We start from the raw sequence: 54,527 nt of genomic DNA, 5'->3' as shown, positions 1-54,527 counted from the left end.
AACCCCGATGGCCGGGGCATAGCCCGGCGCGATGCTGCCGGTGATCGCCGCAAAGGCCCCCGCATCCCGGTCCGTGCCGGACAGCATGATCGTGGACCAGGCGCCCCGGCGATAATCCGATCGCGTGTAAAGGCTTGTCCCGTCCCCGCGCCGCCCCGAGGTGATCCAGACGGTCGGACGTCGCACCCTGTAGACCTCGACCATTGAATTGTCTTCCGTGAACTGGTGCAACTGCACGGTGCCCGTCGGCCCCTGCACGGTCAGCGAATAGCCGATGGAGCGGCCACGGACGTCGAAATTCAGAAAGACATCAGACCGGCCACCTTCGCCCAGCACCTTCGTGGGCACCAGAAAGGACAGATCGAGATCGGCATTGTACTGTCGCTCCCAGCCTTCCTTGTCGAGGGCCTTGAAGGCCTCCATGGCCGCAAGGACGGCATCGGCATTGGTAACAGGCCTTGTCCCGCCTTCGGCCAGGGTGAACCGCTCCAGCGCCCGCTGGCTACCGGGCCCCCAGGCCCCGTCGATCATGCCGTTGTAGACCCCGGCAAAGGCCAGCCCGGCCTGGAGAAAGCGCTTCTCCTGATCCGTCAGCCAGCGCGCATCGAAGTCCTCAGCCAGCTGCTCGGTCGTGAAGGCCCAGGCGCAAGCGGGATAGAGAATGAGCCAGAAGATCAGTACAGCGCGCATGAAAGCCTTCCATCAGGTCGGGACATTGAAGATCCCGACGGCACGCCGGTCAAGCCATGTGTCGCTGGCCCAAAGCGGGTCTCCTAGCCCGCGAAGGCTCCGGTCCAGATCATGCCAAGACCCATCAGACCCAGCCCCGTCCCGATCATCAGCAGTCCCTCCGACAGCCGCGACCAGCGCAGGTCCGGGGCGGGGCGCGCTTCGGGTTCAGTCTCGACTCCGATCAGCCGCAAAGCGCCGCGCAGCAGGGGCACGCGCAGCCCGAACCGCTTCAGCGCCACGCCGATGCCGGCTCCCAGCACCGCGTTGCGCAACAGGCGCGTGACTTCGTTGACCCCGCTTGCCTGCACCAGCGCGCCCGACAGCAGCATCATCGGGATCGCCGCATAGGCCACCCAGCGCCTGCGCTCCTCGCCCAGCCAGCCGTCGACCAGCCATTCCGTCCCGAAGACCGTCGCCAGGACCACCGCTAACGAAATGACCGCAGGCATCGTCCCTCCACCCGGTTCCGGTGCCGGACCTTACGGCATCGACATTCCGCTGGCAGGTCAGCAATTCCCGCCCCACCCTGCATGGACCAGACCTTACCAAATCCCTAATGCCCACAACCAACCGCTTGAAATCCCGTGAGCCGCCAACCTGTCCACGCGTGGACACCCTACCCCATGAACTCCACCGACAGCACCGTCGGCAGATGCTTTGCGACCTCCTCCCAGGTCTCCCCCTCGTCCCGGCTAAGAAACACCGACCCCGAGTTCGTCCCGAACGCCACCCCGCCGTCGCAGGCGGCCATCCCCTGCCGCAGCACCGTGAAGAAGCAGTCCCGCTCCGGCAGCCCCGCGCCCTTACCCGCCCAGGTCTCGCCGCCGTCCTCGGTCCTCCAGACCAGCGCCCGCGCCCCCACCGGATAGCGCCCCTCGTTGTCGCCGTTCAGCGGGAAGACCCAGAACACCCCCGGCTTCGAAGGATGCGCCGCCACCGGAAAGCCGAAGGTCGAGGGCAGCCCCTCCGTCACCTCCTCCCACACCGCGCCGCCATCCCGGCTCCGGTAGACCCCCTGGTGGTTCTGCATGTAGATGAGCCCCTCGGCCGCCCCGAAGGCCAGGTTGTGGACGCAGGAGAAGATCTCGTCCTCGGCCCGGAACTCCACCCCATCCCCCCAATCCCGCGCCAGCGCCCCCGCCGGCCCCGGCCGGTTCCCCCGCCGGTTCCGCATGATCCAGCTCATGCCCCCGTCGCGGCTTTCGAACACGCCCGCTGCCGAGATCCCGACCCAGATCCCCCCCTTCTGATCGGCCAGAATGGTGTGCAACGTCAGCCCCGCCGCCCCCGGCATCCACTGATCCGCCCCCGGCTGATCCGTCAGAGCCTCCAGCCGCCGCCAACTCGCCCCCCCATCCACGCTTTCATACAGATAGGCCGGCTTCGACCCCGCCAGCACCCGCTCCCGGTCGTAACAGACCGACCACAGCTGCTCCGCCCCCTCGAACGGCCCCGTCGACACGCTCCACTCACCCCCCGATCGCCGCCACACCCCCGCGCCGTGCCAGCCGCTGCCTCCGGCCGCCAGGATCTCTCCCCCGCGCCCGATCGCATGGTTGATCGGCCAGCCCTCGCAGAACGGCCCCTCGACCCGACCGCCCGCCAGCACGAACAGCCCCTTCGTCGTCCCGACCAGTATCTCCATCGCCGCCTCCTCCGCGTGACGCCCTCAGCCTACGCCCCTTCCGCCACATTGCACGGCCGAATTTCCTGACCATCTGGACAAACTTCGCCCGACCCCGCTTACTCCGCGCCAAAGGAGTCACCCATGCCCCGCAAGATCATCATCGACACCGACCCCGGCCAGGACGACGCCGTCGCCATCCTTCTCGCCCTCGCGAGCCCGGAACTGGAGGTCCTTGCGCTGACCGCCGTCGCCGGGAACGTGCCCCTTGCCCTCACGCAAAGGAACGCCCGCCAGATCGTCGAACTGGCCGGCCGCCAAACCCCCGTCCACGCCGGCTGCGACGCGCCGATGAAACGCAAGCTCGTCACCGCCGAATATGTCCACGGCAAGACCGGCCTCGACGGCATCCCGCTGCCCGAGCCGACCCTGCCGCTCCACCCCCAGCATGCCGTCGACGCGATCATCGAGGCCCTGCGCGCCCACCCCCCCGGCACCATCACCCTCTGCCCGCTCGGGCCCCTGACCAACATCGCCACCGCCTTCCGGCGCGCCCCCGACATCATCCCCCGTGTGGCTGAGATCGTGCTGATGGGCGGCGCCTATTTCGAGGTCGGCAACGTCACCCCCGCGGCCGAGTTCAACATCTACGTCGACCCGGAAGCCGCTGAAATCGTGTTCAAATCCGGCGTGCCGCTGGTGGTGATGCCGCTTGACGTCACCCACAAGGCCCTGACCAGCCGCGAGTGGGTGGAGGAGATGCGCGCCCTCGGCACCCCCGTCGGCCAGGCCGTCGCCTCCTGGACCGATTTCTTCGAACGCTTCGACACCGCGAAATACGGGTCAGCGGGAGCCCCCCTGCACGACCCCTGCGTGATCGCCTACCTTCTGGAGCCCGCCCTCTTCACCGGCCGCCATGTGAACGTGGAGATCGAGACGGTCTCCGAGCTCACCCTCGGCATGACCGTCGCCGACTGGTGGCGGGTGACGGACCGAGAGCCCAACGCGATGTTCATGGGCAGCGTGGACCGGGACGGGTTCTACCGGCTGTTGACGGAGCGGTTGGGGAGGTTGTGAGACATGCTGGACTGGCTCAGGCGACGGTTCCGACTGACGAAGGCTTCAGCCCAACCCGAGACAGATCAGGCGCCCCTGCGCGGTGGCGGCAATACGGATGCATCGTCGAGCGTCCTTTCCCCGCTGCGCGCCCGTCTTTTGTCATATGACAGGAAGATCTCTGAGGGCTTCTGCCTCCCGGCCACCGACATCTAATCCATGCCGGTTGCCGATCTTGTCGGAATGCTGCTGATGATCCGCTTGAACCGTGCGGCAGAGCGCAAGGGATACAGTCTGTTCGTAGGCGACAACCGTGGCTGCCGGATGCTTGCAGTCCTGTCTGCCTGCGCGCTGCAAGCGGGAGCAGTTGCAGCTGTGACCCTTATGCGGGCCGAACAATCGCTGAAGATTGCGCCAGAGGCGCTCCGCGATGCCGTTCTGACGTTCGCGGCTGTGTCTGGCCGGGCTGAGGAAGCGGACTGGCGCGTTGCTTTCTCGGACACCTTCGCAAGGGCCAGCGGGGAACTGCAACGCGCGGCAGCTGCCACGGGTGGTCCCGAAGCCGATTTCTCCGGGCTTCTCGCCTCTCTTGGAATGCTTGAGGTCCAATCCTTCGCAATCGGGTCAGAGCAGGATCGGAAACTCGACAGAATCGCAGACGCGATCGTCCAACTGTCAGACCGGCCGTAGGGTGCGCATTCATGGCGCACCATCGACGTCAGCCACAAGCGCCATGCTGACCGCTCCTTCAGGACCAACGTCGCCCAAAAGGTGCGCCCTGTATGCGCACCCCACGTGGTCAACCCCCTAACAAACCCCTAACGCCCACAGCCAACCCCTTGAAATCCTTACCATCCAAATCAGCGCCGCGCGCGGCGCGGAGTCCCTTGCGGCCCCCGTCATCCCAGCGGCAGCACCACCTGGAACCGGCTCCCCCGACCCTTCTCGCTCTCGATCCGCAGCCACCCCCGGTGCCGGCTCACGATGTGCTTCACGATGGCCAGCCCCAGCCCCGTCCCCCCCATCTCCCGGCTCCGGTGGGTGTCCACCCGGTAGAACCGCTCGGTCAGGCGGGGGATGTGGACCGGGTCGATCCCCTCGCCCTCGTCGGCCACCTCCACCCGCACCGCCGGCCCCCGCACCGTCTCCTCCGGGGTCAGCGAGACCCGCACCGCCTGCCCCGCCGCCCCGTATTTAAGCGCGTTCTCGACCAGGTTCGTGAAGACCTGCACCAGTTGGTCCCGGTCCCCCGGCACCGTTGCGGGCTCTCCGGTCAGAACGACCGAATCCCCCGTCTTCTCCGCCATCCCCCGCAGGCTGGAGATCACCCCCTCCAGCACCCCGCGCAGCTCTACCCGGTCGCGCGGACGCACCCTTTCTTCCGCCTCGACCCGGCTCAGCTGCAACAGATCCCCCACCAGCCGGTTCATCCGCCCCGCCTCGGCCTCCATGATGCCCAGGAACATCTCCCGCGCGCGGGGGTCATCCTTCGCGGCGTGCTTCAAGGTCTCGATGAAGCCCATCAGCGCGGTCAGCGGCGTGCGCAGCTCGTGGCTGACGTTGGCCACGAAGTCGCGCCGCATCTCTCCCGCCCTTTCCTCCTCGGTCACGTCGCGGAAGACGACCAGCACCAGCCCCTCGCCCAAGGCCGAGACGGTGACCTGGAACACCTGCTCCTGCCCCTCTCGACGCTGGATCATCCGGGCCTCTTGCGGCGGGCGGTCCGGCGAGGCCGCGGCCAGGGCCTCAAGCACTGTCGGGGCGCGGACCGCGATGGCCGGGTGGCGGCCCACCATCCCCTCGCCCAGAAGGGCCACGGCGGGCGCATTGCAGGCCTCCACCCGCTCGCCGTCCCGCACCAGCATCGCGGGCAGCGGCAGGCCCGCCAGAAGTCGGGAAATCTGGAACTCTGTCATTCTGGCATCACTCCCCGGCAGCAGTCCCGCCGCGTCTTGTCTTGCGTCGGAATACCAGTAAATTCCCCGCAGTAAATGTAATGCGGTGCGGATCCGGCCCTTTCCCGGAACAATGTCGGCGCCGCAAAGCCTTCTACAGCGATTGGCGGCCCCCAACCTGGAACGAGCTGGCGATATGTCGCGGAAGCTGAGATGTCTGGTTATCGGGATTCCGGAGGCGAGGGCAGCCGAAGGAAGCCTGCGGCCCGAAGAGTTCGCCTCGATCGACCTGTCCGCCTTCGAGGAGGTCCTTCCTCTGCCCCCGACGCTGGAACTGGTGGTGACGCCGCTGTTCTGCATGGGCTTCGACGCGCTCGAGATCATCGAGCGGCTGGGCGCGCAGGACTACCGCAAGGTGCTGCGCGTGGTGGCGCCCAAGCTGCCGAACCGGCAGGTCGTCCTGCGCGAATTGCGCAGCCATGCGGCGCGGCAGGGCATCACCATCGAACTGATCGAAGAAGGCTGACCCCGGTCAGATCCGGGTCAGGCCGGCGCGGAAGCGGCGGGCGTTTTCCTGATAGCTCGCAGCCGAGGCCAGCAGCCGCGCCCGCGCGCTCTCGTCCAACTGGCGCACGACCTTGCCGGGCGCGCCCATCACCAGGCTGCCGTCGGGGATCTCCTTGCCCTCGGTAATCAGCGCGCAGGCGCCGATCAGACAGCCCCTGCCGATCTTCGCGCCGTTCAGGACCGTGGCCCCCATCCCGATCAGCGTGCCCTCGCCGATGGTGCAGCCGTGCAGCATCGCCTTGTGGCCGATGGTGCAGTTCGCGCCGATGGTCAGCGGATAGCCCATGTCGGTGTGCAGGACCGCGTTTTCCTGCACGTTCGTCCCCGCGCCGACCCGGATCTCCTCGTTGTCGCCGCGCAGCACCGCGCCGAACCAGATCGAGGCCTCGGCCTCGACCACCACTTTGCCCAAGAGAACGGCCGTATCCGATACCCAGGCCGAGGGGGCGATCTGCGGCGCAAGACCGTCAAGCGAGTAGATCATCGGGCTTCGAACTCCTCGTTCAGTTTGCGGACGAAGGCAGAAAGCTGCGGCTGGCGTTCGCGTTTCAGCCGCTCGGCGGTGAGGATGGTCTTGAGCCTGTCGAACGTGACCGCAAGGTCGTCGTTCACCAGCACATAGTCGTATTCCGCCCAATGGCTGATCTCGTCGCGGCTTTTCGCCATGCGCGCCGCGATCACCTCTTCGCTGTCCTGGGCGCGGGCGCGCAGGCGGCGGTCAAGCTCGGCGATGGAGGGCGGCAGGATGAAGATCGACACCACATCGCCGCGCATCGCCTGTTTCACCTGCTGGCCGCCCTGCCAGTCGATGTCGAAGACGATGTCGGTGCCCGCCTGCATCGCGGCCTCGACCGGCGCGCGGGGGCTGCCGTAGAAATTGCCGAAGACCTCGGCATGTTCCAGCATCTGGCCCTGGTCGACCATCGCCTGGAATTCCTCGCGCGAGCGGAAATAGTATTCGCGGCCGTCCACTTCCCCGGGTCGGGGCTTGCGCGTCGTGGCCGAGATGGAAAACCGCATCGTCGGGTCCCACTCCATCAGCATCCGGGACAGCGTCGACTTTCCCGCACCCGAGGGCGAGGAAAGGATCAGAAGAAGCCCGCGCCGATGGGAGGTGGGGGTCATGCGTCATTCCACATTCTGGACCTGCTCGCGCATCTGATCGATCACGGTTTTCAGGTCAAGGCCGATCCGGGTCAGGGCCAGCGACTGCGCCTTGGAGCACAGGGTGTTCGCCTCGCGCATGAATTCCTGCATCAGGAAATCCAGCCTGCGCCCGACCGAGCCTGCCTCGGCCAGATGGCCCCGGGCGGCGTCGACATGGGCCGAGAGGCGGTCAAGTTCCTCGGTCACGTCGGTCTTGACGGCCAGCAGGGCAAGCTCTTGCGCCAGTCGCGTCTCGTCGACCGCCTCGGTGGCGGACAGCACGCGGGCAAGGGCTTCGCGCAGCGCCTCGGCCTGAGTGGTGGCACGGGTGGCGGTTTCGGCCTTCGCTGCGGCGGTCAGGCTGGCGATCCGGTCCAGCTGCGCCGACAGGACGCCCGCAAGGGCGGCGCCTTCGGTCGCGCGCATGGCCGCGAAATCGGCCAGCAGGCCCGCGAGATCGGCCAGAAGAGCCGTTCGCAGCGGGGCGGTGTCGGTCTCTTGCCCCGCCTGGTCGATCACGCCGCGCAGGGTCAGGACATCCGCCCCGGTAGGCTGGCGCAGCGTCACGCCTGCCGCCATCGCCGCCGCCTCGACCCGCCCCAGCGCCGCCAGCGCCGCAGCCAGCGCCGTCTCGTTCAGACGGAACCCGGCCTCTTCGCGCGCGTCGTCCTGCGTGACCCTCAGCGTCAGACTGACATTGCCGCGCGTGATCGCCCTTTGCAGCTCTGCCCGGACCGCCGCTTCCAGCCCGTCGATCCAGTCGGGCACCCGCAGCCGCAGGTCCAGCCCCTTGCCGTTCACCGACCGCAGGTCCCAGACCCAGGCATAGCCTGCCCCAGACCCCCGCCGCGCGGCGAAGCCTGTCATCGAGATCATGCGGTCCTTTCTGCGCCCCGGCCCGAAACCGAAGGCGCGATGTTTACCATTTGATTAGATTTTCGACCGAATCCAACCGATCCGGGGTATCTTGCCTTCATCGCGCGGCGGGCAGAGGCCCCGCAAGGGGCGTGTTGCAGGAAACGGAGACAAAGATGACCCTGGGATTTCTCGACCGGCTCCGGCAACCGTCTCGCCCCGCCCTTCCGCCTGTCCCCCCGGGCCTGTCGCAGACCCGCGCCTACTGGGAGGGGTTGCGCCAGGGCGCCGCGCTGCCCCAACGCAAGGCCGTCGATCCGCGTGGGCTGGTCGGAGTGCTGGACCGCGTCTTTCTTGCCGACCGCATCGGTCGCGGCATCGCCCGGATCCGCATCGCGGGCTCGGGCCTGACCGATTTTGCCGGGCTCGACATCCGCGGCCTGCCGCTCAGCTGCCTCTTCGCGCCCGAGTCACGGGGGCCGCTGGCCGAGACGCTGGAAAAGGTTTTCACCGGCCCGGCCCTGGCCGAGATCGACCTCGCCTCGGACCGCGCGCCGGGATGGGGGGCGGTGGCGCGGCTTCTGCTTCTGCCGCTCGATGACGAGACAGGCGGGCGCCTGGTGCTGGGCGTGATGGGATTTGCCGAACCGGCCCCCTCGCGCTGCAAACTGCAAATCCTGTCGCGGCGCGAAGAGGCCCTGCGCATCGCCCCGCCGCCGACCGTCGAACCCGCCCCGGCCGCAGCCCCCCTGCGGCGCAAGGGCCATCTGGCCCTGGTGCACAGCGCGGAATGAAAAACGGCGGGGCTGCACCCCGCCGTTTCCTTGTCTTCCAAAACCAGGTCAGAGCGCGATGCGGCGCGCGGCCTCGCGCTGCGAGGACAGCTCCTCGGCCACCAAGAACGCCAGTTCCAGCGACTGGCTGGCGTTCAGCCGCGGGTCGCAGGCTGTGTGATAGCGGTCCGCCAGGTTCTCGTCCGACACCGCGCGCAGGCCGCCGGTGCATTCGGTCACGTCCTGCCCCGTCATCTCGAAATGCACGCCGCCGGGGATCGTGCCTTCCGCCTTGTGGATGGCGAAGAACTCGCGCACCTCTCGCAGCACGCTGTCGAAGGGCCGCGTCTTGTAGCCCGAGGCCGCCTTGATCGTATTGCCGTGCATCGGGTCGCAGGACCAGACCACATTGGCCCCTTCCTCGCGCACCGTCCTGATCAGGCGCGGCAGATGATCGCCGACCTTGCCCGCCCCGAACCGCGCGATCAGGGTCAGCCGGCCCGGCTCGTTTTCCGGGTTCAGCTTGGCCATCAGGACCTTCAGATCCTCCGCCGTGGTCGAGGGCCCGCATTTCAGCCCGATCGGGTTCAGCACGCCCCGGCAGAACTCGACATGCGCGCCATCGGGCTGCCGCGTGCGGTCGCCGATCCAGATCATGTGACCCGATCCCGCCACCGGCTGGCCGGTGATCGAATCCACCCGGCACAGCGCCTCTTCATATTCCAGCAGCAGCGCCTCGTGGCTGGTGTAGAAGTCCACCCGCGCCAGTTCGTTCGCGGTGTCGCTGTTGACCCCGGCCGCGTTCATGAAGTCCAGCGCGTCGGAAATGCGGTTCGCCATCTCGCGGTACCGCTCGGCCTTGTCATGTTCGGCAAAGCCCAGCGTCCAGGAATGGACCCGGTGGATGTCGGCGAAACCGCCTGTCGAGAAGGCGCGCAGCAGGTTCAGGCTGGCCGCCGCCTGGGTATAGGCCTGCAACATGCGGTTCGGATCGGGGATCCGCGCCTCGGGCGTGGGCTCGAAGCCGTTGATGATGTCGCCCTTGTAGCTGGGCAGCTCCACCCCGCCCACGACCTCGGTCGGGGCCGAGCGCGGCTTGGCGAACTGGCCCGCCATCCGGCCCACCTTGATGACCGGCACCTTGGCGGCATAGGTCAGCACCACCGCCATCTGGAGCATGACGCGGAAAGTGTCGCGGATGTTGTCGGCCGAAAACTCGGCGAAACTTTCCGCGCAATCGCCGCCCTGCAAGAGGAACGCCTTGCCTTCCCCGGCCAGGGCCAGATGCTTCTTCAGCCGCCGCGCCTCGCCGGCAAAGACCAGCGGCGGGTATTTCGACAACTTCGCCTCGACCGCTTGCAGCGCCGCCTGATCGGGATAATCCGGCATCTGGACCCGCGGCTTTGCGCGCCATGCCGATTTCGTCCATCCCTTGGTCATCGTCCCACTCCGGTCCCTTGGCAGATCGGGCTGCGGTATACGCCCCCGTTTCCGCCTTTGCAAAGGGCGATTGGGCGAAAACCACTGCTTTCGGCCCTTGCGGCTGGCCTGAAATTGGGTTTCGATGGCTTGCAAACGACATATTCAGGTCGCAGACATGACGCTCGCGCCGCGCAAGGCCACCCAGACGCAGAAGTCCTCTTCCGCAAGGCGGTTCGTCTTCGTGCTTCTGGACAGGTTCACGATGATCTCCTTTGCCGGGGCCATCGAACCCCTGCGGCTGGCCAACCGGGTTGCGGGCGAGACGCTTTACACTTGGGTGCTGGCTGGAGAAGGGACCGAGAAGACCTGTTCCAACGGCGCGACCTTCCGGCTGGACATCGGGCTTGAGGAGATGGACCGCGAGGACACGATCCTTGTCTGCGGCGGTCTCGACATCCAGCGCACCACGACCAAGGGCGTGGTGAACTGGCTGCGGCGCGAGGCGCGGCGTGGCGTGACCATCGGCGGCATCTGCACCGGGGGCCACGCGCTGGCCAAGGCGGGTCTGCTGGATGGGAAGAAGGCGACGATCCACTGGGAAAACCAGGACGGTTTCGCCGAGGAATTCGAGGATGTGAAGCTGACCAAGTCGGTCTATGTGATGGACGGCAACCGCTGGACGACGGCGGGGGGGATTTCCTCCATAGACCTGATGCTGAAGATCATCGCCGCCGACCATGGCGAGGATCTGGCCAATACCGTGGCCGACCAGCTGATCTATTCGACGATCCGCACCGATCAGGACACCCAGCGGCTGTCGATTCCGACCCGGATCGGCGTGCGGCACCCGAAGCTCTCCCAGGTGATCCAGATGATGGAGGGCAACATCGAAGACCCGATGTCGCCCGCCGATCTGGCCGAGGAAGTGGGCATGTCCACCCGCCAGCTGGAACGGCTGTTCCGCCGCTATCTGAACCGCAGCCCCAAGCGTTATTACATGGAGCTGCGCCTGCAGAAGGCGCGGAACCTGTTGATGCAGACCGACATGAGCGTCATCAACGTGGCGCTGGCCTGCGGTTTCGCCTCGCCGTCGCATTTCTCGAAGTGCTATCGCAGCCACTATCACACCACGCCCTACCGCGAGCGCGGCACGCAAGGCATACCCGGTGCCGCGCCAGTCAGGCTGTCGATCTGACGGCTGTGGGCAAAGGTTAAGGCCGGGTAAACTCCCACAGCCAACCCATTGAAATCTATGGCATCGCAAACTGCGCCGCGCGCGGCGCTACTCTGCCGGGACCATCCGGTAGACCGCCCCGTCATAGACCGACAGGAACCAGATCGCCCCGTCCGGCCCCTCGACCACGTCCCTGACCCGGCCTGTCTCCGGCGCTGTGATCCGTTCCTCGGCAAAGCCGGTCTCGGCGGGGGTGTCCGGGTCGAGCCGCCCCAGGAAGTCGCTGTTCAACGAGCCGAACAGGATGTCCCCCCGCCACTGCGGGATCAGCCTGCCCGAGTAGACGACCAGCCCCGATGGCGCGATCGAGGGGTCCCAGTAGTGCAGCGGTTGCTCCATCCCCGGCTTCTCGGTCCCCTCGCCGATCTTACCCCCGCCGTAGTTCTCGCCATAGCTGATGACAGGCCAGCCGTAGTTCTTCCCGGCCTCGGGCGCGTTCAACTCGTCCCCACCCTGCGCGCCATGTTCGACCGTCAGCAGCCGCCCCTCCAGGTCCAGCGCCGCCCCCTGGATGTTCCGGTGCCCGCGCGAGAAGGCGCCGGGCAGCCATCCGTCCAGCGCGATCCCGGCGCTGCCATCGCGGTCGAGAAGGATCACCTTGCCGACCGAGACCCGCGGGTCCTGCGCCTCCATCCCGTCTGGTCCGGTCCCCCGATCCCCGGTGGTCAGCGCGATGCGGCCGTCCGGCAGTTCCACCAGCCGCGACCCGAAATGACGGCCCCCGGGAAAGGCGTCGCCGGTGAAGACGGTCTCGAACCCCTCCAGTCGCGTCGCGTCCCGGGACAACCGCCCCCGCCCCGCCGCCGTCGCTGCCCCGCTGCCGACGGGGGCGGCGAAGCTGAGCCAGATCTGGCGGCTGGCCGCGAAATCGCCTGGCACCAGAACGTCCAGCAGGCCCCCCTGACCTGCGGAGAACACCTCGGGAAGCCCGGCGACAGCCTGCGGCACGCCGTCGCGGACCAGAAGCAGGCGTCCCTCCCGCTCTGTCACCAGAAGCGACCCGTCCGTCAGGAAGTCGATCGCCCAGGGCTCTTCCAGACCCTGCAGCACGGACGTGACCTCAAGCCGCCCCGCACTGGTCTCGACCTCTCCTGCGGCGGCAAGTCGGGGGAATGCGGTCAGAGCCGCAGTCAGCCAGAAGTGTCGTCGCATAATCGCCTCCATTCAACGGGATTGCCAGACGGGCCGACAATGGCGCACCCAACCAAATCTAGGGCGCTGGCGGGAGATGTCGATCAGGATCCTGATACCATGTCGACTGTGTGTCGACAAAATGGGACTTCCCTTTTGAATAGCGGCGCACTACGGTCTGCTCGGGATTTCGATCCAACATGGGAGACACAACAAATGAAGAAACTTCTGCTGGCCGCTTCGGCCTGCGCGCTGATGGCTGGTGCTGCGGCGGCCGAGGATGTGAAGATCGGCATCCTGATCGGCTTCACCGGCCCCATCGAATCGCTGACCTCGCACATGGCCAATGCCGCCGAGGCCGCGATGGCCGAGGTGAACGCGTCGGGCAAGGCGAAGAACACCTACACGTCGGTCCGGGGCGACTCGACCTGCACCGATGCGGCGGCGGCCACCGCAGCGGCGGAACGCATGATCACCGCGGAAGGCGTCAAGGGCATCGTCGGCGCCGACTGCTCGGGCGTGACCCGCGCGGTGCTGACCAACGTCGCCATGCCGAACGGCATCGTGATGGTCTCGCCCTCGGCCACCTCGCCCGCTCTGACCAATGACCCGGACAACGGCCTGTTCTTCCGCACCGCGCCTTCGGACGCGCGGGAAGGCGAAGTCATGGCGGACATCCTGACCGAGAAGGGCGTGAAGTCGATCGCGCTGACCTACTCGAACAGCGACTACGGCAAGGGTCTGGCGGAAGCCATCGCCAATGCCTTCACCGCCAAGGGCGGCGTCGTGACGATCAACGCCGCGCATGACGACGGAAAGGCCGACTATTCGGCCGAGGTCGCGGCCCTCGCGGCGGCCGGCGGCGACCTTCTGGTCGTGGCGGGCTATCTGGACCAGGGCGGCAAGGGCATCATCCAGGCTTCGCTTGACAGCGGTGCGTTCACGACCTTCGGCCTGCCGGGCGGCATGGTGGGCGACAGCCTGCCTGCGGCCATCGGCCCGGCGCTGGACGGCTCTTACGGTCAGGTCGCCCAGTCCGACAGCCCCGGCGCTGCGATTCTGGTCGACATGGGCAAGAAGAACGACCCGGCTTTCGACGCGACCTCGCCCTACACGCCGGAAAGCTATGACGCTGCGGCTCTGGTCATGCTGGCGATGGAGGCTTCGGGCTCCACCGACCCGAACGTCTACAAGGACAAGATCATGGAGATCGCCAACGGGCCGGCTGACGGGTCGGGCGTCAAGATCCTTCCGGGCGAGCTGGGCAAGGCGCTGGAGCTGATCGCAGCGGGCAAGGCCATCGACTACGATGGTGCCTCGGGTGTGACGCTGATCGGGCCGGGTGAATCGGCCGGGCGCTACAAGCAGTTCGAAGTGAAGGGCGGCAAGTACGAAACCGTCCAGTTCCGCTGATCGGATCCTGACACGGCAGTTGCAATGGCACGGCCCGGGCGATAAGCCCGGGCCGTCGCACAAGGACAAGGCCGCCCGACCGGGCAACCGGAAACGAGGCAGCGCCACCACAGGGGATGACGATGATCAGGGTCGAGAAGCTGCACAAGCATTTCGGCGGCTTTCATGCCGTTGACGGCGCTTCGCTGGAGATCAGGACCGGCACGATCACCGGCCTGATCGGGCCGAACGGCGCGGGCAAGACCACGCTGTTCAACGTGATCGCCGGCCGCTATCAGCCGACCTCCGGCCATGTCTACATGGATGGCGAGGACATCACCGGCCTGCCGCCGCACAAGCTGTTCGACAAGGGCCTGTTGCGCACCTTCCAGATCGCGCATGAGTTCGGCAGCATGACCGTGCGCGAGAACCTGATGATGGTGCCGCCCCGCCAGACCGGGGAAAAGCTGTGGAACGCGATCTTCTCGCGCGGGGCCGTGGCCGAGGAAGAGGAACGCATCCGCGCCAAGGCCGACGAGGTGCTGGAATTCCTGACGATCAGCCACATTGCCGACCAGAAGGCCGGGATGATCTCGGGCGGGCAGAAGAAGCTGGTGGAACTGGGCCGCACGATGATGGTCGATGCCAAGATCGTCTTCCTGGACGAGGTCGGCGCTGGCGTGAACCGGACGCTGCTGAACACTATCGGCGATGCCATCGTGCGGCTGAACAAGGAGCGCGGCTACACCTTCTGCGTGATCGAGCACGACATGGATTTCATCGGCCGCCTCTGCGACCCGGTGATCGTGATGGCCGAAGGAAAGGTGCTGGCGGAAGGCTCGGTCGATCAGGTCAAGAACGACGAACGCGTGATCGAGGCCTATCTGGGCCGGGGCCTGAAGAACAAGCTGAAAGAGGAAGCCGCCCATGGCTGAGCCGTTCCTGATCGGCGAGAACATGACCGGCGGCTATGGCGCGGTCGACATCCTGCACGACTGCACGCTGGCGGTGGAGCCGGGCGAGATCGCGGTCATCGTCGGGCCGAACGGCGCGGGCAAATCGACGGCGATGAAGGCGGTCTTCGGAATGCTGCGCCTGCGCCAGGGCGCGGTCCGGCTGGCGGGCGAGGACATCACCGGCCTCACGCCGCAGGCGCGCGTGCGCAAGGGCATGGGCTTCGTGCCGCAGACCCACAACATCTTCACCGGCATGACGGTCGAGGAGAACCTGGAAATGGGCGCCTTCATCCGCGAGGACGAGGGCATCAGGGGCACGATGGAGCAGATCTACGATCTGTTCCCGATCTTGCGCCAGAAGCGGTTCCAGAAGGCCGGAGAGCTTTCGGGCGGCCAGCGCCAGCAGGTGGCCGTGGGCCGCGCGCTGATGACGCAGCCCAAGGTCCTGATGCTGGACGAACCCACGGCGGGGGTCAGTCCCATCGTCATGGACGAGCTGTTCGACCGGATCATCGAGATCGCGCGGACCGGGATTTCCATCCTGATGGTGGAACAGAACGCCCGCCAGGCGCTGGAGATCGCCGACAAGGGCTATGTCCTGGTGCAGGGCCGCAACCGTTACACCGACACCGGGGCGGCGCTGCTGGCCGATCCTGACGTGCGCAAGTCGTTCCTCGGGGGCTGAGCCATGGACATCCTCAACGCCCTTGTGGCCTTTCTCAACTTCGTCGTGGTGCCGGGGCTGGCCTATGGCAGCCAGCTTGCCTTGGGCGCGCTTGGGATCACGCTGATCTTCAGCGTGCTGCGGTTTTCCAACTTTGCCCACGGCGACACGATGGCCTTCGGCACCGCCTTCGTCATCCTGTTCACCTGGTGGTTCCAGTCCATGGGCATCACGGCGGGCCCCCTGCCCACCGCGCTTCTGGCCCTGCCGCTGGGGATCCTCGTGACCGTGGCGATGGTGCTGGCCACCGACCGGATGGTCTATCGGTTCTACCGCAAGCAGCGCGCCAAGCCGATCATCGTGGTCATCGTCTCGACCGGCGTGATGTTCGTGATGAACGGCCTGGTGCGCATGATCATCGGCACCTCCGAGCAGAACTTCACCGATGGCGCGCGGATGATGCTGAATCCGCAGGACTTCAAGGCCGCAACCGGGCTGGCGGAACCCCTGGCGATCAAGACCACCCAGGCGCTGTCGCTGGGGGCGGCGGTGATCTGCTGTGCGCTGCTGTTCTGGTTCCTGCAACGGACCCGGACCGGCAAGTCGATGCGCGCCTATTCCGACAACGAGGACCTGGCACTCCTGTCCGGCATCAACCCCGAGCGGGTGGTGCGGATCACCTGGATCATCGCGGGCGCGCTGGCCTGCATCGCGGGGACGCTGTACGGCCTGGACAAGTCCTACCGCGGGGTCGTGTATTTCAGCCTTCTGATGCCGATGTTCGCCGCCGCCATCGTCGGGGGCCTCGGCTCGCCGCTGGGGGCCGTCGTGGGCAGCTTCATCGTCGCGTTTTCCGAACTGATCGTCACCAGTGCCTGGAAGAAGATCTTCGGCTATCTCTTCCCGCCTGAATGGCTGGGCGACGGGCTCTATCAGGCGCTGTCGACCGACTACAAGGTCGCGGTCAGCTTCGGGATCCTGATCATCGTGCTGCTTATCCGCCCGCAGGGCATCTACGGAGGCAAGTGACATGGCCCGATACCGCAACCTCTGGCTTTTCGCGGGTGTGGCGCTGCTGTTCATCCTGACCGGCGCGCTGCAAAGCTGGAACCTGTCGCTGAACATCCTGAACCTGGCGCTTCTTTCGGCGATCATGGCGATCGGGGTGAACATCCAGTGGGGCTATGCGGGCCTCTTTTCGACCGGGATCGTCGGCTCGGTCGCGCTGGGGGGGCTGGCGGTGGTGCTGGTGTCGTCCAAGCCGGTGCCCGAGGGCTGGGCCGCCGGTGGCCCGCGCATCTTTGGCGCGCTTCTCTTCGGGGCGCTGGCGATCGCGCTGGCCGTGTGGCTGTACCGCAAGCTGAAGCCGGGGGCGGCCCGCACTCTGGCGCTGACCCTGTTCCTGATCGTCGCCTTCTTCATCTACCGCATGATCCTTGACCCGGCCGTCCTCGCTGTCGAGGCGAACAACCCCGCCCAGGCGGGCAACATCGGCGGGCTTGGTCTGAATTCGCTGCTGGCCTGGCCCGTGGGCGCAGCCCTCGCCGCCGCCGCCGCCTGGGTGATCGGCAAGATCGCCCTGGGTCTGCGTGAGGACTACCTGGCCATCGCCACCCTCGGGATTGCCGAGATCATCGTCACCGTGATGCGCAACGAGGACTGGCTGGACCGCGGGGTCAAGAACCTGATCGACCTGCCCCGCCCCTGGCCCGTGCCCAAGGAAATCGACCTTCAGACCAACCCGGCCTTCCTGGAGCCGGTCGCCAGCCTGGGACTGGACCCGGTGACAGCCTCGACGATCATGGTGAAGCTGCTCTATGCCACCATGTTCGGGCTGGTGCTGCTCTTGCTGGTCTGGGGCTGCGAACGCGCGCTGAACAGCCCCTGGGGCCGCATGGTCCGTGCGATCCGCGACAACGAGATTTCTGCCGCCGCGATGGGCAAGGACGTGAAGTTCCGCCATCTGCAGATCTTCATCATCGGATCGGCCGTGGTGGGCCTGGCCGGCGCCATGATGACCTCGATGGAAGGCCAGCTGACCCCCCCGTCCTACCTGCCCTTGCGCTTCACCTTCCTGATCTGGGTGATGGTGATCGTCGGCGGCTCGGGCAACAACTGGGGGGCGATCCTTGGTGGCTTGCTGATCGGCTGGCTCTATCTCGCCGTCGAATTCCTCGGGCCGCACCTGATGGAGGTGCTGACCTCGGGTCTGCCCGCCGGGGCGCTGAAGGACCATCTCAAGGACACGGCGGCGCATATGCGTCTTCTGACGCTGGGTGTCGTCCTTCTGCTGGTTCTGCGGTTTGCCCCAAAGGGCCTGATCCCCGAAAAATGACCCCTTGGCAGGCGGGCGCCTGGCCCGGCTGCGACATTCCTTGTCGCAAATTCTCATGAACTGGCTCCCCCACCCCGCCATGGTGCGGAAAAGCGGAACCAGGAGAGTCTTGCGATGAAAACCCATGCGCGCGTGGTGGTGATTGGCGGCGGCGTCGTCGGCTGTTCGGTCCTGTATCACCTGACCAAGCTCGGCTGGTCGGACGTGATGCTGATCGAACGGTCGGAGCTGACTTCGGGCTCCACCTGGCACGCGGCGGGCGGGTTCCACACCATCAACGGCGACACCAACATGGCGGCGCTGCAGGGCTATACCATCCGGCTCTACAAGGAGCTGGAGGCGATCACCGGCATGTCCTGCGGGCTGCACCATGTGGGCGGCGTGACGCTGGCCGACAACGAGGCGCGGTTCGAGATGCTGAAGGCCGAACGCGCCAAGCATCGCTACATGGGGCTGGATACCGAAATCCTGTCGCCGGCCGAGATCACCAAGCTGACCGATGGCCTGGTGAACGTCGATGGCATCCTGGGCGGGCTTTACGACCCGCTGGACGGCCACCTTGACCCCTCGGGCACGACCCACGCCTATGCCAAGGCCGCGCGGATGGGGGGCGCCGAGATCGTGCTGCACAACCGGGTGCTGGAGACCAATCCGACGAAGGACGGCTGGGAGGTCGTGACCGAAAAGGGCACCGTCCACTGCGAGCATCTGGTGAACGCGGGCGGGCTCTGGGCGCGGGAAATTGGCGCAATGGCGGGGGTTTATCTGCCTTTGTTGCCAATGGCGCACCAATACCTCGTCACCGACGACATCCCCGAGATCATGGAGATCCTGAAAGCCGGCCGCGAGTTCCCGCATGTGATGGACCCCGGCGGCGAAAGCTATCTGCGGCAGGAGGGTCGCGGCCTCTGCATCGGCTTCTACGAAAAGCCATGCGAGCCCTGGTCGGTGGACGGCACGCCCTGGGATTTCGGGCATGAGCTGCTGAACGAACAGTTCGACAAGATCGAGGATTCGGTCAACTTCGCCTACCGCCGCTTCCCGGTGCTGGAACGGTCGGGCGTCAAGCGGGTGATCCACGGGCCTTTCACCTTTGCCCCCGACGGCAACCCGCTGATCGGGCCGGTCCCGGGCCTGCGCAACTACTGGTCGGCCTGCGCGGTGATGGCAGGGTTCTCTCAGGGCGGGGGCATGGGCCTTGCTCTGGCGCAATGGATGATCCATGGCGAGGTGGAACGCGACCCGCGCGGCTTCGACGTGGCGCGCTTCGGCAACTGGACCAGCCCCGGCTACACCGTGCCGAAGGTGATCGAGAACTATCAGATGCGCTTCAGCGTCTCCTACCCGAATGAGGAACGCCCCGCCGCCCGCCCCTTCCGCACCACGCCGATGTATCAGGTCTTCGACCAGATGAATGCGGTCTGGGGCCAGCAATACGGGTTGGAGGTGGTGAACTACCACGCCCTGCCCGGCGAGCCGCGCTACGAGACGCCGACCTTCAAACGCTCCAACGCCTGGGAGGCGACGCGTCAGGAAGTGCTGGCGGTGCGCGAAGGCGTCGGGATCAACGAGGTGCAGAATTTCGGCAAGTATCTGGTCAGGGGCGCGGGCGCGCGGGCCTGGCTGGACCGGATCATGGCCGGCCGCATCCCGCAGCCGGGGCGGTTGGCGTTGACGCCGATGTTGGCCCATTCCGGCAGGATCATCGGCGACTTCACCGTGTCCTGCCTGTCGGAGACCGAGTTCCAGCTGACCGCCAGCTACGGCGCCCAAGGCTGGCACATGCGCTGGTTCGAACAGCATGAAGAACCGGGTGTAACCATCGAAAACATCTCGGATTCCCGCTCCGGTTTCCAGATCGCCGGACCCTGGGCGCGCGAGCTTCTGTCGCGCGTCACCCGGTCGGATGTCAGCGCCCAGGCGTTCCGCTTCATGGACGTGCGCCGCATGACCGTCGGCATGGCCAACTGCATCGTCCAGCGTGTGAGTTATACTGGCGACCTCGGCTATGAGATTTTCACCGACCATATGTCGGTGCGGCATCTGTGGGACGTGCTGTCTGCTGCGGGCAAGGACCTTGGCCTGCGCCCCTTCGGCATGCGGGCGATGATGTCGCTGCGGCTGGACAAGTGGTTCGGATCCTGGGGCCGCGAGTTCAGCCCCGACTACACGCCTGCGGAAACCGGCCTTGACCGGTTCATCAGCTGGAACAAGCCGGCCGACTGGATCGGCAAGGAAGCCGCGTTGAAGGAGAAGGCCGAAGGTCCGAAGCGCAAGCTGGTTTCGATGATCGTCGATGCCAGGGATGCCGACGTGGTAGCCTGGGAGCCGATCTGGCTGGACGGTGCAGTCGTGGGCTGGTGCACCAGCGGTGGCTACAGCCACTGGACCGGCAAGTCGGTGGCGCAGGGTTTCATCCCGGCAGATCGCGTCACGGACGGCCTGGCGCTGGAGGTCGAAATCCTGGGCGAGCGCCGTCCCGCCCGGGTGCATCTGGCGCCCCTGTGGGACGATGGTGGCAGGATGCGCGGCTGACGGGCGGCTTGACAGCAGGGCGGTCCCGACCAAGCATCGCGCCCATGCGCCCGACTGTGCACATCCTGATCCTCGCCGCCGGCGCCTCGTCGCGGATGCGGGGGGTGGACAAGCTGGTGCAACCCATCGGCGGGACCCCGATCCTGCGGCGCGTAACTGAAACGGCGCTGGCCACCGGATCGCCGGTCACCATAGCCCTGCCCCCTGAGGCAGAGGCGCGTCGGGAGGTGTTGCACGGGCTCACCGTCGGGACGATCGAGGTGCCCGATGCGCAGCTGGGCATGTCGCGGTCGCTTGTGCGGGGGGTTGCGGCGGTCAGCACGGCAGCAGACGGCACGGAGGACGGGCTGATGGTGCTGCCCGCTGACATGCCGGGCTTTACCCCGGCAGCGCTGACAAGGCTGGTGGACCGCTTTCAGGACAGCCCGCAGCGGATCTGGCGCGGTAGCACCGAGGACGGCCGGGCGGGCCATCCGATCATCTTTCCGCGCGATCTTTGGCCCGATCTTGCCTGCGTGACCGGGGACGAGGGCGGCCGCTCGGTCCTGCGCGCCCATCAGGAGCGGGTTTCCGCCCTGACCTTGCCGGGACAGATGGCGATCCTTGACCTTGACACGCCGGAAGACTGGGCGGCCTATCTGGGCCACCTGCCCTGATCAGTGCGAGATCAGCACCCGCGCCTCGTGCGCTTTCAGCGACAGACGGGCGGACGGAAAAGCATCCGCGTTGTCCGCAAGCTGCGGGAAAAGCTCCAGCACCTCGTCCCTCGTCGCCTGATCCAGCGCCGACAGCGTCCGCTCGGCCGGTTGGAAACTTTCGGTCCAGAGCCCGTCCGACAGCACGATCTCGTGCCGGTCGAACAGGATGTGGACGTAGGTCACCCCTTCGGCGGGCACCGCGCGCGTCACTTCGGCCAGGCCGACCAGGTGCTTGGCAGGAACCAGAACCTCGCTTTCGCCAAAATACAGCTCGGCCCGCGCACCTTCGATCAGCACCCGATGCTGGGGCGAGACCAGCATCGACCGCTCCGGCCCGGCAGCCCCAAGCGCCCCCGAAGCGATGCGCACGGGTTGCAGATGCGGATTGGCCATCAGGTCATGACAGGACAGTCTGCGCTGTCCCACCCAGCGCAAGGGTTGCATGCCGTTGTCACGCGTCAGCACCATCGCACCCGGGCGCAGGTCTTCGACGGCGACCGGTCCGGCTTCGGTCATGATCTTCGTGCCGGAAGTGAAGCAGACGATGACGACACGCTCGATATCGAAGAAGTTCAGCGTGCCGACGACGGTGACACCGTCCGGCCCGTAGAAGATAAGCGTGCCGTTTTCGCCGTTCAGGGGGTCGTAGTTGATGTCGAACCGCGCCCAGCCGAATCCGGTGATGTCGACGGTCAGGCTGTCGTTGTCAGTCCCGCCGTCGCCGCCGTAGATCAGTTCACCAAGGGCAACATCGTTGCGTGCCGGGTTTCCGGCGTAGGCGGCGTTGAAACCCACGAAGAAGGTGTCTTCGTCATCTCCGCCATAGAGGACGTCTCTGCCCGCGTCACCATAAAGCACGTCCCGTCCGGTTCCGCCAAAGACCGTGTCGTTGCCATCCCCGCCGAACAGCAGGTCGTTTCCGGCATCCCCGGACAAGAGGTCGTTCCCGGCGTCGCCATAAAGAGTGTCGGCGTCATTGCCACCGTAAAGCGAGTCGTTGTCGGTCCCGCCGTAAAGCAGATCACGCCCGGCATCGCCGTAGACAAGATCGTCGCCCGTTCCGCCCTGGACGGTATCATTGTCCGCCCCGCCGTAGAGCGAGTCCGGCCCGCCCAGGCCGGAAATCAGATCGTCGCCCGCGCCGCCGTAGATGATGTTCGTGTAGGCGTCTGACGGATCGAAGCTGAAGCTGTTGAACCCGGTCAGGGTATCGTTGAACTTGGACCCGATGATGCCGTCCACGCCCAACCCGGTGTCTCCGGCGGCCGTGCCGAAAAGGCCAGCCAGCACGCCATCGTTGCCGCCGCTGCTGAGGGTGACGTTGACCCCCACGTCCGAGTCGCTGTAATCGGCGAAATCCAGGCCCTGTCCGCCGTTCAGGACATCGGCCCCGAACCCGCTGCGCAGCGTATCGTCGCCGGTGTCGCCGAAGAGGAAATCGACCCCGTCGCCGCCAAGCAGAAAATCGTTTCCGGCGCCACCGTAAAGAAGGTCCGCATCGTTTCCGCCGTAGATCAGATCGTCGTCGGCCCCGCCGAACAGGGTGTCATTGCCCAGGTCTCCGGACAGCGTGTCGTTGCCGGCATCGCCGTACAGGACGTCCAGATCGTTGCCGCCGAACAGCTGATCGCCGTCATTGCCGCCGAACAGAGTGTCGTTTCCGACCCCGCCGAACAGGTTGTCCAGGCCATCCCCGCCATACAGCCGGTCTGCCCCTGCATCACCATAAAGCGTGTCGTTGCCCGCATCACCGTACAGACTGTCGTCGGCATCCCCGCCAAAAAGCAGGTCCGCGTCCGCGCCACCGTATAGCGTGTCGATCCCGGCGTCGCCATAAAGCGTGTCGTTGCCGGCATCGCCGAAAAGAAGGTCAAGATCGTTGCCGCCGAACAGCTGGTCGCCATCATTGCCGCCGTACAGCGTCTCGTTGCCGACCCCACCGAACAGGCTGTCTAGACCATCCCCGCCATACAGCCGGTCAGCCCCCGCGTCGCCGTACAGCGTATCGCTTCCGGCATCACCGTAAAGCGTGTCGCCTGCGTCCCCGCCATAGATCCGGTCGCCGTCGTTACCACCGTAAAGCGTGTCGATGCCCGAACCGCCGAACAGCGTGTCGAGACCATCGTTGCCGTAGACAAGGTCTGCCCCCGCTCCACCATAGATCGTGTCGTTCCCCGTCAGGCCACGCAGCGTATCGTCGCCACCGCCACTGCCCGTCAGAGCACCGCCATAGATCACATCGTTGAAGTCGGGATTGCCCACTCCATCGCCGACAATGCTATCGCTGGCGGTATTCGATCCGGTTAGCGTCGCCATTCTCGTCGTCCCTCTGCCTCAACAGCGTGGCCTAGCCCTGGTTTTTGTCCATTTTCAGGCCTGATTGCGCATATCTATGGCATGGTGCCGCGCATCGGTCCATCAATGGTGGCTGTTGTCGTTCGGCTTTACCTCTGATGAGTGAACAAAAACCTGCGATGTGCACTATCAGAGGCGGAGTCCGGTTGCTTCCGCCTCGGTAAGGATGCGGCGCGATTGGCCATAGGCCGCTCGCCCGGTCGGGGTCTTGAGTTCGGGGAAAAGTTCAAGGATTTCCAGCCGCTGCGCGTTGCCGATCCCTTTCAGCGACGTATCGTCCGGGTGGAAGGTTTCGGTCCAGACGCCATTGGCCAGCACGACCTCATGCCGGTCGCACATGAAATGGATGTAGGTCGTCCCGCTGGACTGCACGGTGTGAACGCCCTGGGCCACCAGGTGCTTGGCTGCGACCAGCACCTCGCGTTCGGCATAGCGCACCGAAACCCGGGTATTCGTGACCAGGATGCGATGGTTCGGCGACACCATCATGTCCCGCTCGGGCAGGCCCTTGCCCAGCGAACCCTGCTGGATGAAGACGGGAAGCAGATGCGGGTCCATCTGGAAATCATGCAGGAACATCTGCGTCTTGCCGACCCAGCGCACGGTCTGGATGCCGTTGTCGCGCGTCACGACACGGTCACCTGCGGCGATCATCTCGACCGGAACTTCGCCCCGTTGGGTCGTGATCAACGTGCCCGGTGTAAAGCAGGGCGTCGCCCTGGGGGTGCGCTGTCCTGCCAGCGGCAGAGGGGCCGACACGTCAAAATCCTGCGCCATCATCAACCTGTGCAAAATCGTCCGGCGCCGTCACGCGGGCGCCTCACCCTGGGCGTCCTGCATATCGTTCCCGACTGCCGCGAGAAAAGCAGAAAATTGTTTGCAAACAAGGGCAACATGAGCGCGATTCAGCCAATGCGTGTGCGGGGGCGCCCATGGTGAACGCCCGCCGCCCAAGATCGCTCTGACCCGGTCCGGATCGGCGGTGATAACGGCTTGCACCACTGCAACTTTCAACCTTTGGATGCAGTGGTCGCAAGAACTCACCAGAGGGAAGAGTCATTCGATGCGACCGGGTGTTGATCGGCGCCCTGACGCGCAAGTGATCCACTGGCCGGTTTGCCGTTTGGGCCAGTGTTTCCACAAAGGGGTGAAACCGGCGACAAGACCGCGACTGGAGCGATGCCCTGGATCGTCGCCGCGAATCGCCTGTCCAGATCATGCATCAGAAGAGCTGGTGCCCGAGGCGAGACTCGAACTCGCAAACCTTGCGGCGGAGGATTTTGAATCCCCTGCGTCTACCATTCCGCCACTCGGGCCACCGGCGACACCTCTAGAACCTGCCACGCCCCGCGTCAATGCGGGCCGGGCCGCGCGCATCAAAGATCGTCGGTCCGGAAGGTGTCGCAGTCGGCCAGCATGCCGGACTGCAACCCGATCATGAACCAGCGGGACCGCTGTGCCGAGGTGCCGTGCGTGAAGGTGTGCGGCATCGGGCGTTTACCCGCGTTGCGTTGCAGGGTGTCGTCGCCGATCTGCCTGGCGGCATTCACTGCCTCTTCCAGATCGCCGCGTTCGACGACGCCCAGAGTCTGCGCCGCCTCGCGCGCCCAGATGCCGGACAGGCAGTCCGCTTGCAATTCGATCCGCACCGAGATCGCGTTCGACTCCGCCTGGCTGACCTGCTGGCGGACCTGGTTCGCCTGGCCGAGGATGCCCAGTTCGTTCTGGACATGGTGGCCGATCTCGTGGGCGACCACATAGGCGGCGGCGAAGTCGCCACCGGCCCCCAGCCGCTTGTGCAGCGTCGTGAAGAAGGCCGTGTCGAGGTAGACCTTCCGGTCGGCCGGGCAGTAGAACGGCCCCGTCGCCTCGGAGGCACCGCCGCAGGCCGAGCGGGTCGCTTCCTTGAACAGGACCAGCGTGGCGGGACGGTAGGGCTGGCCCAGCTGGTCCCGGAAGACGCGGGTCCAGATTTCCTCGGTATCGGCCAGCACGACAGAGACGAACTTGCCCTCGGCCTCATCCTCGGCGGTCAGCTCGACCGGAGCGCCGCTGGTCTGGGTCATGCCGCCCCCGTCCGGGCCCAGAAGCTGGCTGGGGTCCACCCCGAGAAACAGGGCCAGGATCACCACGATGACGGCCCCTGCCCCGCCGATGCCGCCGACCCTGGCCGCGCCCCCGCCACCCATGCGGCGGCGATCCTCGACGTTCGAACTTTCCCTGCGACCGCGCCACTGCATGTCAGCACCCCTTTCCCTTGCCCGGCTGCCCACGCGTGGGCAGGCGGGCACCCCTAGCAAAATCAACACCTTGTCCGTGGGCAGTCACGAATCCTTAACCTGTTTGCCCCCGCCACAGGCGAAACCCTACGCGCACCACCCCGGCATCGGAAGCGTGAATGCACAACAGGGCGAGGCGCTTGCGGTTCCCCTTTTCCTTCCCGTCCGCCCGACCTATGGTCGCGGCGCAATCCATGATGCCGAGACCCCCATGACCCAGTCGCCCCGCACCCTGATCCTGCTTGCCACCCTGGGCTCGGCGGGCCTCCTGGCAGGTGCCTTTGCCTTCCAGTACATCGGCGGGCTTGCGCCCTGCCAGTTGTGCCTTTACCAGCGCTGGCCCCATGCGGCGGCCGTCGTGATCGGCATCGCCGCGCTGGCCACCGGCTGGCGCGGGCTGGCATGGGCGGGCGCGCTGGCGGCACTGGCGACGGCGGCGATCGGCGTCTTTCATGTGGGCGTCGAGCAGCTTTGGTGGGAGGGTCTGGCGACCTGCACCGCAGGTTCGATCCAGGGGATATCGGCGGCGGATCTTCTGGATCCGACGAAGGACGTGGCCGCCGTCGTCCGCTGTGACGAGATCGCCTGGTCGCTGCTGGGCATTTCGATGGCGGGCTGGAACGTGATCCTGTCGCTGATCTTCGCCGGGCTCTGGGTCAAGGCTGCGCGCAGGGCCTGAGCGGCGTGGTCTGAGCGGCGTGGTTCGGGGAAGCGTCGCCCCTTGCCCCGGCCCTCTTCCCCGAGGGGAGCGGAGAGGCGAGGGGCAATGGTGGCGCCGAGGCTGCGGGCCTGGCGCGGGTTGAACGGTCGCGCGGACCGGGGGTTTTCCACCCCCGGACCCCCGGAGAGTATTTGCGAAAAGAGCAAGCAGAAGAAAGTCTTGCCAGACAGTCTCAGCGCGGGTCGGTGGCGTGCGGGCTGCCAAACAGCCGCGCATGTTCCTGGATCGCAAAGCGGTCGGTCATGCCCGCCACATAATCGGCCACGACGCGGGCCAGTTCGGTTTCATCGCGCGCCGCAGTCACGTCGGCCTGCCATTCTGGCGGCAGGAGGTCCGGCTGTTTCAGGAACAGCGGGAACAGGTCATCGACCATCCGCGTCACCTCGGCCCGGACCGCCATCACGCTGGGCGCGCGATACATGCGGTGGAACAGGAAGCTGCGGACCGCCTTCAACTCCTGATACAGCGGCTTGGAGAAGCGGATCACCGTGGTGCCCATGTGGCGGATGTCGTCCACCGATTTCGGCTGGGCACTGGTCAGGCGGTTCTGCGCCACGGCGATCACGTCCTCGACCATCCGGCCGAAGACGCGGCGCAGAGCCTCATGCCGGCGGCGCATCCTTTCGAGGCCCGGATAGGTGCGGTCCACTTCTTCGAAGGCGGGGCCGGTGACGGGAAGCTCCAGCAGGTCGTCTTCGGTGAAAAGGCCCGAGCGCAGACCGTCGTGCAGATCGTGGTGGGAATAGGCCACGTCATCGGCGATGGCCGCCACCTGCGCCTCGGCGCTGGCGTGAGTGTCCAGTTCCAGGTCCCACTGGGCGTTGACCTCGGCCAGCGCGTAAGGGAGGGGGCCGTCATGCTTCCGGTCCGCATTGGGGCCGGTGACGGGCCCATTGTGTTTCGCAATGCCTTCGAGGGTTTCCCAGGACAGGTTCAACCCGTCGAAATCCGCGTAGTGGCGTTCAAGGCGGGTGACGATCCGCAGCGCCTGGGCGTTGTGGTCAAAGCCGCCATAGGGGGCCATGAGCCGTTCCATCGCGTCCTCGCCGGTGTGGCCGAAAGGCGTGTGGCCAAGGTCGTGGGCCAGGGCAACCGCCTCGGCCAGATCGGTGTTCAGGCCAAGGACCCCGGCGATGGTGCGGGCCACTTGCGCCACCTCGATCGTGTGGGTCAGCCGCGTGCGGTAATAGTCGCCCTCGTGTTCGACGAAGACCTGAGTCTTGTGTTTCAGTCTGCGGAAGGCGGAGGAATGGATGATCCGGTCGCGGTCGCGCTGAAAGGGCGAGCGGAAGGAGGACAGCCGCTCGGGCCAGAGCCGTCCGCGGCTGGCGTCGGGTTGGCAGGCGAAGGGCGCGAGCATGGGCTGTCCTTGTGAGGCGCGGTCGGGTTTCATATATTCATCCCACAGGCCGAAGGATACGGGAACAGCCATGGAACTGACGCTGCCGCCGAAAGTCACGGATCGGGCCTTTGCCCGGCTGGCCGAGATCGCCGAAGCCATGGGCGAGGCAAAGCCCCTGCGCGTGGCGGTGGATGGCGGGGGCTGTTCGGGGTTCCAGTATTCGATCACGCTGGACGAACCGGCGGCCGATGATCTGGTGCTGGAAAAGGATGGCCAGCGGGTGCTGGTGGATCAGGTCAGCCTGCCCTTCCTGTCGAATGCGGTGATCGACTTCACCGACGAGCTGATCGGCGCGCGGTTTGTGGTGCAGAACCCCAACGCCAAGACCAGCTGCGGCTGCGGGACGAGTTTTTCGATCTGACCTTTGCTCTGGCCGTGCCGCCTTGCAGCACTAGGTCCTGCCCGGGCAGCTGGAGAGAGAAGACATGGCCATTGTGCTGATGCTGGGGTCGGCCCCGATGGCGACCGAAGCGACCGCCTGGCCGCGCGGGCGTTTTGACCGGATCGTTGCGATCAACAATGCCTGGCGCGTGCGGGCGGACTGGGATTATTCGGTCTTTCCCTGGGATTTCCCGGTCGAGCGGCAGCCGGTTCCCGCCGCCGGGCAGCAGTTGGTGACCGAGGCCGACTTTGTCCCGGCGCAGAATGCCTTTGGTGGTTTTGTCTATGCTGGCGCAACAATGGCCTTCACGGCGGCCTATTGGGCGCTGCACGCGTTGCGACCGCAGGTGCTGGCGGTGTTCGGCTGCGACATGCATTATCCGAAGTCTGGGCTGACGCATTTCTACGGCACCGGCTCGCCGGACCCGCTGCGGGTGGACATCACGCTGCGCAGCCTTGAGGCCAAGTCGGCGCGGCTGATGGTGCTGGCCGCGATGCAGGGCTGCGCGGTGGTCAACCTGTCGACGGGGCCGTCCCGGCTGATCTTTCCGCGGGTCTCGCGGGCGGCGGTGGCGCAGGCCCGGCCGGGGCGCTGGTGTCCCGATCTTGCCGCCGAGGCGATGGCCCTGGAGGAAGAGCTGGACTACCGGGTGCCCTCGGGGCGCTACTGGGAAGAGGCGGAGCGGTTCGATCCGGCTGCGCTGGATCGGCTGGATGCGCTGTGGTTGCAGGCGGCATCCCTGCCCCTGCGGCAGACGGCTTGAGCCTTCGGGCCGGGGGGCCTAGGGTCCTGGTGTGGAGGACCCGGACATGAGGCTTGCGACGTTCAACATCAACGGGATCAAGGCGCGGATCGAGGCCTTGCAGGCCTGGCTGGCCGAGGCGGCGCCGGATGTGGTCTGCCTGCAGGAGATCAAGTCGCAGGACGAGGCCTTTCCGCGCGAGGTCTTCGAAGGGCTTGGCTACCGGGTCGAGACACACGGGCAGAAGTCGTTCAACGGCGTGGCGATCCTGTCGAAGCTGCCGCTGAGCGATGTGCGGCGCGGCTTGCCGGGGGATCCCGGGGACGAGCAGGCGCGCTGGATCGAGGCGGTGGTGGATGCGGGGCGGCCGGTCAGGGTCTGCGGGCTTTATCTGCCGAACGGCAACCCCGCACCGGGGCCGAAGTACGACTACAAGCTGGCCTGGATGGCGCGGATGGAGTCGCGGGTGCGGGAGCTGCTGGCGGCGGAGGAGACGTTTGTCTGTCTGGGCGACTACAACGTGATCCCGCAGGCGGCGGATGCGGCGAGGCCGGAGGCCTGGGTGACGGATGCGCTGTTCCTGCCCGAGAGCCGGGCGGCGTTCCGGCGGATGGCGCATCTGGGGCTGACGGATGCGGTCAGGGTGCGCGATCCGGCGGCGCGGGTCTACACCTTCTGGGATTATCAGGCCGGCGCCTGGGAGCGGAACAACGGGATCCGGATCGACCATGTCCTGTGCAGCCCCCAGGCCGCCGACCGGCTGGAGGAGGCAGGTATAGACAAGGCGGTCCGGGGCGGGGACAAGCCCAGCGATCATGTGCCGGTCTGGGTGCGGTTGGCGGCGTGAGCGCCGCGCGCGGCGCGAAGGTCGGGCTATTGAAAAACAATGGGTTGGAAGCCTGCGTTCATGCGGCGTTTACCTTGCACAGGCTGGTAGCGGGCCAAAATCCTTCGAAGGATTTTGCAAATCTTTTCGAAAAGATTTGCGCTCCATGACTTAGCCTTGCGTCACGTCGTGCCCGTAGAGCCAGTCGAAGCGGCTGAGCATCGTGGCGGGAGACAGGCGTCCGAGCAGCCGCAGACCGGCGTGGCCGATCATCCGGGGCAGGCCCGACAGGTGATAGGCGCGCGCATTGGCGTTGGCGGCAGCGACGATGCGCGTGGTGCGGGGTTTGCGACGCGTCTGATAGGCTGCCAGCGCTGCGGCAAGGCTGTCGTGGCCCGCAAGCGCATCGGCCAGGACCCAGGCGTCCTCCAGCCCCATCGAGGCCCCCTGCGCGAGGAAGGGCAGCGTCGGATGCGCGGCATCGCCCAGGATGGCAACGGCGCCACCTGAAACGACTCTGGTCCAGGTGCCCGCGACCGGATGGCGGAAGAGGCCCCAGAGCCAGGGATCCTCGACCCTGTCCAGCCAGCCGCGCACCCGGGGCGAGAACCCGGCGAAGGCGAGCCGCATGTCCATGCTGTCGTCGCGCAGCGTCCAGCTTTCCTCGGCCCAACGCTGACGCTCTTCGACCGCGACCAGATTGCGCAAGGTGCCGCCGCGCAAGGGATAGCTGACCAGATGACGGCCGGGGCCCATGTGCACCTCGGCCTCCGGAGCGGCGCCGGGTTCGCAGGGAATCACGGCGCGCCAGGCGACCTGCCCGGTGAAGAAGGGGTGCTGCGCGCCATTGAGCGCAGCGCGCAGGCGGGAATGCAGGCCATCCGCCCCGATCAGGAGCGGCGTCTCGATCCGATCGCCGCTGTCCAGCGTCACGGCGGGACGGGCGCCGGACAGATCGACCTCGGCAACCCGCGAAAGAAGCCGCAAGGTCACCCCGGCCTCGCGCGCGCCCTGCAGCAGAAGCGCGATGAGGTCGGCCCGGTGCAGGAAATGGTAGCCCTGGTCGGGGCGCAGCCGGGCAAGATCAAGCCGGGCGACCGGATCGCCCGTCGGCCCGTCGATCAGCTGCACCGCCGTCGCCCGCATCGAGGCCGCATCCAGCGCGTCCTGCAACCCCAGCGCCCGCAGCACCGCCGCACCGTTGGGCGAGATCTGAAGGCCGGCGCCGACCTCGCGGATCGCATCCGCCTGTTCCAGGACCGTGACCCGAGCCCCGCGCAGCGCAAGCGCCCGTGCAGCGGCAAGACCTGCAACCCCCGCGCCGACCACGGTGACGGACTGGCCGATCAATGACATCTTCGCCCCCCCGGACATGACAACGCCGGACCTTGGGCCCGGCGTCAAGTACGCACTGTGTCGCCGGTCTGGCGTCAGTCGTCGCGGTGAACCTTTTCGCGGCGTTCGTGCCTTTCCTGCGCCTCCAGCGTCATCGTCGCAATCGGGCGCGCATCCAGCCGCTTGAGGCTGATCGGCTCGCCCGTCACTTCGCAGTAGCCGAATTCGCCGTTCTCGATCCGGCGCAGGGCGGCGTCGATCTTGGCGACCAGCTTGCGCTGGCGGTCACGGGTGCGCAGTTCAAGGGCGCGGTCGGTTTCCTCGGAGGCGCGGTCGGCGATGTCGGGGACATTGCGCGCGCTTTCCTGCAGGGAGTCGATGGTTTCCGCGGACTGGTTGAGCAGTTCCTGTTTCCAGGTCAGAAGTTTGCGGCGGAAATACTCAAGCTGGCGGTCGTTCATGAACGGTTCGTCCTCGGCGGGACGATAGTCGTCAGGGAGGAAAACCTCGGCCTTCATGGTCATTCTCTCCTTCGCGCCGGATCGCTCCGACAGGCGGGCTTCTGTCATGGCGCGCTCCTGTTCGGGGGCGTTTAGCGCAAGGCCGCAGCATTGTCACTAGCGGTTGCGACATTTTCTGGGCGCAGGTAGGGTCTGGCACCGGACAGGAAACAGCATGTTGATGAATTGATGAAATTCGGCACGACAGACAGCTATGTCGCCTCGGATGACCTGGCGATTGCGGTGAATGCGGCGGTGACCTTGCAGCGCCCGCTTCTGGTCAAGGGCGAGCCGGGGACGGGCAAGACGGAACTGGCGCGACAGGTGGCAGGGGCGCTGAAGCTGCCGCTGATCGAGTGGCATGTGAAGTCCACGACCAAGGCGCAGCAGGGGTTGTACGAATACGACGCGGTGAGCCGGTTGCGGGACAGCCAGCTGGGCGATGAACGGGTGCACGAGGTGCGCAACTACATCCGCAAGGGCAAGCTGTGGCAGGCCTTCGAGGCGGAAGAGCGCGTGGTGCTGCTGATCGACGAGATCGACAAGGCCGACATCGAATTTCCCAACGACCTGTTGCAGGAGTTGGACCGGATGGAGTTCCACGTCTACGAGACGGGCGAGACGATCCGGGCGCGGCATCGGCCGGTGGTCATCATCACCTCGAACAACGAAAAGGAATTGCCGGACGCCTTTCTGCGGCGGTGTTTCTTCCACTACATCCGGTTTCCCGATCCCGAGACCCTGGCGGCCATCGTCCGGGTGCATTTCCCCGACATCAAGGATCGGCTGCTGACCGCGGCGCTGACGCAGTTCTTCGAGATCCGCGAGGTGCCGGGGCTGAAGAAGAAGCCGTCCACCAGCGAGGTGCTGGACTGGCTGCGGCTGCTCTTGGCCGAGGACCTGGCGCCGGAGGATCTGCGGGGCGACGGCCGCAGCGCCCTGCCCCGGCTGCACGGCGCGCTGTTGAAGAACGAGCAGGACGTGCAGCTGTTCGAGCGGCTGGCCTTCATGGCGCGGGGGCAGCGGTAGCACGCGCCGGAGGGTGCCGAGCCAGTCGCGCCCTGGACATGTTCGTGAGGGTGCAAGGCCGGCCGCAGACCTGTTCGGTGACGGGGCCGTTGGCGTTCCGCAGCGAGCAGCTGCTGCCCGGGTGGAGATCGACGGTGTTGTCTTGCGCGCGAAAGCCGTGGGAGGAGCGGAGGAACCGGGGCCGGGCATCCATCGCCTGTTGGCCGGATTTCCCTTGGGCCAAGCAACCTGTCCGGGGCGGCAAGCCGAATCGGCCCCCGCGAAGTCTTCCGGCCGGGCAAACCGGGCTGCGATGTCGGATTTGTAACATTTCGTGAGCCGCGAGGATAGATCCTGCGGCCTCGGCCACTTCAACCGCGATGGGTAGTGTCAGGAAAATCCGGGCTTTTTCCAGAATTGACTTGCGCAAGTCCTGGGCGGGACACTCGACGGGCCCCGAGCTGCCGGGGCGCTGCCAGACTGGTCTTGCCGATGCGCCTGCCCCTTCTCCTTGCCGCGTTCTGCGCGGTCTCGGCCTGCGGCGAACCCGCGCAGGTGACGAAAAGCGGTGCCGCCGAGGAGGTCGGCGTCGGATTCGGCGCGCCGGGCGGCTATCGGGTGCCTGAAGGGATGCGCTCGGGCACCTCGCTGACCCGCGACTTCATGGACCTGACCTTTGCCATGGAAAGCGGACGGGGCTTGCAGACCTTCAGCCGGTTCGAGGGCCCGGTCACGGTGGCGCTGGCCGGGGATGTGCCGGGATCGGCGGCGCGCGACCTTGGCCTTCTGATCGGACGACTGCGGTCGGAAGCCGGGATCGACATCTCGCCCGCCTCTGGCGCAGCGACGATCACGGTAGAGTTCACCAGCCGCGCAGAGCTGCGCCGGATGGCCCCGATGGCCGCCTGTTTCGTGGTGCCGAATGTCGGATCGCTGGCGGAATACCGGCGCAAGCGGGGGTCGGATGCGGTGGACTGGGCGCTGGTCACCCGGCGCGAAAGGGCGGCCATCTTCATTCCCGCCGACACAAGCCCGCAGGAAATCCGCGATTGCCTGCACGAGGAGCTGGCGCAGGCGCTGGGGCCGCTGAACGACCTGTATCGCCTGCCGGACAGCGTCTTCAACGACGACAACTTCCATTCGGTCCTGACCGGTTTCGACATGCAGATCCTGCGGCTGACCTATTCGCCGGACCTGCGCAGCGGGATGAGCCTGGAGGAGGTGGCCGCACAGCTTGGCACGGCGCCGGTCGCCAGCTCGGGCACTCCGCCCGACTGGACCCGCGCGATCGAGACGGCGCTGGGCCGAACCGGATCACAGGGGAGCCGCCTGGCCGCGGCGGAACGCGCGCTGGCCATTGCCCAGCGTGCGGGATGGCAGGACAACCGGCTGGCCTTCAGCCATTTCGCGCTGGGCCGCCTGACCACGGCCAGCGACCCGGCCCGCGCGCAAGCCGCCTTTGCCCGCGCGCGGGCGATCTATGCTGCCCTGCCGGGGGCAGAGCTGCAACTGGCGCATGTGGACATGCAGCTTGCGGTGATGGCCCTGGCCGCCGGCCAGCCCGAACAGGCCGCGCTGCTGGCAGACCGGGCGATCCCGGTGGTCAGAGAGTACGACAATGCCGCGCTTCTGGCGACGCTGATGCTGGTCAAGGCCGAGGCGCTGGAGGCGCTGGGCAACCCGCAGGCTGCGGCGGCGCTGCGGATGGACAGTGCGCCCTACGCGCGCTATGGCTTCGGCTCGGAAGGCATGGTCCGCAGCCGGATGCGCGACATCGCGGCCGTTGCGGACCGGGCCGCAAAGGGCTGAGGGGGTAGCGCGCCGACAGGCACGGAGGCCCCGGAAATGGGGCGGAATGTTCGTGATCGTCGGTCTTCTTCTGGGTGCCATCGGCGGCGGCCTGCGGGCGAAGGCGCGCGGCGGCAGGGCTGCGGACATCGCGCAATATGCGGCGGCCCATGCCATCATCTTCGGGCTTCTGGGCCTGTTCATCACGCTTTACCTTGACCGCATGATGCGCGGATAATGGGTCGGGGCGCGGAGTTTTCGGAAGTTCCGCGACGGAGCCTTCAACGGCTCCGGTCCGATTTCATTGAAGAAATCGGCGTCTAGGCGATGTTCCTGCCCTTCTTCCAGACCTTGCGGGAAGAGGCGGTGCCGGTCTCCTTGCGCGAGTTCCTGAGTTTTCTGGAAGCCATGGCGGCGGGGCTGGTGATCTATGATCCCGAGGGGTTCTACACGCTTGCCCGGCTGACGCTGGTCAAGGACGAACGCCACATCGACCGCTTTGACCGGGCTTTCGCGCGGGCGTTCTCGGGCCTGGAAAAGGTCACGGCAGTGCAGGTGCTGGAGGCGCTGGACCTGCCGCGCGACTGGCTGGAAAAGCTGGCCGAGCGGCATCTGAGCGCCGATGAACGCGCGGCGATCCAGGCGCTTGGCGGGTTCGACAAGCTGATGGAGACGCTGCGGCAGCGCCTGGCCGAACAGAAGGGTCGGCATCAGGGCGGGTCGAAATGGGTGGGCACGGCGGGGACGTCGCCGTTCGGCGCCTGGGGCTACAACCCCGAGGGCGTGCGGATCGGGCAGGAGGAAAGCCGCCACCGGCGCGCGGTCAAGGTCTGGGACCGGCGAGAGTTCCGCAATCTGGACGGCGATGCCGAGATCGGCACCCGGACGATGAAGCTGGCGCTGCGCCGGTTGCGCCGCTGGGCGCGCGAGGGGGCGGCGGAAGAGCTGGACCTTGACGGCACGATCCGGGCCACGGCGGCGCAGGGCTGGCTGGATGTCCAGACCCGGCCCGAGCGGCGCAATGCGGTGAAGGTGCTCCTGTTCCTCGACATCGGCGGGTCGATGGACCCCCATGTCCGGGTGATGGAGGAGCTGTTCTCGGCCGCGAAGGCCGAGTTCCGGCATCTGGAGGTCTTCTACTTCCACAACTGCGTCTACGAGGGCCTCTGGCGCGACAACCGCCGCCGGTGGGAGCATCAGACCCTGACCTGGGACGTGATCCGCACCTATGGCGCGGACTGGCGGCTGATCGTCGTCGGCGATGCGGCAATGTCGCCCTACGAGATCACCCATCCGGGCGGGGCGAACGAACACTGGAACCACGAGGCGGGCGAAGTCTGGCTGCGGCGGATCTGCGCGCAATGGCCGTATCATCTGTGGATCAATCCGGTGGAGGAGCGCGCCTGGGGGCATACCCGATCGACGGCGATGATCCGCGAGATCTTCGAGGGCAGGATGGTGCCGATGACGCTGGACGGGTTGGCACGAGGGATCAGGGAGCTGCGATGAGACGCTTTCTTGCCCTGTGGCGGGCGCGGCCCGTGCTGGCTTCGGCCTTCGTGATGGCCTGTGCGGTCACGCTGTTCTTCGCGGGCCGCTTCGCAGTCTATTCGGTCTACTGGGCGACCCACCGCGAGGTGCCGGTCGAGCCCTGGATGACCGTGGGCTATGTGGCGCGGTCCTGGGGGCTGGAGCCGCAGGCGCTCGGTTCCGAGGCGGGGCTGCCCATGCCGCAGGTCAGGGGCCATCCGCAGACGCTGGAGGAGATCGCCCGGGACCGTGGCGAGCCGGTGGCCGAGGTGATCGCCCGCGTCGAGACGGCGCTGACCCGGCTGCGGGAGGCGAGGCCTGCGGAATGACCGACTGGCTTCTGGGTCTTGTCCCGCAATACGGCCTGTGGCTGCTGGCCGCGACGACCTTCCTGTCCTGCCTTGCGCTGCCCTTCCCTGCCTCGGTGCTGATGCTGACGGCCGGAGGATTCGCGGCGGCGGGCGATCTGGTCCTGTGGCAGGCCTTTCTTGCGGCGGCGGCGGGCGGCATCGCGGGGGATCAGCTGGGCTACTGGGCGGGACGCGGCCTTGGCGTGACGCTGCTGTCGCGGCTGCGCAAGGACCCGGCGCGCGACATGCTGGTGGCGCGGGCCGACGGGCTGATGCAGAGCAAAGGGCTGATCGCGGTGTTCCTGACGCGCTGGCTGCTGAGCCCGCTGGGACCTTACGTCAACCTGATCGCGGGCACCATGCGCTTTGGCTGGGGTCGGTTCACGGCGGCGGGCGTGGCGGGAGAGGCGGTCTGGGCCGGCCTCTATGTCGGCGCGGGCTTCGTCTTCGGCGGCAACATCGCGGCGGCCGGCAATGCGATCGGCTCGCTTCTGGGGATGATCGGCGGCGCGGGGGCGGCGGTGGCGCTGGGCTACTGGCTGTTCGCTTCGGCGACCGGACAGGATGCGTTGCGGGGGCGCGGCGGCTGACTATATTCCGGGGATGAGCAAGCTCCTCCTCCCCCTGATCCTTGCTGTCGGCTATGCCTTTCTGACGATGCGCTTTTCGGTCTGGCGCACGCGGAGGATGCTGGACGAACAATCGAAGCCCCTGACCGATCCCTCGATCACCCGCCTGGCCGACCGGCTGGCGGCGGCGATGGGCATCCCCGAGATCAAGGTCAACGTGTTCGAGGTCGATGCGGTGAACGGGCTGGCCGCGCCGGACGGGCGGATCTTCCTCACGCGCGGGTTCCTGAACCGCAAGGCGCGCGGCGAGGTGACGGCGGAAGAACTGGCAAGCGTGATCGCACATGAGATGGGGCATGTGGCGCAAGGGCACATCCGGCGGCGGATGATCGACTTTACCGGGCAGAACGCGGTCTTCGTGATGCTGTCGGCGGTCCTGAACCGGTTCCTGCCCTTCATCGGCATCTGGATCGCCAACCTGATCTCGACCGCCCTGATGGCGCGGTTGAGCCGCCGGGACGAGTTCGAGGCGGATGCCTATGCCAGCGCTCTTCTGATCAAGTCGGGGATCGGGACCGGTCCGCAGAAGTCGCTGTTTCGCAAGCTGGACGCGCTGACCCGAAACCACGCCGAAGGGATTCCGGCCTGGCTCTTGAGCCACCCGAAGGTCGACGAACGCATCGCCGCCATCGAGGCGAACGAGGCGCGCTGGATCGGGTGACGTTGGCAAATCCGGGCCAAGGCGCTAGGACGGGACAGGCTTTGCGCGAAGGGGGCGGGTTTGGGAACGATCGACGGGCTGCCGCCCCTGCGCGAGGTGATCCGGGCGCACGAGCTGGTTGCGAAGAAGCAGCTGGGGCAGAACTTCCTGCTGGATCTGAACCTGACCGCCAAGATCGCGCGGGCGGCGGGGGACCTGTCGGGCTGCGACGTGCTGGAGGTGGGCCCCGGACCGGGCGGTCTGACGCGGGGCCTTCTGGCAGAAGGCGCGCGGCGGGTGGTCGCCGTTGAAAAGGACGCCCGCGCCCTGCCCGCCCTGGCCGAGATCGCGGCGCATTACCCGGGGCGGCTGGAGGTCCTGCACGGCGATGCGCTGGAGCTGGACCTCGGTGCGCACCTGGCGCCGCCGGTCAAGATCGTGGCGAACCTGCCCTACAACGTCGGGACCGAGCTTCTGATCCGCTGGTTGACGCCCGATGCCTGGCCGCCGCTCTGGTCATCGTTGACGCTGATGTTCCAGAAGGAAGTCGCTGAAAGGATTGTTGCGAAACCGCGAACAGAACATTACGGGCGGCTGGCGCTGCTGGCGCAATACCGCTGCGAGGCGCGGATCGTGATGACGCTGCCGCCCGAGGCCTTTACCCCTGCCCCCAAGGTTCATTCCGCGGTGGTGCAGCTGACCGCCCTGCCCGGCCCCCGCTTTCCCTGTGATTTCCGTGCCTTGCAGCGGATCACCGCGATGGCCTTCAACCAGCGCCGCAAGATGCTGCGGGCCAGCCTGAAGGGGCTTCGGCCGGATATCGAGACGGTGCTGGACAGCGTCGGCATCCCGCCCACCGCCCGGGCCGAGGAAATCGGGCTGGAAGCCTTCTGTGCGCTGGCGCGGGTGGTGAAGGCCTAGCGCGTCGCGGCCAGCGCGGTGCGGAAGGTCTCGAGATACTCCGCCGTACAGGCCGCGTAGTCGAAATCCAGTTCGGAACGGATTTCCTGCACCATCGACCACATCGCCTCACGCAATGCGGCGGCGGCCTTCATCGCCCGGTAGCGGCGCCAGAGATCGGCATCGGGGGCTTGCCCGAAGTAGCGCGCGAGGAGCCAGTCCTCTTGCGCGGGATCGAGGCCGCTGTTGGCCGAAAGGCCACCCAGATCGAACAAGGGCGAGCCCCAGCCGGCATAGTCCCAGTCGATGAGCCACATCCGGGTCCCGTCATGCAGGAAGTTGCCGGGCAAGAGGTCGTTGTGGCCAGGAACCATGTCGATGCGACCGACGATGCGTTCCAGCACCTCGGCCTCGGCCAACAGGTCCGGCAGCGCGGGGATGTGGCGCGAGCCGCCCTCGGTCAGGGTGGCGGCATAGTCGCGCAGCACCTGGAACACCCAGAAGGTCAGCGCGGGACCGCGCAAATGGCGCGGCAAGTGGCGGTGGGCGCGCTGGACGAGGCTCAGGGCCTGCTCCAGCAGATCCGGCTGGCGAAGGTCGGCGGCTGTCAATGTCCGGCCCTCGACGAAGTCGATCACCAGCGCGCCGGGTTCGTGAAAGAGGACAGCGGGAGAGATCCCTGCCGCCTGCGCTGCCTGACTGGCGGCAAGTTCGTTGAACCGCATGATCTGGTGCACCGGAATGTCGTCGCCGATGCGGACCACGGCGCGGCGGCGGGCGTCGGTGACCAGCAGGTTGAAGTTGGTGATGCCCCCACCCAGGGGAACGGCCGTCACCGGCCCCTGCCAGATCGGCAGGGCCAGAACCCGTGCGATGGATCTGGTCAGCCGATCGGTTTGCGTCGTCATGCGCCTTGCCCCTGATCGCCCCGTCGCGGAGCGCCGACCATGCCGGGACCACAGGATGGGGACCCTCGTCGGGGCCGTCAAAGCAAATTGCGCCGGGTCAGGCCGGGCTTTCGGCCGGGGAGTCGGGGCGGGTCCGGGTGGAAAGGCATCGGGCAAGCGCCTGACCCAACACCTCCATACGGATCGGCTTGGCCACCACGGCGGTGAAGCCGTAGGCCAGATAGTCCTCGACCTGGTGGGTCATCACGTTGGCGGTGACAGCGATGGCGGGCGGCGCGGTCTGGCCGGCCTTGCCGGCGATGGCCTTCAGCGCGGCCAGCGTCTCGATCCCGTCCATGTCGGGCATGGCGATGTCGAACAGGACGGCGTCGAAACTCTCGGACCGGTAGCGCGCCAGCGCCTCGGCGCCGTCGGCGACGATCACCGCCTCGACCCCCAGCGCCTGCAGCATGCTTTGCAGGATGATCCGGTTCGTGGCGTTGTCCTCGGCCGCAAGAACGCGCATCGGGGGCAGTTTCGGCACCTCGCGGTCGATGGTGCGCGCCGAGCCGCTGTCCAGCACCGGGATGCGCAACCAGACGCGGGCGGTCACGCCCTTCCCCTCGACCGAGGTGAGCGCGACGTCTCCCTGCATCAGGCGGGCAAGGCGGCGCACGATGGGCAGGCCAAGGCCCGTGCCGACATGGCTGCGCTGCGAGCCGCCCATGCCTTGCGAGAATTCGTCGAAGGCGCGGGCGATCTCGGCCTGGGACATGCCGATGCCGGTGTCGCGGACGGTGATGGCGATGGCATCGGGTTCGGTGCAGTCGATCTCGACGCTGACTTCGCCCTGATCGGTGAACTTCAGCGCGTTGCCGATCAGGTTGTGCAGGATCTGGATCAGCCGCATCTCGTCGCCCAGGCGCGGCACATCGGCCAGTCGGCCGATACAGCGGGTCCGAAGCGCGATGCCCTTCCGGTTGGCGGAGATCTGGTGCAGGGCCGCGACGCGGGACAGAATCTCTGGCAGGCGGAGCGGGCGGTTGTCCAGCACCAGGCGGCCGGCCTCGATCTTGGCGAGGTCCAGGATGTCGTTGATGACGCCCAGAAGATGTTCGCCCGAATCGCTGATGACCCGAAGCATCGCCTGCTCCGAGGGATCGGTCAGCCGGCCGGCCAGCACCGTCGCCATGCCGAGGACGCCGTTCAGGGGGGTGCGGATCTCGTGGCTCATCGCGGCAAGGAAGTCGGACTTGGCGCGGTTCGCGGTTTCGGCGGCCGTCATCGCGGCGCGCAGGCGCACCTCGTTCTGCATCTCGTCGGTGATGTCGGTGAAGGTGCAGACCACCGCCAGATCGGTGCCCGCTGCCGAAAGCCGGGCCGAGGTGACCGCAACCGTGCGGCAGGTGCCGTCGGGCCAGTGCAGCACATGGCGCAATTCGTGCATCCCCGGCTCTCCGCTCAGGGCGCGGGCCACCGGAAGCGTCTCGTCGGGGATCGGCTCGCCGGCAAGCCCCTGCACTCTGGCACTTCCAAGGATCGCCAGCAGGTTGTCGCCTGCTGCGACCTCCCGGCCGAGAACCCGCGCGGCGGCGGCATTGGTGAACACGACCCCGCCCCGTTCATCGACGACCACGATGCCGGAGACCGAAGCCTCCATCACCCGGGCCAGCATGTCGCGTTCCCGCGCCAATGCCGATTCCAGCGCCTTGGCCGGGGTGATGTCCAGGTTGATGCCGCTGGTCTTCACGGGCCGACCGGCTTCGTCCCATTCGGTGACATGGGTGCGTGTGAGGACCCAGATGTAATATCCTTCCCGGTGCCGCAGCCGGACTTCGCATTCGACCTGCCATTGGCCGGCCTCGAATGCCTCTTTCTCCTGGGCAATCAGGTGACCCACATCATCGGGATGCAGAAGCCCCAGCCAGTCTTCCAGCGACATCGGATTCAGTTCGACCGCGCGATAGCCCAGGATCTCGGCCCAGCGGTCGCTGACATGGGACACGCCGGTGCGCATGTCGAATTCCCAGGTGCCGACCTTGGTGCCGTCAATCACCTGGCTCAGCCGCAGCTCGGCCTCGGCCTGGGTCGAGACGTCCAGCGAAAAGCCCGAAATCCGCCGCGGACTGCCATCCGGCCAGCGGCGGGCGACATGGCCGCGGGTGAGAAGCCAGACCCAGCCGCCGTTGACATGCCGCATCCGGCAGCGCAGCGAGAAATCGGCCGCGCCTTCCAGAAACAGCTCTCGCTGGGCGGCGGCAACGGCAGAGCGATCCTCGGGATGGATCAGATCGACCAGGGCGTCGAGACTGACGGTGTCGCCAATCCCCAGCATCGCGCCCCAGCGGTCGTTGATCGCACTGAACCCGTGTTCGGCGTCCCAGTCCCAGACCGCGATCATGCCGCCATCGACAACCTGCTGAAGCCTGCGGTCGGTCAGGCGGCGGGCGGTGACGTCTTCGTACAGCCCGACCGTCTCACGCGCGGGGGTGGCCCGTTCGCGGACCCAGATCAACCGGCCATCGGCGAAGGCATCCTCGTTGTCCCAGACTTCGGTGAGCGGTCGGTTCAGCCGCCGCTGGAGGTTCTCGTCGTCGCGGTCCCCCTCGGCGCCGAACACGCCCCGGTCGATGGCCGCGCGCAGCAGGTCGTCATAAAGCGCGCCTTCGCAGATCAGGTCCGCGATCTTGTCGAAGATCTTGAGGTAGGGCTTGTTCCACAACACCAGGCGGTCATCGGCATCGAAGACGGCAAAACCGTCGTCCAGCGCCTCGATCGCGGCTAGAAGCCGGGCCTTGATGGCCGCAAGCGCGGTGCTTTCCGCCTGAAGCGCCTGTTCCTTGGCCCGGATTTCGCTGACATTCTCGATCAGCGACCAGACCAGGCGGCGGCCGTTCGGGTCGGTGCTGAGAAAGCAGCGCACGATCGCGGGAAAGGAGGTGCCGCCGGCGTCGCGGAAGCTTGCCTCGACCGGGCCAAAGCTGTTGGACGCGGCAAGGTCGGCGATGGCCCCTTCGATCAGCCAGGTGCCGTCTTCGGGCACGATCTGCCGCACGCTGAGCCCCTGTCTTGCGTGCGGGTCCAGCCCGAAGGTCTCGCGGAAGGCGCGGTTGCCGTCGAGGATCTCGCCGGTGTCGAAGTCGTTCAGCAGGATGGCATGGGGACACATCTCGAAGAAGGCGGTGAACTGGCCTTCCCGGAAGGACAGCATCTCGCTGGTCCGGTCAGCGGCAGAGATGTCGCGGATCACGGCGAGGAAACTGGTCGGCTGCCCCGCAGGGCCCGGCGCCACGCGGGCCACCGAAACCTCGTAGCGCTGCGGCGAGATCAGGGTGGACAGGCCCACCTGCCGCGTCACCGCCACCGTGTCGCGCGGAGGCGTGGCCAGGATCTCGTCCACGGCCGCTGCCAGTGCCTCGGGCAGCGTCTCCGCCAGGGGCTTTCCGATCCCGGCCCGCACAAGGCCGGAAAGCCAGGGCAGCTTGTCGCTGTGGCAGGCCAGGATCCTGCCGTCCGGCGCCAGTTCGATCACAAGGTCGGGCAAGGCGTTCAGCGCCGCTGTCAGATGGTTGCGCGCCTCGACCTCGGCCTGCATCGCCTCGACCCTGAGAAGGACCGAGGAGACGGCCCGGGCGATCGAGGTCAGCAGGAACACCACATCCTGCGGCCAGGTCCGGTCGGCGCGCACGCTGTCAAAGCCGATCACGCCAAACAGGCGCTCGCCGTCCAGAAGCGGCACCATGAGCGAGGACTGCACGCCAGGATCGTCCAGCAGCGCCCGCTTTGGCGAGCCCTTGGGCGCGCTCTCCTGATCGGGAACGGCGACGAGCTGGCCCGCCTTCAGCCGTGCATGCCGGAGCGGGCAAAGGTCGACCGGGCGACCCGGCATCGCGGGATCGGTCGGTGCGACGCCCGGGGCGATCCATTCGTGGCTCTTGCTGTAGCCGGTCGCTTCGTCGAAGCGGTAGAGGTAGGTGCGGTCAAGGGCGCAGGCCTCGCCGATGGTGGCCAGCACGGCGTCGATTTCCCCGGACATCGTCGCCGGGGTGACGTCGAGCAGGCGGTTCATCAGCTCGACAATGCGATATTCGACAGGCGCCGGTTCGGCGGTCACGATATCCGTATGACCAACGTGTCTCATGCACCCTCATTCGCGTGGGTCGAGTATTCGCCAGAACCTCTGCGCTCGCAAGCGTGCAGTCCGGCAAATGCCTATCCCCAAAGACCGAGTGGCGCTGCGGCATGGCCGGGAAACACCCGTCCGGGATCGGACAGCCCAAGGTGGCCGGTCAGCAGCTCGGTCAGCACATCGCGGTAATCGGTCGCCACGGCCAGATCAGCGCCTTCCTCGAGATCGGCATTGGCCAGTCCCGGCCAGCGCCCGATCATGCGGCCGCCCTTCGCCTGCGGACCAAGCACCAGCATCACGTTGCCGCGCCCATGGTCGGTGCCGCCACCGGTGTTCGATTGCAGACGGCGGCCGAATTCGCTCATCACCACGACCGAGACATTCTGCTGCAAGGCGCCAAGGTCACGCCAGAAGGCCATGAGCGCCTGCGACAGGGTGGCGGTCTGGTTGGCAAAGGCGGCAGCCTGGTTCACATGGGTATCCCAGCCGGGGAAATCCACGGTGGCCACGCGCAGGCCGAGGTCTTCCTTGATGGTCTGGGCGACCGTCATCAGCGGGACGGACAGCGGGTTGTCCTGCGGATAATCGACGCTGGCCGCATAGGGGTGCAGGCTTTGGTTTTCCGCTGACCAGAAGCGGCCCCGCACCACGTCGGACAACCCGATCAGATCGGCCATCGGGCGCTGAAGCGGGCCGTGGTCGCCGAAGCCGGTGGCAAGGCGCGCCTGCAGCAGGTCTGACAGCCAGTGGCCCTGCCCGATCACCAGATCGGCAAGGGTCTCGGCCACGGCGGCGTCAGCGCCGATCAGACTGGCCGGGCGCATTGCGCCGACGGCGAGGGCGGGCATCGGCCCCGACGGTGCAGCCGCCCGCAGCCAGCGACCGATCCAGCCCGAGAGGTCGCCCGGCACCACGGAAGCGCCGAAGACACCGCGCTCGATCCGGGCTTCGGCATCGAAATGGCTGCGCGTCGCCTCGGGCAGGCCGGAGGCGTGGATCAGCGACAGATCGCCCGCGTCGTATAGATCGGCAAAGGCGGCGGCGGCGGGGTGAAAGCGGAAATCCACATCGGCGAGGTCCTGCGCAATGCTGCGGCCCGCCTCGTCGCCCTTGCGCAGGACGCGCAGCATCTCGGGACGGGCGGCGATGAAGTCGGGATCCGAGGTGGGAGAGACCAGCGCCAGCCCGTCGGCGCCACCGCGCAGGAAGATCACCACAAGGATCGGTTCGCCGGCCATGCCCTGTCCTATCGCAAGAGGAAATCGGGGGTGAGAGCGGCGAAGGCGACGGCAGAGCGGGCCAGCGACTGCCGGTCCTCGGCCGAAAGCTCGCCCGCCGGGCTGGTCGCGTCGATCCCGAAGGCGCCGGCCAGTATCTCGCCGATCCGGGTGCCCTGCCCCGGAGCCAGGGCGTCGGCATGCTGCGCAGCGAAGGCGCCGACGGTTGCAGCGTCCTGTGGTGCGGGAAACGAGGTCGCGGCACCGTCGAACCAATCCTCCAGCGCCGAAAGCGCCATGTCGACGTAGCGGTTCAGGGTGCTGGAGCCGGTCCAGGCCTCGATCCGGTCGGGGTGGCCGGTCGGCGGGCCATAGGAATGCTGCAGCCAGCCCGCACGACCCAGTTGCCACTGAAAACCATTTTCATCTGCTGTGACCTCGGCCCCCGCTGCACGGTAGATCGCGGCGAGAAACTCGAAGGGGCGGCGCAGTTTGCCGGGCGGCGCGGCGAAATCGGGCGACAGAACCAGGGCGCGCAGGACGCGGGCGATCTGGTCGGGGGCGTCGGCATGGGCGAGGAACACTTCGGCCAGCTGTGCGACAAGGGCGGGCGGCGGATCGTCCGACAGGAAGCGGCGGGCGAGTTTTTCGCAGACGAAGGCCGCCGTGCCCGGGTGGCGCGCCAGGATGTCGAGCACCTCGTTGCCGTCCTCCATCGGCCCGCGATGCGGCGGAAACTCGCGCCCCAGAAACCGCTTCTGGTAGGGATCGTGCCAGCGCGCGACATAGTTCAGCCGACCGCTGCGCGGTGCGGTCTCGCCCTCGGCCAGCCAGCGTCCGTCACCGACCGACCAGCCGGTGAAGGCGCGAGCCACCTCGTAGACGTCAAGGTCAAGATAGCCAAGCGCCATCCCCTCGGCCGCGCCGGGGACGGAGTGCCAGTCGTCGTAGCGGTCGTTCAGATAGTTCGCCGCGCCCAGCGTGTGCAGCTCCAGCAGTTCGCGCGCGAAGTTCTCGTTGGCGGGCGAGGCGATGCTGTCGGCGTTGTTCAGGTAGTAAAGCATGGCAGGCGACTGCGCGACCTCGCCCAGAAGGACCCGGAAATTGCCAAGGGCATGGTCGCGCAGGGTCGCGTCATGGCTGGCGAAGAAGGCGGCGGTGTATTCGTCCTTCAGCGCGTTGACGTTGAAATGGTCGTGCCAGAACTGGGTCACCATCTCGCGCAGCTGCGCCTCGGCATGGACGGCGCGGATCAGCGAGGCGGCGATGACCTCGGTCGCCGGGCGGATGCGTTCGTCGTAGGCCATGCCGTTGCCGGGGGACCAGTCGACCAGCCGGACCAGGTCGGCCGGATCGGCGCTGAGCGCGGCAAGCGGCCGCAGCTCATCCATTGCGGGCCAGCGGTCGCCGTTCTGGTCCTGGTCGGCGGGATAGCTGATCCGCAGCCGGGCGCGGGCGAGACGGTCCTGCAAGGCGGGGTCGGTGGCAGGCAGCGCAAGCTGGCGGTCGAGCCAGGCCTCGCGGCCCATCCGGGCGATCTCCTCGCGCGCGGCGGCAGTCGCGCCAAAGGTCAGCCGGTTGAGCAAGAGGTCATCCTCGCCCCCTGCCGATGCCAGGGCCATCCGGGGCGCAGGCAAGCCAGCCGCCGCCAGTGCGGCCAGGAGCCGGGTGTGGAACATGCGCCGCGTCAGCATGGGCTGAGCCTCCGTCACCGAAGGGTGCCACAGGCGATGCCACGGGCAAAACCCCGGCCCTGTCCGTTGGCGGAACCCCGCCGTTCAGATGCCGAAGAGCACGGCAATCAGCGCCAGGATCGCGGGGACGGCCTGCACATAGAGGATGCGGCGGGACGAGGTGGCAGCCCCGTAAAGCCCGGCGACGACGACGCAGGCGAGGATGAAATAGGCAAGCTCTGCCCCCGCGCCGGGAACCCCACGGATCAGTGCCAGGATCAGGCCGGCGGCCAGAAACCCGTTGTAAAGCCCCTGATTTGCCGCCAGCACCCGGGTATTGGCGGCAAATTCGGGCGAGATGCCGAAGATCGCCCGGACCTGCCGGGTTTCCCACAGGAACATCTCCATCGCCAGGATGACGAGGTGGATCACGGCGACCAGCGCGACGAGCGCAGCGCCGATCATGCGGCGGGCATCCGGGTTTCGGCCAGTTCGGCATACCAGCTGGCGCCGAAGGGAATGGCACTGTCGTCGAAATTGTAGGCCGGGTGATGGACCATCGCGGTATCGCCATTGCCAAGGAAGATATAGGCGCCGGGACGTTCGTTCAGCATGAAGCTGAAATCCTCGGCCCCCATCAGGGGGGCGGTGTCGGTGTCGACATGGCCCGAGACCTTGCGCGCGACCTCGGCGGCAAAGGCGGTGTTCTCCGGCGTGTTCACCGTCACCGGATAGCCGCGCTGGTAATGCACTTCCGCCCGCGCGCCCAGGGCCAGGGCGGTCCCCTCGACGATCTGGCCGATGCGCTCTTCGACCTGATCCTGCACCTTGGGGTCCATGGTGCGGACCGTGCCCTTCATCCTGACCACCTGCGGGATGACGTTGTGGGCGGTCGAGTCGGTTTCCACCGTGCAGACCGACACGACGACCTGTTTCAGCGGATCGACGTTGCGGCTGGCGATGGTCTGCAAGGCCACGATGATATGCGCGCTGACCACCGTGGTATCGACGCAGTCATGCGGCTTGGCGGCATGGCCGCCCTTCCCCGTCACCACGATCTCGAACTGGTCGGCGGCGGCCATCATCGCGCCGGGACGGATCGCGAAATGGCCCACGGGGATGCCGGGCATGTTGTGCATGCCGTAGACCTCCTGCACGTTCCAGCGCGAGAGCATCCCGTCCTTCACCATTTCGCGGCCGCCACCGCCGCCCTCTTCGGCGGGCTGGAAGATGCAGACGACGGTGCCGTCGAAGTTGCGCGTCTCGGCCAGGTATTTCGCCGCCCCCAGCAGCATCGCGGTATGGCCGTCATGGCCGCAGGCATGCATCCTGCCCGGGACGGTCGAGGCATAGGGCAGCCCGGTCTGTTCCCTGATCGGCAGCGCATCCATATCGGCGCGCAGGCCGATGACACGGCCCTTGCTGTCGGTCCTGCCCTTGATGACGGCGACAACCCCGGTGCGGCCGATGCCTTCCACCACTTCGTCGCAGCCGAAAGAGCGGCAAAGCTCGGCCACGCGGGCGGCGGTGCGGTGGACGTCGAACAGAAGCTCGGGATGGGCATGGAAATCGCGGCGCCAGGCGGTGATTTCGGGCAGAAGCTCGGCAAAGCGGTTCTTCACGGGCATGGGTCTTCTCCTTTGGTGCGCAGGGTGAACCCCTTCCAGACAAACGGCAAGCCCCGCATGGGCAGCCACGGAGAGGTCGGGAAAACCGGAATGTGATCGCCAGGCTGTTGCCTGTGACGCACATTTGCGCCAAAGCGTCGCAAAATCGTCATGAGCCCGGCTTGTTGCGGCCTCCGGGCTGCGCAATATGGGAAAAAGGCAGCGAATAGCCAGAAACGGAGCAGTCGAATGGCAACCAAACCCAGCCAGCCCCAGCAAGGCGGCAGCAGCACCCCAAGCCCGCAGCAGCAGGGCCAGCAGGCCGGCGGATCCACCCAGCAGGCCGGACAGCCGATCTTCCGCGACTGGGCGTCGATCTAGCCCGTCCTTCCCTGACCGGACCTTGACAAGCGACAGGCCAGCCGCGAGGTTGGCCTTGTTTTGTTCTGGCTCGGTCCTGCCCCATGCCAAGCCCCGTCTCCTCGATTCCCAACCTTGGCCCTGCCTCGGAAACGGCCTTTGCCCGCGCCGGGATCACCACGGCCGAGGAAATCCGCGAGATGGGCGCGGACGAGGCCTATCGCCGGCTTCTGGCCAGCGGGTCGCGGCCGCATTTCATCGGCTACTATGTCCTGGTGATGGGATTGCAGGGTCGCCCCTGGAACGACTGCAAGGGCGAGGAGAAGAAGGCCCTGCGCAAGCGGTTCGACACGCTTTGTGCCGGGTTCAACCGCTCGGACGCGAAGCTACGCGCCGATCTTGAGCAGACGCTCAGCTTTCTGGGCGTGGTCGCGCGCGGCTAAGCTGCACGGCGGCCGACCTGCCCCTGCGGCAAGGCGGACTGTGGTGCCCCCAGAGGGACTCGAACCCCCGACCCTCTGATTACAAATCAGATGCTCTACCAGCTGAGCTATAGGGGCCACAGGCTTCAGATACAGGCGCGGACCCGGCCTTGCAAGGGTTCAGTCCCGCTGGTCGCGCGCCAGGATCGCGACAGCAACCAGCCCCACCGCCATCACCAGAAGCGCCGCAGGGGCGGCTTCGGACAGCCGCTCGAGGCTGGCGAGTTCGAAGACCCGCGTCGAAAGCGTGTTGTAGTTGAACGGTCGCAGCAACAGCGTGGCGGGCAGTTCCTTGACGCAATCAACGAAGACGACAAGCAGCGCAGTCAGCACCGAGCCGCGGATCAGGGGCAGATAGACCGAGACCAGCGTCCCCGAGGCAGAGCGGCCCAGCGATCGCGCCGCCATGGGCAGGCTGGGCGAGACCCGGCCGAAGGCCGCGTCCACGGCGCCCTGCGCGATGCCGAAGAAGCGCACCACATAGGCCAGCCCCAGCGCGAAGGCGGTCCCGGTAATCATCAGTCCGGGGTCCCGGCCGGTCAGCGCCTGGATCGCATCGGCCAGCCGGTGGTCCAGCGCGGCCAGCGGCAGAAGAAGCCCCAGCGCCAGCACCGCCCCCGGTGCCGCATAGCCGATCAGCGTCACCGGCAACAGCGCACGGGCGGCGGCCGAGCCTTTCATCCGCAGCGCATAGACCAGGAAGATCGCGGCCCCGACCGTGACAAGCGCGGCAAGGCCACCGACGATCAGGGTGTTCCTCAGCGCATCAAGCAGACCGGGGGCCAGCCAGCCACCGGGGGCCTGCGCCGCATGGACCAGCATCACGAGAACCGGCAGCAGGAAGCCCCCGGAAAAGGGGATGAGGCACAGAGCGGTGGCATACCAGCGCTTGCGACCCGCGATGGCCTGCGGCTGGACCGCATGCGCGGCCCGGCCCAGCCGGTGGAACCGTGCGCCGCCACGCCCGGCCCGCTCCAGCCCGACCAGAAGCAGGATCAGCATCAGGATCACCAGCGCAATCTGCGCCGCCCCCCCGGCATTGCCTCCGTTGAGCCAGGTCGAGAAGACCCCCGTCGTCAGGGTCTGCACGCCGAAGTGCTGGACCGTGCCGTAGTCTGCCACCGTCTCCATCAGCGCCAGCGCCACACCCGCGGCAATCGCGGGCCGGGCCAGCGGCCAGCCGATGCGCAGGAACAGGCTCCAGGGACCGCAGCCGAGCGCCCGGGCGACCTCGTAGGCGCGGCCGGACTGTTCGCGATAGGCCGCGCGCGCCAGAAGGTAGACATAGGGATAGAGGGCGAAAGACAGGACCAGGATCGCCGCGGGCAAGGACCGGATCTGGGGAAACCAGTAGTCGCGCGCCGTGGTCCAGCCGAAGGTCGCGCGCAGGGCGGTTTGCACGGGGCCGGCATAGTCCAGCACATCGACCAGCGCGTAGGCCCCGACAAAGGCCGGGATCGCCAGCGGAAACAGCAGCGCATGCGCCAGCCAGTCGCGGCCGGGAAAGCGGTACTGGCTGACCAGCCAGGCCGCCCCCGTCCCCATCGCGGCGGTCAGAACAGCCACCCCCGCCATCAGCGTCAGCGTGGTGCCCAGATAGCGTGGCAGCACGGTGGCCAGCAGGTGCGGCCAGATGTTTTCGGTGGGCGTCAAGGCCAGCCAGAAGATCGACAGGATCGGAGCCAGGACCACGACAGCGATCGCCACGGCCCCGAGGGTCCAGGCATCGGGCACCAGTCGGACCCTGCGGCGGCCAAGTTGAGCGAAACGGTCAGACATCCTGAACCAGCGGTTACAGGAAAGCGGTTTAACTGTCCAGAAAAGCCCGTATAGTCCCTGCGTCGGGCGTGAAGAGCCCGCGCCGCGAAGTCAGGCCCGATGCGTATTGTCTACCACCTGGGTGCGCATTGCACCGACGAGGATCGTCTGGTCCGCTGTCTTCTGAAGAACCGGGCCCGGCTGGCCGAACAGGGGATCGTGGTCCCTTCCCCGACCCGCTATCGCAAGCTGTTGCGCGACACCGCGGCCCAGTTGCGCGGGGCGGCGGCGTCCGAAGACACCGAGGCGATGATCCTGGACCAGATCATGGACGAATCCTCGGCCGACCGGCTGATCCTGTCCTGGACCAGCTTTCTCAGCTTTCCGGCCTATGCGATCTCGGGCGGGCTTTACGCGCAGGGGGGTGAGCGGCTGCGGGCCTTCACCCGGATCTTCCCCGATATCGAGGCCGAGTTCTGCCTGGCGATCCGCAATCCTGCGACCTTCCTGCCCGATCTGCGCGACCGGGTGCTGCAGAAAGGGCATGAGGATATCCTTTCCGGCGTCGATCCCTTCGCGCTGCGCTGGTCCGAGGCCGTGCGCCGGATCCTGGACCACAACCCCAACGTGCCTCTGACGGTCTGGTGCGACGAGGATACGCCGCTGATCTGGCCGGAAGTGCTGGCCGTCGTCTCGGGCCATGCCTCGGGGACGGTGCTGGAAGACACCGACGAGCTTCTGGGGCTGCTGCTGACCGAGGCGGGTCTGGCGCGATATCACGCCTATTGCCGCGAACATCCGCCGCAGTCGGTGTCGCACCGGCGGCGGATCGTGACGGCCTTTCTGGAAAAGTTCGGCCGCCCGGACCAGCTTGCCACCGAAATCGCCTTGCCCGGCTGGACCGACGCGGTGGTCGAGGACCTGACCCAGGCCTATCTGGCCGATGTCGAACGCATCGCCCAGATGCCCGGTGTCAGGCTGATCGAGCCCTGATCAGACCATCCCCAGCGCGGTCTTGTAAAGCTCCAGCACGGCTTCTTCCTCGGCGATCTCATCGGGCTTGCGCTTGCGCAGCGCGATCACCTTGCGCATCACCTTGGTGTCATAGCCGCGCCCCTTGGCCTCGGCCATCAGCTCTTTCTGCTGTTCGGTGACATCCTTCTTCTCCGCCTCCAGCTGCTCGTAGCGTTCGATGAACTGGCGCAGTTCGTCGGCGGTGACGGCATAGGGATCGGTCGCGTCGGCCATGGCGGTCCTCTCGGGTCTTGCTGGATCGGGCGTTCCTACCCTGCCCCGCCCCCGGGGTTCAAGGCTGGATCGACGAAGCGGCAGCCTTTGCTTGCGGGACGGCGCGGAACGGTCTAGCAGCGGTCGGGACTTCGAGGAGGTGCGCGATGCAGGCATTGATCTGGGTGGGGGCGGCGCTGACGCTGGCGGGTCTGGCGGGGCTTGGCTACTGCATCCTGCGGGCCAGCCGGGCCAAGCGCCTGGGGCTGGACGATGCCGCCATGCGGGCCGAGTTGCAGCGCGTCGTCGCCATCAACCTGGGCGCCGTCGGCCTGTCGGCGCTGGGTCTTGCGGCGGTGGTCGCGGGGGTTCTGCTGGGATAGGCCGATCTTCGTCCAGCGCGGCCCGGGGTCCACCCGTCGCGGATCGGCCGCAGGATCCGGCAGAGCGCAGAAAGGCCGGGTTCCTCGGCATCGGGATCCAGCGGCTGATGGCTGGAGAACGCAGGCCCCTCCGCCTGAAGCACCACGGCGCTGACGTCGGCGGCGGCCGCGATCTCCTCCAGCATCGCGGCGCGCAGGGCAGGCGTCAGGGCGTTGCCCGGCGGGTTGGCAGGGGTAAGGGCCCGGATACCGTCCCGCAGCTCGGTTTTCAGCCCGATCGCGGACATTCCGGTTCCCATGGCCGTTTTCCCCGCGAGGTTAGAAACAACCCGAGCAAAAACAAGGCTGCCCGGCAGTCGAGCCGTCAGACCGGCATGTTGTCGTATCCGGCCTCGATCTCGGCGTCGGTGGGCTGGCGGCTGTCCATGCCCGGCATCAGCGCGGCAAGCGCGCGCATTTCGGCCAGCAGCAGGTCAAGGCCCTGCCGCTGCATTTCGATCCCGGTTTGCAGAAGCCGGACCTCCTCGCGGATCAGGTCGGCAGGGGTAGGGTCGGTCATTGGGCACAACTCCTGCAGAGTGGGGTCCAGGGCAACGCATCGAGCCGGGCCTCTTCGATCGGCTCGCCACACCGGGCACAGGTGCCGTAGGTTCCCTCTGCGATGCGCTTCAGGGCGGCGCGGATGCGGGCGATCTCGGCCAGACCGACCTGCCCGGTGGCTTCCAGCACCTCGTCGCCCTCGCGTTCGGTTGCAAGGTCTTCCCAGTCGGGGTTGTGATGCGACTCAAGCTCTTCCTCGATGGCTTCGATCCGCGCACCCAGCTCTTTCAATCGCTGTTCCAGCGCCGCCTTCCGGGCAGAGATCGGTTTCCTGGCCTGGTCGTGCATCGCATCCTCCTTCTTGTCTTTCTAGTTTCGCCGGTTTTGGCCGCTTGCGCCTTGACTCAGGTCAACGGGCTTTCCCTTTTCCGGTGCGCTGGCTATGGTCCCGTGGCAATCCGCCCCCAAGGCCCGCCTGTCCGAGTGGAGACTGACATGGAAATCCGCGCGATCACCCCCGACTATGCCGTCTCGCCCCAGATCGAACCCGGCGACCTGCCGGCGATCAAGGCGGCGGGCTATGTGACGGTGATCGACAACCGGCCCGATGGCGAGATCCCGCCGCATCTGCAGACCGAGGCGATGCGCGCGGCGGCCGAGGCGCTGGGGCTGGTGTTCGTGGCGAACCCGGTGGTCGGCGGCGCGCTGACGATGGACAATGTCACGGCGCAGCGCGCGGCCATTGCGGCCTCGACCGGGCCGGTCTTCGCCTATTGCGCCAGCGGCAACCGATCGTCGATCGTCTGGGCGCTAGCCAATGCCGGGCAGCGTCCGGTCGATGAGCTGATCGGCCTGCCCGCCCGCTTTGGCTATCAGCTGGACCATCTGCGGCCGCAGATCGAGGCCCTGGCCAGGCGCTGACGCCTAGCCCGCCGCGCGCAGTTCCGACGGCGGTTCCCCGTCCGGCACGGGCGCAGGGCGCGGGGGGGCCTGCGGCGGGCTGGCGGTCTGCACCGCCTCGGACAGTTTCAGCGCGCGCATCCCGCGGTGCTGGCCAAGACGGGCCTGCGCAACCCGACGGCCATCCAGTGTTTCCAGAGCAATCGCGTCCAGCGCGGCAGAGGGCAGGATCAGGGTTTCCCCCACCTCCAGCGCCATGATCTGCCGCAGCGGCAGGGTCAACCGCCCGACCACGGCGTCCAGACGGCAATCCGACTGCATCACCTGGGCCTGCAAGGCTGCGGTGAACTGCGGCGCGGTGGCGTCTGTCGGGTCGGTGGCCAGGGCCGGACGTTCGCCGCGCCCTTCGGCGGGCAGGACGAGGATCACCGTGCCGTCGCGCCCCCCCGGACCGCCCCCGGTCCCACCACCAAGCGCGACTTCGGCGGTCAGGACGCGATACACGTCCTCTTCCAGCATCAGCGCGAGCGGGCGGGCGTCTTCCAGGTAGGAGGCATAGCGGAAGCCCCCGGCCCAGACGAGATCGGCCTCATCCGCCAGCGCCTCATCGAGGCCCGACAGTGCCCGGTCGATGACGCCCGCCACCATCGCCGCGTCGATGCGGCTGGGCCGTCGGGGGGCGGCGGGGGCGGTCGACAGGCGGCCGACGGTCTGCATCTCGATCAGGGCCGAGGTGACCGGCGGGGAAAGCATGATGACACCCAGCCCTCCCGCAGGGCCGTCAAGCAGGGCGAGAAGCGCCCGTTCAGGCGCGATGTCCAGAATCTCGGCCAGAGAGAGACGTGTGATGGTCAGCTTGCGGAAGTCGAGGTCCAGCCCCATGGCATCGCGTGTCGCGCGGGCAAGCGCCAGTCGCCAGCCCCGGTCGGCACCGGGGGCACCTTCCGCCAGCGTCGGGCGGG

Annotated in this window: 55 protein-coding genes and 2 tRNA genes (2 of these 57 running past the window's edge); 29 read left to right on the top strand and 28 right to left on the bottom strand. The window is 67.1% G+C overall.

The window, feature by feature from the left end:
* The 3 genes from D5084_RS16840 to D5084_RS16830 all read right to left on the bottom strand — a co-directional run.
* Window positions 1–690: the 5' end (the start) of a S1 family peptidase gene (locus D5084_RS16840; RefSeq protein ID WP_128516670.1), read on the bottom strand. The gene continues 720 nt to the left of window position 1, outside the view; only the first 690 of its 1,410 coding nucleotides appear in the window; it begins with the start codon at window positions 688–690; its stop codon lies beyond the left edge, outside the window.
* A gap of 83 nt (window positions 691–773) precedes the next feature.
* Window positions 774–1,181 (bottom strand): hypothetical protein, encoded by a 408-nt coding sequence (locus tag D5084_RS16835; RefSeq protein WP_128516669.1) that lies wholly within the window; start codon window positions 1,179–1,181, stop codon window positions 774–776.
* Between the two features lie 167 nt (window positions 1,182–1,348).
* The gene (locus tag D5084_RS16830; protein ID WP_128516668.1) at window positions 1,349–2,377 is read right to left on the bottom strand and encodes a WD40/YVTN/BNR-like repeat-containing protein; all 1,029 of its coding nucleotides are present in this window, start codon (window positions 2,375–2,377) and stop codon (window positions 1,349–1,351) included.
* A 123-nt stretch (window positions 2,378–2,500) separates the two neighbouring features.
* On the opposite strand from D5084_RS16830, the gene D5084_RS16825 reads away from it, so the two are divergent.
* On the top strand, window positions 2,501–3,433 hold the full coding sequence (locus D5084_RS16825) for a nucleoside hydrolase (RefSeq protein WP_128516667.1): 933 nt from the start codon (window positions 2,501–2,503) through the stop codon (window positions 3,431–3,433).
* Between the two features lie 222 nt (window positions 3,434–3,655).
* Window positions 3,656–4,102 (top strand): hypothetical protein, encoded by a 447-nt coding sequence (locus tag D5084_RS16820; RefSeq protein WP_128516666.1) that lies wholly within the window; start codon window positions 3,656–3,658, stop codon window positions 4,100–4,102.
* A gap of 209 nt (window positions 4,103–4,311) precedes the next feature.
* Here D5084_RS16820 and D5084_RS16815 read toward each other — a convergent pair whose 3' ends face one another.
* Complete coding sequence (locus D5084_RS16815) at window positions 4,312–5,328, bottom strand: sensor histidine kinase (RefSeq protein WP_128516665.1); 1,017 nt, start codon at window positions 5,326–5,328, stop codon at window positions 4,312–4,314.
* Between the two features lie 175 nt (window positions 5,329–5,503).
* Here D5084_RS16815 and D5084_RS16810 point away from each other — a divergent pair, with 175 nt between their 5' ends.
* Window positions 5,504–5,833: a hypothetical protein gene (locus D5084_RS16810; RefSeq protein WP_128516664.1), complete on the top strand. Its 330-nt coding sequence runs from the start codon at window positions 5,504–5,506 to the stop codon at window positions 5,831–5,833.
* A 6-nt stretch (window positions 5,834–5,839) separates the two neighbouring features.
* Here D5084_RS16810 and D5084_RS16805 read toward each other — a convergent pair whose 3' ends face one another.
* From D5084_RS16805 to D5084_RS16795, 3 genes are read right to left on the bottom strand one after another with little or no spacing between them, the layout of a single operon-like run.
* Window positions 5,840–6,358 (bottom strand): gamma carbonic anhydrase family protein, encoded by a 519-nt coding sequence (locus D5084_RS16805; RefSeq protein WP_128516663.1) that lies wholly within the window; start codon window positions 6,356–6,358, stop codon window positions 5,840–5,842.
* The gene (gene gmk, locus D5084_RS16800; RefSeq protein WP_128516662.1) at window positions 6,355–6,999 is read right to left on the bottom strand and encodes a guanylate kinase; all 645 of its coding nucleotides are present in this window, start codon (window positions 6,997–6,999) and stop codon (window positions 6,355–6,357) included. The genes D5084_RS16805 and gmk overlap by 4 nt, the downstream gene beginning before the upstream one ends.
* A gap of 3 nt (window positions 7,000–7,002) precedes the next feature.
* Entirely contained in the window at window positions 7,003–7,896 is an 894-nt protein-coding gene (locus D5084_RS16795) for a YicC/YloC family endoribonuclease (protein WP_128516661.1), read from the bottom strand.
* Window positions 7,897–8,051: 155 nt separating this feature from the next.
* Here D5084_RS16795 and D5084_RS16790 point away from each other — a divergent pair, with 155 nt between their 5' ends.
* Complete coding sequence (locus D5084_RS16790) at window positions 8,052–8,669, top strand: PAS domain-containing protein (RefSeq protein WP_128516660.1); 618 nt, start codon at window positions 8,052–8,054, stop codon at window positions 8,667–8,669.
* 48 nt (window positions 8,670–8,717) lie between these two features.
* Here D5084_RS16790 and D5084_RS16785 read toward each other — a convergent pair whose 3' ends face one another.
* Window positions 8,718–10,088, bottom strand: coding sequence for a class II 3-deoxy-7-phosphoheptulonate synthase (locus D5084_RS16785; protein WP_128516659.1), 1,371 nt, complete (start codon window positions 10,086–10,088; stop codon window positions 8,718–8,720).
* 157 nt (window positions 10,089–10,245) lie between these two features.
* On the opposite strand from D5084_RS16785, the gene D5084_RS16780 reads away from it, so the two are divergent.
* Window positions 10,246–11,265, top strand: a complete 1,020-nt coding sequence (locus tag D5084_RS16780; RefSeq protein ID WP_128516658.1) for a GlxA family transcriptional regulator — start codon at window positions 10,246–10,248, stop codon at window positions 11,263–11,265.
* Between the two features lie 87 nt (window positions 11,266–11,352).
* On the opposite strand, the gene D5084_RS16775 is transcribed toward D5084_RS16780, so the two are convergent.
* Window positions 11,353–12,456: a PQQ-dependent sugar dehydrogenase gene (locus D5084_RS16775; RefSeq protein WP_128516657.1), complete on the bottom strand. Its 1,104-nt coding sequence runs from the start codon at window positions 12,454–12,456 to the stop codon at window positions 11,353–11,355.
* Between the two features lie 195 nt (window positions 12,457–12,651).
* Between D5084_RS16775 and D5084_RS16770 the strand changes: the two genes are divergently transcribed.
* From D5084_RS16770 to D5084_RS16740, 7 genes are all read left to right on the top strand, one after another.
* A complete protein-coding gene (locus D5084_RS16770) occupies window positions 12,652–13,848 on the top strand; it encodes an ABC transporter substrate-binding protein (protein WP_128516656.1) in 1,197 nt (398 codons plus the stop codon).
* A gap of 122 nt (window positions 13,849–13,970) precedes the next feature.
* On the top strand, window positions 13,971–14,762 hold the full coding sequence (locus tag D5084_RS16765) for an ABC transporter ATP-binding protein (RefSeq protein ID WP_128516924.1): 792 nt from the start codon (window positions 13,971–13,973) through the stop codon (window positions 14,760–14,762).
* Window positions 14,755–15,468, top strand: a complete 714-nt coding sequence (locus D5084_RS16760) for an ABC transporter ATP-binding protein (RefSeq protein ID WP_128516655.1) — start codon at window positions 14,755–14,757, stop codon at window positions 15,466–15,468. Before D5084_RS16765 ends, D5084_RS16760 begins: the two co-directional genes overlap by 8 nt.
* A gap of 3 nt (window positions 15,469–15,471) precedes the next feature.
* Window positions 15,472–16,476, top strand: a complete 1,005-nt coding sequence (locus D5084_RS16755; protein WP_128516654.1) for a branched-chain amino acid ABC transporter permease — start codon at window positions 15,472–15,474, stop codon at window positions 16,474–16,476.
* A gap of 1 nt (window position 16,477) precedes the next feature.
* A complete protein-coding gene (locus D5084_RS16750; RefSeq protein ID WP_128516653.1) occupies window positions 16,478–17,782 on the top strand; it encodes a branched-chain amino acid ABC transporter permease in 1,305 nt (434 codons plus the stop codon).
* A 114-nt stretch (window positions 17,783–17,896) separates the two neighbouring features.
* Window positions 17,897–20,317 (top strand): GcvT family protein, encoded by a 2,421-nt coding sequence (locus D5084_RS16745; protein ID WP_128516652.1) that lies wholly within the window; start codon window positions 17,897–17,899, stop codon window positions 20,315–20,317.
* 44 nt (window positions 20,318–20,361) lie between these two features.
* Window positions 20,362–20,973 (top strand): nucleotidyltransferase family protein, encoded by a 612-nt coding sequence (locus D5084_RS16740; RefSeq protein ID WP_128516651.1) that lies wholly within the window; start codon window positions 20,362–20,364, stop codon window positions 20,971–20,973.
* On the opposite strand, the gene D5084_RS16735 is transcribed toward D5084_RS16740, so the two are convergent.
* From D5084_RS16735 to ypfJ, 4 genes are all read right to left on the bottom strand, one after another.
* Window positions 20,974–23,331: a Hint domain-containing protein gene (locus D5084_RS16735; protein ID WP_128516650.1), complete on the bottom strand. Its 2,358-nt coding sequence runs from the start codon at window positions 23,329–23,331 to the stop codon at window positions 20,974–20,976. It lies immediately after the preceding gene.
* A 168-nt stretch (window positions 23,332–23,499) separates the two neighbouring features.
* Window positions 23,500–24,150, bottom strand: coding sequence for a Hint domain-containing protein (locus D5084_RS16730; RefSeq protein ID WP_128516649.1), 651 nt, complete (start codon window positions 24,148–24,150; stop codon window positions 23,500–23,502).
* Between the two features lie 452 nt (window positions 24,151–24,602).
* A tRNA-Leu gene (locus D5084_RS16725) sits at window positions 24,603–24,686 on the bottom strand.
* 60 nt (window positions 24,687–24,746) lie between these two features.
* Window positions 24,747–25,610, bottom strand: a complete 864-nt coding sequence (ypfJ, locus tag D5084_RS16720; protein ID WP_128516648.1) for a KPN_02809 family neutral zinc metallopeptidase — start codon at window positions 25,608–25,610, stop codon at window positions 24,747–24,749.
* Between the two features lie 250 nt (window positions 25,611–25,860).
* Between ypfJ and D5084_RS16715 the strand changes: the two genes are divergently transcribed.
* Window positions 25,861–26,328, top strand: coding sequence for a disulfide bond formation protein B (locus tag D5084_RS16715; protein WP_128516647.1), 468 nt, complete (start codon window positions 25,861–25,863; stop codon window positions 26,326–26,328).
* A gap of 214 nt (window positions 26,329–26,542) precedes the next feature.
* Here D5084_RS16715 and D5084_RS16710 read toward each other — a convergent pair whose 3' ends face one another.
* Window positions 26,543–27,730: a deoxyguanosinetriphosphate triphosphohydrolase gene (locus D5084_RS16710; protein ID WP_128516646.1), complete on the bottom strand. Its 1,188-nt coding sequence runs from the start codon at window positions 27,728–27,730 to the stop codon at window positions 26,543–26,545.
* Window positions 27,731–27,806: 76 nt separating this feature from the next.
* On the opposite strand from D5084_RS16710, the gene D5084_RS16705 reads away from it, so the two are divergent.
* The 3 genes from D5084_RS16705 (at window position 27,807) to xth (ending at window position 29,743) form a co-directional block, all read left to right on the top strand.
* Entirely contained in the window at window positions 27,807–28,133 is a 327-nt protein-coding gene (locus D5084_RS16705; protein WP_128516923.1) for a HesB/IscA family protein, read from the top strand.
* A 64-nt stretch (window positions 28,134–28,197) separates the two neighbouring features.
* Window positions 28,198–28,917, top strand: coding sequence for a hypothetical protein (locus D5084_RS16700; RefSeq protein ID WP_128516645.1), 720 nt, complete (start codon window positions 28,198–28,200; stop codon window positions 28,915–28,917).
* A gap of 46 nt (window positions 28,918–28,963) precedes the next feature.
* Complete coding sequence (xth, locus tag D5084_RS16695) at window positions 28,964–29,743, top strand: exodeoxyribonuclease III (RefSeq protein ID WP_128516644.1); 780 nt, start codon at window positions 28,964–28,966, stop codon at window positions 29,741–29,743.
* Window positions 29,744–29,893: 150 nt separating this feature from the next.
* Here xth and D5084_RS16690 read toward each other — a convergent pair whose 3' ends face one another.
* Entirely contained in the window at window positions 29,894–31,078 is a 1,185-nt protein-coding gene (locus D5084_RS16690; RefSeq protein WP_128516643.1) for an FAD-dependent oxidoreductase, read from the bottom strand.
* A gap of 74 nt (window positions 31,079–31,152) precedes the next feature.
* Complete coding sequence (gene dksA, locus D5084_RS16685) at window positions 31,153–31,575, bottom strand: RNA polymerase-binding protein DksA (protein ID WP_128516922.1); 423 nt, start codon at window positions 31,573–31,575, stop codon at window positions 31,153–31,155.
* 171 nt (window positions 31,576–31,746) lie between these two features.
* Between dksA and D5084_RS16680 the strand changes: the two genes are divergently transcribed.
* From D5084_RS16680 to rsmA, 8 genes are all read left to right on the top strand, one after another.
* Complete coding sequence (locus tag D5084_RS16680) at window positions 31,747–32,586, top strand: AAA family ATPase (RefSeq protein ID WP_128516642.1); 840 nt, start codon at window positions 31,747–31,749, stop codon at window positions 32,584–32,586.
* Window positions 32,587–33,057: 471 nt separating this feature from the next.
* On the top strand, window positions 33,058–34,374 hold the full coding sequence (locus D5084_RS16675) for a DUF2927 domain-containing protein (protein ID WP_128516641.1): 1,317 nt from the start codon (window positions 33,058–33,060) through the stop codon (window positions 34,372–34,374).
* A gap of 46 nt (window positions 34,375–34,420) precedes the next feature.
* Window positions 34,421–34,591, top strand: a complete 171-nt coding sequence (locus D5084_RS18575) for a hypothetical protein (protein WP_202910079.1) — start codon at window positions 34,421–34,423, stop codon at window positions 34,589–34,591.
* Between the two features lie 89 nt (window positions 34,592–34,680).
* Window positions 34,681–35,862 (top strand): vWA domain-containing protein, encoded by a 1,182-nt coding sequence (locus D5084_RS16670; RefSeq protein ID WP_128516640.1) that lies wholly within the window; start codon window positions 34,681–34,683, stop codon window positions 35,860–35,862.
* Window positions 35,859–36,212: a hypothetical protein gene (locus tag D5084_RS16665; protein ID WP_128516639.1), complete on the top strand. Its 354-nt coding sequence runs from the start codon at window positions 35,859–35,861 to the stop codon at window positions 36,210–36,212. The genes D5084_RS16670 and D5084_RS16665 overlap by 4 nt, the downstream gene beginning before the upstream one ends.
* Window positions 36,209–36,823, top strand: coding sequence for a DedA family protein (locus D5084_RS16660; RefSeq protein ID WP_128516638.1), 615 nt, complete (start codon window positions 36,209–36,211; stop codon window positions 36,821–36,823). The genes D5084_RS16665 and D5084_RS16660 overlap by 4 nt, the downstream gene beginning before the upstream one ends.
* 13 nt (window positions 36,824–36,836) lie before the next feature.
* A complete protein-coding gene (locus D5084_RS16655; protein WP_128516637.1) occupies window positions 36,837–37,523 on the top strand; it encodes a M48 family metallopeptidase in 687 nt (228 codons plus the stop codon).
* A gap of 60 nt (window positions 37,524–37,583) precedes the next feature.
* Complete coding sequence (gene rsmA, locus D5084_RS16650; protein ID WP_128516636.1) at window positions 37,584–38,423, top strand: 16S rRNA (adenine(1518)-N(6)/adenine(1519)-N(6))-dimethyltransferase RsmA; 840 nt, start codon at window positions 37,584–37,586, stop codon at window positions 38,421–38,423.
* Here the strand turns inward: rsmA and D5084_RS16645 are convergent.
* The 6 genes from D5084_RS16645 to D5084_RS16620 form a co-directional block, all read right to left on the bottom strand.
* Window positions 38,420–39,310: a choline/ethanolamine kinase family protein gene (locus D5084_RS16645; RefSeq protein WP_128516635.1), complete on the bottom strand. Its 891-nt coding sequence runs from the start codon at window positions 39,308–39,310 to the stop codon at window positions 38,420–38,422. The two genes, rsmA and D5084_RS16645, sit on opposite strands and share 4 nt — an antisense overlap.
* Before the next feature lie 97 nt (window positions 39,311–39,407).
* Window positions 39,408–43,430 (bottom strand): PAS domain-containing protein, encoded by a 4,023-nt coding sequence (locus D5084_RS16640; protein ID WP_128516634.1) that lies wholly within the window; start codon window positions 43,428–43,430, stop codon window positions 39,408–39,410.
* Window positions 43,431–43,501: 71 nt separating this feature from the next.
* Window positions 43,502–44,656 carry a DUF1501 domain-containing protein gene (locus tag D5084_RS16635; RefSeq protein ID WP_128516633.1) on the bottom strand — a complete coding sequence of 385 codons (1,155 nt, stop codon included), beginning with the start codon at window positions 44,654–44,656 and terminating at the stop codon, window positions 43,502–43,504.
* Window positions 44,657–44,664: 8 nt separating this feature from the next.
* Entirely contained in the window at window positions 44,665–46,329 is a 1,665-nt protein-coding gene (locus D5084_RS16630) for a DUF1800 domain-containing protein (protein ID WP_128516632.1), read from the bottom strand.
* 84 nt (window positions 46,330–46,413) lie between these two features.
* Window positions 46,414–46,773: a DUF1304 domain-containing protein gene (locus tag D5084_RS16625; protein ID WP_128516631.1), complete on the bottom strand. Its 360-nt coding sequence runs from the start codon at window positions 46,771–46,773 to the stop codon at window positions 46,414–46,416.
* A complete protein-coding gene (locus tag D5084_RS16620) occupies window positions 46,770–47,936 on the bottom strand; it encodes a M20 aminoacylase family protein (protein ID WP_128516630.1) in 1,167 nt (388 codons plus the stop codon). Before D5084_RS16620 ends, D5084_RS16625 begins: the two co-directional genes overlap by 4 nt.
* A gap of 228 nt (window positions 47,937–48,164) precedes the next feature.
* On the opposite strand from D5084_RS16620, the gene D5084_RS18900 reads away from it, so the two are divergent.
* Window positions 48,165–48,296, top strand: a complete 132-nt coding sequence (locus tag D5084_RS18900; protein ID WP_274378904.1) for a hypothetical protein — start codon at window positions 48,165–48,167, stop codon at window positions 48,294–48,296.
* Between the two features lie 83 nt (window positions 48,297–48,379).
* Window positions 48,380–48,718, top strand: a complete 339-nt coding sequence (locus tag D5084_RS16615) for a TfoX/Sxy family protein (protein ID WP_128516629.1) — start codon at window positions 48,380–48,382, stop codon at window positions 48,716–48,718.
* Window positions 48,719–48,759: 41 nt separating this feature from the next.
* Here the strand turns inward: D5084_RS16615 and D5084_RS16610 are convergent.
* Window positions 48,760–48,835: transfer RNA gene (locus D5084_RS16610), tRNA-Thr, on the bottom strand.
* A 42-nt stretch (window positions 48,836–48,877) separates the two neighbouring features.
* Window positions 48,878–50,536, bottom strand: coding sequence for an ABC transporter permease (locus D5084_RS16605; RefSeq protein ID WP_128516628.1), 1,659 nt, complete (start codon window positions 50,534–50,536; stop codon window positions 48,878–48,880).
* Between the two features lie 99 nt (window positions 50,537–50,635).
* On the opposite strand from D5084_RS16605, the gene D5084_RS16600 reads away from it, so the two are divergent.
* Window positions 50,636–51,508 (top strand): hypothetical protein, encoded by an 873-nt coding sequence (locus tag D5084_RS16600; RefSeq protein ID WP_128516627.1) that lies wholly within the window; start codon window positions 50,636–50,638, stop codon window positions 51,506–51,508.
* Here the strand turns inward: D5084_RS16600 and D5084_RS16595 are convergent, their stop codons facing one another.
* Window positions 51,509–51,763 carry a DUF2312 domain-containing protein gene (locus D5084_RS16595; protein ID WP_128516626.1) on the bottom strand — a complete coding sequence of 85 codons (255 nt, stop codon included), beginning with the start codon at window positions 51,761–51,763 and terminating at the stop codon, window positions 51,509–51,511.
* Window positions 51,764–51,909: 146 nt separating this feature from the next.
* Here D5084_RS16595 and D5084_RS16590 point away from each other — a divergent pair, with 146 nt between their 5' ends.
* Window positions 51,910–52,125, top strand: coding sequence for a hypothetical protein (locus D5084_RS16590; RefSeq protein ID WP_128516625.1), 216 nt, complete (start codon window positions 51,910–51,912; stop codon window positions 52,123–52,125).
* Between the two features lie 364 nt (window positions 52,126–52,489).
* On the opposite strand, the gene D5084_RS16585 is transcribed toward D5084_RS16590, so the two are convergent.
* Both D5084_RS16585 and D5084_RS16580 read right to left on the bottom strand, forming a co-directional pair.
* Window positions 52,490–52,684 carry a hypothetical protein gene (locus tag D5084_RS16585; RefSeq protein WP_128516624.1) on the bottom strand — a complete coding sequence of 65 codons (195 nt, stop codon included), beginning with the start codon at window positions 52,682–52,684 and terminating at the stop codon, window positions 52,490–52,492.
* Window positions 52,681–53,013: a TraR/DksA family transcriptional regulator gene (locus tag D5084_RS16580; RefSeq protein WP_128516623.1), complete on the bottom strand. Its 333-nt coding sequence runs from the start codon at window positions 53,011–53,013 to the stop codon at window positions 52,681–52,683. The genes D5084_RS16585 and D5084_RS16580 overlap by 4 nt, the downstream gene beginning before the upstream one ends.
* Before the next feature lie 147 nt (window positions 53,014–53,160).
* Between D5084_RS16580 and D5084_RS16575 the strand changes: the two genes are divergently transcribed.
* Entirely contained in the window at window positions 53,161–53,586 is a 426-nt protein-coding gene (locus D5084_RS16575; RefSeq protein ID WP_128516622.1) for a protein tyrosine phosphatase family protein, read from the top strand.
* A 3-nt stretch (window positions 53,587–53,589) separates the two neighbouring features.
* On the opposite strand, the gene D5084_RS16570 is transcribed toward D5084_RS16575, so the two are convergent.
* A protein-coding gene (locus D5084_RS16570) for a flagellar motor switch protein FliM (RefSeq protein ID WP_128516621.1) crosses the window boundary here: on the bottom strand, window positions 53,590–54,527 show its 3' portion. It continues 34 nt past the right edge of the window; only the last 938 of its 972 coding nucleotides appear in the window; its start codon lies off the right edge, out of view; it ends in the stop codon at window positions 53,590–53,592.

Source organism: Tabrizicola thermarum (assembly GCF_003574395.1).
In the GTDB taxonomy this organism is placed as follows: domain Bacteria; phylum Pseudomonadota; class Alphaproteobacteria; order Rhodobacterales; family Rhodobacteraceae; genus Tabrizicola; species Tabrizicola thermarum.
The sequence above is the reverse complement of the archived record's forward strand: the minus strand, read 5'-3'. Positions and strand labels throughout refer to the sequence as shown.

Excerpts from the sequence above, each read along its gene's own strand:
- D5084_RS16835 (WP_128516669.1), bottom strand. The coding sequence starts at position 1,181 with ATGCCTGCGGTCATTTCGTTAGCGGTGGTCCTGGCGACGGTCTTCGGG.
- D5084_RS16830 (WP_128516668.1), bottom strand. The coding sequence starts at position 2,377 with ATGGAGATACTGGTCGGGACGACGAAGGGGCTGTTCGTGCTGGCGGGC.
- D5084_RS16825 (WP_128516667.1), top strand. The coding sequence starts at position 2,501 with ATGCCCCGCAAGATCATCATCGACACCGACCCCGGCCAGGACGACGCC.
- D5084_RS16820 (WP_128516666.1), top strand. The coding sequence starts at position 3,656 with ATGCTGCTGATGATCCGCTTGAACCGTGCGGCAGAGCGCAAGGGATAC.
- D5084_RS16815 (WP_128516665.1), bottom strand. The coding sequence starts at position 5,328 with ATGACAGAGTTCCAGATTTCCCGACTTCTGGCGGGCCTGCCGCTGCCC.
- D5084_RS16810 (WP_128516664.1), top strand. The coding sequence starts at position 5,504 with ATGTCGCGGAAGCTGAGATGTCTGGTTATCGGGATTCCGGAGGCGAGG.
- D5084_RS16805 (WP_128516663.1), bottom strand. The coding sequence starts at position 6,358 with ATGATCTACTCGCTTGACGGTCTTGCGCCGCAGATCGCCCCCTCGGCC.
- gmk (WP_128516662.1), bottom strand. The coding sequence starts at position 6,999 with ATGACCCCCACCTCCCATCGGCGCGGGCTTCTTCTGATCCTTTCCTCG.
- D5084_RS16795 (WP_128516661.1), bottom strand. The coding sequence starts at position 7,896 with ATGATCTCGATGACAGGCTTCGCCGCGCGGCGGGGGTCTGGGGCAGGC.
- D5084_RS16790 (WP_128516660.1), top strand. The coding sequence starts at position 8,052 with ATGACCCTGGGATTTCTCGACCGGCTCCGGCAACCGTCTCGCCCCGCC.
- D5084_RS16785 (WP_128516659.1), bottom strand. The coding sequence starts at position 10,088 with ATGACCAAGGGATGGACGAAATCGGCATGGCGCGCAAAGCCGCGGGTC.
- D5084_RS16780 (WP_128516658.1), top strand. The coding sequence starts at position 10,246 with ATGACGCTCGCGCCGCGCAAGGCCACCCAGACGCAGAAGTCCTCTTCC.
- D5084_RS16775 (WP_128516657.1), bottom strand. The coding sequence starts at position 12,456 with ATGCGACGACACTTCTGGCTGACTGCGGCTCTGACCGCATTCCCCCGA.
- D5084_RS16770 (WP_128516656.1), top strand. The coding sequence starts at position 12,652 with ATGAAGAAACTTCTGCTGGCCGCTTCGGCCTGCGCGCTGATGGCTGGT.
- D5084_RS16765 (WP_128516924.1), top strand. The coding sequence starts at position 13,971 with ATGATCAGGGTCGAGAAGCTGCACAAGCATTTCGGCGGCTTTCATGCC.
- D5084_RS16760 (WP_128516655.1), top strand. The coding sequence starts at position 14,755 with ATGGCTGAGCCGTTCCTGATCGGCGAGAACATGACCGGCGGCTATGGC.
- D5084_RS16755 (WP_128516654.1), top strand. The coding sequence starts at position 15,472 with ATGGACATCCTCAACGCCCTTGTGGCCTTTCTCAACTTCGTCGTGGTG.
- D5084_RS16750 (WP_128516653.1), top strand. The coding sequence starts at position 16,478 with ATGGCCCGATACCGCAACCTCTGGCTTTTCGCGGGTGTGGCGCTGCTG.
- D5084_RS16745 (WP_128516652.1), top strand. The coding sequence starts at position 17,897 with ATGAAAACCCATGCGCGCGTGGTGGTGATTGGCGGCGGCGTCGTCGGC.
- D5084_RS16740 (WP_128516651.1), top strand. The coding sequence starts at position 20,362 with ATGCGCCCGACTGTGCACATCCTGATCCTCGCCGCCGGCGCCTCGTCG.
- D5084_RS16735 (WP_128516650.1), bottom strand. The coding sequence starts at position 23,331 with ATGGCGACGCTAACCGGATCGAATACCGCCAGCGATAGCATTGTCGGC.
- D5084_RS16730 (WP_128516649.1), bottom strand. The coding sequence starts at position 24,150 with ATGATGGCGCAGGATTTTGACGTGTCGGCCCCTCTGCCGCTGGCAGGA.
- ypfJ (WP_128516648.1), bottom strand. The coding sequence starts at position 25,610 with ATGCAGTGGCGCGGTCGCAGGGAAAGTTCGAACGTCGAGGATCGCCGC.
- D5084_RS16715 (WP_128516647.1), top strand. The coding sequence starts at position 25,861 with ATGACCCAGTCGCCCCGCACCCTGATCCTGCTTGCCACCCTGGGCTCG.
- D5084_RS16710 (WP_128516646.1), bottom strand. The coding sequence starts at position 27,730 with ATGCTCGCGCCCTTCGCCTGCCAACCCGACGCCAGCCGCGGACGGCTC.
- D5084_RS16700 (WP_128516645.1), top strand. The coding sequence starts at position 28,198 with ATGGCCATTGTGCTGATGCTGGGGTCGGCCCCGATGGCGACCGAAGCG.
- xth (WP_128516644.1), top strand. The coding sequence starts at position 28,964 with ATGAGGCTTGCGACGTTCAACATCAACGGGATCAAGGCGCGGATCGAG.
- D5084_RS16690 (WP_128516643.1), bottom strand. The coding sequence starts at position 31,078 with ATGTCATTGATCGGCCAGTCCGTCACCGTGGTCGGCGCGGGGGTTGCA.
- dksA (WP_128516922.1), bottom strand. The coding sequence starts at position 31,575 with ATGAAGGCCGAGGTTTTCCTCCCTGACGACTATCGTCCCGCCGAGGAC.
- D5084_RS16680 (WP_128516642.1), top strand. The coding sequence starts at position 31,747 with ATGAAATTCGGCACGACAGACAGCTATGTCGCCTCGGATGACCTGGCG.
- D5084_RS16675 (WP_128516641.1), top strand. The coding sequence starts at position 33,058 with ATGCGCCTGCCCCTTCTCCTTGCCGCGTTCTGCGCGGTCTCGGCCTGC.
- D5084_RS18575 (WP_202910079.1), top strand. The coding sequence starts at position 34,421 with ATGTTCGTGATCGTCGGTCTTCTTCTGGGTGCCATCGGCGGCGGCCTG.
- D5084_RS16670 (WP_128516640.1), top strand. The coding sequence starts at position 34,681 with ATGTTCCTGCCCTTCTTCCAGACCTTGCGGGAAGAGGCGGTGCCGGTC.
- D5084_RS16665 (WP_128516639.1), top strand. The coding sequence starts at position 35,859 with ATGAGACGCTTTCTTGCCCTGTGGCGGGCGCGGCCCGTGCTGGCTTCG.
- D5084_RS16660 (WP_128516638.1), top strand. The coding sequence starts at position 36,209 with ATGACCGACTGGCTTCTGGGTCTTGTCCCGCAATACGGCCTGTGGCTG.
- D5084_RS16655 (WP_128516637.1), top strand. The coding sequence starts at position 36,837 with ATGAGCAAGCTCCTCCTCCCCCTGATCCTTGCTGTCGGCTATGCCTTT.
- D5084_RS16645 (WP_128516635.1), bottom strand. The coding sequence starts at position 39,310 with ATGACGACGCAAACCGATCGGCTGACCAGATCCATCGCACGGGTTCTG.
- D5084_RS16640 (WP_128516634.1), bottom strand. The coding sequence starts at position 43,430 with ATGAGACACGTTGGTCATACGGATATCGTGACCGCCGAACCGGCGCCT.
- D5084_RS16635 (WP_128516633.1), bottom strand. The coding sequence starts at position 44,656 with ATGGCCGGCGAACCGATCCTTGTGGTGATCTTCCTGCGCGGTGGCGCC.
- D5084_RS16630 (WP_128516632.1), bottom strand. The coding sequence starts at position 46,329 with ATGCTGACGCGGCGCATGTTCCACACCCGGCTCCTGGCCGCACTGGCG.
- D5084_RS16625 (WP_128516631.1), bottom strand. The coding sequence starts at position 46,773 with ATGATCGGCGCTGCGCTCGTCGCGCTGGTCGCCGTGATCCACCTCGTC.
- D5084_RS16620 (WP_128516630.1), bottom strand. The coding sequence starts at position 47,936 with ATGCCCGTGAAGAACCGCTTTGCCGAGCTTCTGCCCGAAATCACCGCC.
- D5084_RS18900 (WP_274378904.1), top strand. The coding sequence starts at position 48,165 with ATGGCAACCAAACCCAGCCAGCCCCAGCAAGGCGGCAGCAGCACCCCA.
- D5084_RS16615 (WP_128516629.1), top strand. The coding sequence starts at position 48,380 with ATGCCAAGCCCCGTCTCCTCGATTCCCAACCTTGGCCCTGCCTCGGAA.
- D5084_RS16605 (WP_128516628.1), bottom strand. The coding sequence starts at position 50,536 with ATGTCTGACCGTTTCGCTCAACTTGGCCGCCGCAGGGTCCGACTGGTG.
- D5084_RS16600 (WP_128516627.1), top strand. The coding sequence starts at position 50,636 with ATGCGTATTGTCTACCACCTGGGTGCGCATTGCACCGACGAGGATCGT.
- D5084_RS16595 (WP_128516626.1), bottom strand. The coding sequence starts at position 51,763 with ATGGCCGACGCGACCGATCCCTATGCCGTCACCGCCGACGAACTGCGC.
- D5084_RS16590 (WP_128516625.1), top strand. The coding sequence starts at position 51,910 with ATGCAGGCATTGATCTGGGTGGGGGCGGCGCTGACGCTGGCGGGTCTG.
- D5084_RS16585 (WP_128516624.1), bottom strand. The coding sequence starts at position 52,684 with ATGACCGACCCTACCCCTGCCGACCTGATCCGCGAGGAGGTCCGGCTT.
- D5084_RS16580 (WP_128516623.1), bottom strand. The coding sequence starts at position 53,013 with ATGCACGACCAGGCCAGGAAACCGATCTCTGCCCGGAAGGCGGCGCTG.
- D5084_RS16575 (WP_128516622.1), top strand. The coding sequence starts at position 53,161 with ATGGAAATCCGCGCGATCACCCCCGACTATGCCGTCTCGCCCCAGATC.